General features: G+C 74.8%; 41 protein-coding genes and 2 pseudogenes (1 of these 43 cut by a window edge). 23 read left to right on the forward strand and 20 right to left on the reverse strand.

Going from position 1 to position 49,052, the window contains the following annotated elements; genetic code table 11:
* A protein-coding gene (locus ABZY31_RS17395; protein WP_356410896.1) for a DUF6114 domain-containing protein crosses the window boundary here: on the reverse strand, nt 1–513 show its 5' portion. The gene continues 450 nt to the left of window position 1, outside the view; only the first 513 of its 963 coding nucleotides appear in the window; the start codon lies at nt 511–513; the stop codon falls past the left edge of the window.
* Entirely contained in the window at nt 504–1,163 is a 660-nt protein-coding gene (locus ABZY31_RS17400) for a DUF6230 family protein (RefSeq protein WP_356410899.1), read from the reverse strand. The genes ABZY31_RS17395 and ABZY31_RS17400 overlap by 10 nt, the downstream gene beginning before the upstream one ends.
* A gap of 114 nt (nt 1,164–1,277) precedes the next feature.
* Here ABZY31_RS17400 and ABZY31_RS17405 point away from each other — a divergent pair, with 114 nt between their 5' ends.
* From ABZY31_RS17405 to ABZY31_RS17420, 4 genes and pseudogenes are all read left to right on the forward strand, one after another.
* Nucleotides 1,278–1,967 carry a TetR/AcrR family transcriptional regulator gene (locus tag ABZY31_RS17405; RefSeq protein ID WP_356410902.1) on the forward strand — a complete coding sequence of 230 codons (690 nt, stop codon included), beginning with the start codon at nt 1,278–1,280 and terminating at the stop codon, nt 1,965–1,967.
* A 163-nt stretch (nt 1,968–2,130) separates the two neighbouring features.
* Entirely contained in the window at nt 2,131–3,303 is a 1,173-nt protein-coding gene (locus ABZY31_RS17410; protein WP_356410905.1) for an acyl-CoA dehydrogenase family protein, read from the forward strand.
* 95 nt (nt 3,304–3,398) lie between these two features.
* Nucleotides 3,399–3,857, forward strand: a pseudogene (locus ABZY31_RS17415) (GNAT family N-acetyltransferase); the annotation flags it as partial.
* A gap of 102 nt (nt 3,858–3,959) precedes the next feature.
* A complete protein-coding gene (locus ABZY31_RS17420) occupies nt 3,960–4,361 on the forward strand; it encodes a GNAT family N-acetyltransferase (protein WP_356411005.1) in 402 nt (133 codons plus the stop codon).
* 10 nt (nt 4,362–4,371) lie between these two features.
* Here the strand turns inward: ABZY31_RS17420 and ABZY31_RS17425 are convergent, their stop codons facing one another.
* A complete protein-coding gene (locus ABZY31_RS17425) occupies nt 4,372–4,587 on the reverse strand; it encodes a hypothetical protein (RefSeq protein ID WP_356410908.1) in 216 nt (71 codons plus the stop codon).
* 243 nt (nt 4,588–4,830) lie between these two features.
* Here ABZY31_RS17425 and ABZY31_RS17430 point away from each other — a divergent pair, with 243 nt between their 5' ends.
* On the forward strand, nt 4,831–5,964 hold the full coding sequence (locus ABZY31_RS17430) for a hypothetical protein (protein WP_356410911.1): 1,134 nt from the start codon (nt 4,831–4,833) through the stop codon (nt 5,962–5,964).
* A gap of 47 nt (nt 5,965–6,011) precedes the next feature.
* Nucleotides 6,012–7,112 carry a phosphotransferase family protein gene (locus ABZY31_RS17435; protein ID WP_356410914.1) on the forward strand — a complete coding sequence of 367 codons (1,101 nt, stop codon included), beginning with the start codon at nt 6,012–6,014 and terminating at the stop codon, nt 7,110–7,112.
* A 23-nt stretch (nt 7,113–7,135) separates the two neighbouring features.
* On the opposite strand, the gene ABZY31_RS17440 is transcribed toward ABZY31_RS17435, so the two are convergent.
* Nucleotides 7,136–7,567: a hypothetical protein gene (locus ABZY31_RS17440; protein WP_356410917.1), complete on the reverse strand. Its 432-nt coding sequence runs from the start codon at nt 7,565–7,567 to the stop codon at nt 7,136–7,138.
* A gap of 213 nt (nt 7,568–7,780) precedes the next feature.
* Here ABZY31_RS17440 and ABZY31_RS17445 point away from each other — a divergent pair, with 213 nt between their 5' ends.
* The 4 genes from ABZY31_RS17445 to fxsA all read left to right on the forward strand — a co-directional run bounded on the left by ABZY31_RS17445 (nt 7,781) and on the right by fxsA (nt 11,737).
* A complete protein-coding gene (locus tag ABZY31_RS17445; RefSeq protein ID WP_356411007.1) occupies nt 7,781–8,221 on the forward strand; it encodes an Lrp/AsnC family transcriptional regulator in 441 nt (146 codons plus the stop codon).
* 82 nt (nt 8,222–8,303) lie between these two features.
* Nucleotides 8,304–9,935, forward strand: coding sequence for an amidohydrolase (locus ABZY31_RS17450; protein WP_356410919.1), 1,632 nt, complete (start codon nt 8,304–8,306; stop codon nt 9,933–9,935).
* A 343-nt stretch (nt 9,936–10,278) separates the two neighbouring features.
* Nucleotides 10,279–11,052, forward strand: coding sequence for a polyprenol monophosphomannose synthase (locus ABZY31_RS17455; RefSeq protein WP_356410921.1), 774 nt, complete (start codon nt 10,279–10,281; stop codon nt 11,050–11,052).
* A 103-nt stretch (nt 11,053–11,155) separates the two neighbouring features.
* Nucleotides 11,156–11,737 carry an FxsA family membrane protein gene (gene fxsA / locus ABZY31_RS17460; protein ID WP_356410924.1) on the forward strand — a complete coding sequence of 194 codons (582 nt, stop codon included), beginning with the start codon at nt 11,156–11,158 and terminating at the stop codon, nt 11,735–11,737.
* Nucleotides 11,738–11,851: 114 nt separating this feature from the next.
* Here the strand turns inward: fxsA and ABZY31_RS17465 are convergent, their stop codons facing one another.
* The 3 genes from ABZY31_RS17465 to ABZY31_RS17475 form a co-directional block, all read right to left on the reverse strand.
* Nucleotides 11,852–12,226: an RNA polymerase-binding protein RbpA gene (locus ABZY31_RS17465; protein ID WP_007262928.1), complete on the reverse strand. Its 375-nt coding sequence runs from the start codon at nt 12,224–12,226 to the stop codon at nt 11,852–11,854.
* Nucleotides 12,227–12,527: 301 nt separating this feature from the next.
* On the reverse strand, nt 12,528–13,946 hold the full coding sequence (locus ABZY31_RS17470) for an MFS transporter (protein ID WP_356410927.1): 1,419 nt from the start codon (nt 13,944–13,946) through the stop codon (nt 12,528–12,530).
* A 67-nt stretch (nt 13,947–14,013) separates the two neighbouring features.
* Nucleotides 14,014–14,784, reverse strand: a complete 771-nt coding sequence (locus ABZY31_RS17475) for a glycerophosphodiester phosphodiesterase family protein (protein WP_356410930.1) — start codon at nt 14,782–14,784, stop codon at nt 14,014–14,016.
* 189 nt (nt 14,785–14,973) lie between these two features.
* Here ABZY31_RS17475 and ABZY31_RS17480 point away from each other — a divergent pair, with 189 nt between their 5' ends.
* Entirely contained in the window at nt 14,974–16,476 is a 1,503-nt protein-coding gene (locus tag ABZY31_RS17480; RefSeq protein WP_356410933.1) for a PLP-dependent aminotransferase family protein, read from the forward strand.
* A gap of 146 nt (nt 16,477–16,622) precedes the next feature.
* Here ABZY31_RS17480 and ABZY31_RS17485 read toward each other — a convergent pair whose 3' ends face one another.
* Together ABZY31_RS17485 and ABZY31_RS17490 are read right to left on the reverse strand one after the other, a co-directional pair.
* Nucleotides 16,623–18,230, reverse strand: a complete 1,608-nt coding sequence (locus ABZY31_RS17485; RefSeq protein WP_356410936.1) for a hypothetical protein — start codon at nt 18,228–18,230, stop codon at nt 16,623–16,625.
* Nucleotides 18,231–18,284: 54 nt separating this feature from the next.
* Entirely contained in the window at nt 18,285–18,479 is a 195-nt protein-coding gene (locus ABZY31_RS17490; protein ID WP_030706611.1) for a hypothetical protein, read from the reverse strand.
* Nucleotides 18,480–18,854: 375 nt separating this feature from the next.
* Between ABZY31_RS17490 and ABZY31_RS17495 the strand changes: the two genes are divergently transcribed.
* Nucleotides 18,855–19,280: an ankyrin repeat domain-containing protein gene (locus ABZY31_RS17495; protein WP_356410939.1), complete on the forward strand. Its 426-nt coding sequence runs from the start codon at nt 18,855–18,857 to the stop codon at nt 19,278–19,280.
* A gap of 303 nt (nt 19,281–19,583) precedes the next feature.
* Nucleotides 19,584–20,981: a HEAT repeat domain-containing protein gene (locus ABZY31_RS17500; RefSeq protein WP_356410942.1), complete on the forward strand. Its 1,398-nt coding sequence runs from the start codon at nt 19,584–19,586 to the stop codon at nt 20,979–20,981.
* Between the two features lie 545 nt (nt 20,982–21,526).
* Here ABZY31_RS17500 and ABZY31_RS17505 read toward each other — a convergent pair.
* The 3 genes from ABZY31_RS17505 to ABZY31_RS17515 all read right to left on the reverse strand — a co-directional run bounded on the left by ABZY31_RS17505 (nt 21,527) and on the right by ABZY31_RS17515 (nt 23,975).
* Nucleotides 21,527–22,387, reverse strand: coding sequence for a biotin-dependent carboxyltransferase family protein (locus tag ABZY31_RS17505; protein WP_356411010.1), 861 nt, complete (start codon nt 22,385–22,387; stop codon nt 21,527–21,529).
* 59 nt (nt 22,388–22,446) lie between these two features.
* Nucleotides 22,447–23,058, reverse strand: a complete 612-nt coding sequence (locus tag ABZY31_RS17510; protein ID WP_356410945.1) for an allophanate hydrolase subunit 1 — start codon at nt 23,056–23,058, stop codon at nt 22,447–22,449.
* A 101-nt stretch (nt 23,059–23,159) separates the two neighbouring features.
* A complete protein-coding gene (locus ABZY31_RS17515; protein ID WP_356411013.1) occupies nt 23,160–23,975 on the reverse strand; it encodes a 5-oxoprolinase subunit PxpA in 816 nt (271 codons plus the stop codon).
* Between the two features lie 76 nt (nt 23,976–24,051).
* Here ABZY31_RS17515 and ABZY31_RS17520 point away from each other — a divergent pair, with 76 nt between their 5' ends.
* The 3 genes from ABZY31_RS17520 to ABZY31_RS17530 all read left to right on the forward strand — a co-directional run bounded on the left by ABZY31_RS17520 (nt 24,052) and on the right by ABZY31_RS17530 (nt 31,352).
* The gene (locus tag ABZY31_RS17520) at nt 24,052–25,590 is read left to right on the forward strand and encodes a hypothetical protein (RefSeq protein ID WP_356410947.1); all 1,539 of its coding nucleotides are present in this window, start codon (nt 24,052–24,054) and stop codon (nt 25,588–25,590) included.
* Nucleotides 25,591–25,756: 166 nt separating this feature from the next.
* The gene (locus tag ABZY31_RS17525) at nt 25,757–26,659 is read left to right on the forward strand and encodes a hypothetical protein (RefSeq protein ID WP_356410950.1); all 903 of its coding nucleotides are present in this window, start codon (nt 25,757–25,759) and stop codon (nt 26,657–26,659) included.
* 94 nt (nt 26,660–26,753) lie between these two features.
* A complete protein-coding gene (locus tag ABZY31_RS17530) occupies nt 26,754–31,352 on the forward strand; it encodes a hypothetical protein (protein ID WP_356410953.1) in 4,599 nt (1,532 codons plus the stop codon).
* Nucleotides 31,353–31,390: 38 nt separating this feature from the next.
* Here ABZY31_RS17530 and ABZY31_RS17535 read toward each other — a convergent pair.
* Nucleotides 31,391–31,750 (reverse strand): annotated as a pseudogene (locus ABZY31_RS17535) (hypothetical protein); the annotation flags it as partial.
* Nucleotides 31,751–32,248: 498 nt separating this feature from the next.
* On the opposite strand from ABZY31_RS17535, the gene ABZY31_RS17540 reads away from it, so the two are divergent.
* From ABZY31_RS17540 to ABZY31_RS17555, 4 genes are read left to right on the forward strand one after another with little or no spacing between them, the layout of a single operon-like run.
* Nucleotides 32,249–35,161: a nitrate- and nitrite sensing domain-containing protein gene (locus tag ABZY31_RS17540; RefSeq protein ID WP_356410956.1), complete on the forward strand. Its 2,913-nt coding sequence runs from the start codon at nt 32,249–32,251 to the stop codon at nt 35,159–35,161.
* A complete protein-coding gene (locus tag ABZY31_RS17545; RefSeq protein WP_356410959.1) occupies nt 35,158–35,598 on the forward strand; it encodes a roadblock/LC7 domain-containing protein in 441 nt (146 codons plus the stop codon). The genes ABZY31_RS17540 and ABZY31_RS17545 overlap by 4 nt, the downstream gene beginning before the upstream one ends.
* 10 nt (nt 35,599–35,608) lie before the next feature.
* Nucleotides 35,609–36,064, forward strand: coding sequence for a DUF742 domain-containing protein (locus ABZY31_RS17550; RefSeq protein ID WP_356410962.1), 456 nt, complete (start codon nt 35,609–35,611; stop codon nt 36,062–36,064).
* Complete coding sequence (locus ABZY31_RS17555; protein WP_356410965.1) at nt 36,045–36,665, forward strand: ATP/GTP-binding protein; 621 nt, start codon at nt 36,045–36,047, stop codon at nt 36,663–36,665. The genes ABZY31_RS17550 and ABZY31_RS17555 overlap by 20 nt, the downstream gene beginning before the upstream one ends.
* Before the next feature lie 244 nt (nt 36,666–36,909).
* On the opposite strand, the gene ABZY31_RS17560 is transcribed toward ABZY31_RS17555, so the two are convergent.
* The 4 genes from ABZY31_RS17560 to ABZY31_RS17575 form a co-directional block, all read right to left on the reverse strand.
* Nucleotides 36,910–38,121 carry a lipid-transfer protein gene (locus ABZY31_RS17560; RefSeq protein WP_356410967.1) on the reverse strand — a complete coding sequence of 404 codons (1,212 nt, stop codon included), beginning with the start codon at nt 38,119–38,121 and terminating at the stop codon, nt 36,910–36,912.
* Nucleotides 38,118–38,612, reverse strand: coding sequence for a zinc ribbon domain-containing protein (locus ABZY31_RS17565; RefSeq protein ID WP_356410970.1), 495 nt, complete (start codon nt 38,610–38,612; stop codon nt 38,118–38,120). The genes ABZY31_RS17560 and ABZY31_RS17565 overlap by 4 nt, the downstream gene beginning before the upstream one ends.
* 83 nt (nt 38,613–38,695) lie before the next feature.
* The gene (locus tag ABZY31_RS17570; RefSeq protein ID WP_356410973.1) at nt 38,696–39,034 is read right to left on the reverse strand and encodes a DUF962 domain-containing protein; all 339 of its coding nucleotides are present in this window, start codon (nt 39,032–39,034) and stop codon (nt 38,696–38,698) included.
* Between the two features lie 13 nt (nt 39,035–39,047).
* Complete coding sequence (locus ABZY31_RS17575; RefSeq protein ID WP_356410976.1) at nt 39,048–39,749, reverse strand: M15 family metallopeptidase; 702 nt, start codon at nt 39,747–39,749, stop codon at nt 39,048–39,050.
* Nucleotides 39,750–39,772: 23 nt separating this feature from the next.
* Between ABZY31_RS17575 and ABZY31_RS17580 the strand changes: the two genes are divergently transcribed.
* Nucleotides 39,773–40,282 carry an NUDIX domain-containing protein gene (locus tag ABZY31_RS17580; protein WP_356410979.1) on the forward strand — a complete coding sequence of 170 codons (510 nt, stop codon included), beginning with the start codon at nt 39,773–39,775 and terminating at the stop codon, nt 40,280–40,282.
* A 190-nt stretch (nt 40,283–40,472) separates the two neighbouring features.
* Here ABZY31_RS17580 and ABZY31_RS17585 read toward each other — a convergent pair whose 3' ends face one another.
* Nucleotides 40,473–42,872, reverse strand: a complete 2,400-nt coding sequence (locus tag ABZY31_RS17585; RefSeq protein ID WP_356410982.1) for a TIM-barrel domain-containing protein — start codon at nt 42,870–42,872, stop codon at nt 40,473–40,475.
* A gap of 258 nt (nt 42,873–43,130) precedes the next feature.
* Between ABZY31_RS17585 and ABZY31_RS17590 the strand changes: the two genes are divergently transcribed.
* Both ABZY31_RS17590 and ABZY31_RS17595 read left to right on the forward strand, forming a co-directional pair.
* Nucleotides 43,131–45,113, forward strand: a complete 1,983-nt coding sequence (locus ABZY31_RS17590; RefSeq protein WP_356410985.1) for an acetoacetate--CoA ligase — start codon at nt 43,131–43,133, stop codon at nt 45,111–45,113.
* Nucleotides 45,114–45,171: 58 nt separating this feature from the next.
* Nucleotides 45,172–46,164, forward strand: a complete 993-nt coding sequence (locus ABZY31_RS17595) for a hypothetical protein (RefSeq protein WP_356410988.1) — start codon at nt 45,172–45,174, stop codon at nt 46,162–46,164.
* Between the two features lie 88 nt (nt 46,165–46,252).
* Here the strand turns inward: ABZY31_RS17595 and ptsP are convergent, their stop codons facing one another.
* Together ptsP and ABZY31_RS17605 are read right to left on the reverse strand one after the other, a co-directional pair.
* The gene (gene ptsP / locus ABZY31_RS17600; RefSeq protein WP_356410991.1) at nt 46,253–47,923 is read right to left on the reverse strand and encodes a phosphoenolpyruvate--protein phosphotransferase; all 1,671 of its coding nucleotides are present in this window, start codon (nt 47,921–47,923) and stop codon (nt 46,253–46,255) included.
* Nucleotides 47,924–47,997: 74 nt separating this feature from the next.
* Nucleotides 47,998–48,447: a PTS glucose transporter subunit IIA gene (locus ABZY31_RS17605; RefSeq protein ID WP_356410994.1), complete on the reverse strand. Its 450-nt coding sequence runs from the start codon at nt 48,445–48,447 to the stop codon at nt 47,998–48,000.
* Nucleotides 48,448–49,052: the final 605 nt, after the last annotated feature.

Consider the following 49,052-nt stretch of genomic DNA (forward strand, 5'->3'; position numbering starts at 1 on the left):
CGCGGGCGTCCCGGTCGCCAGCGCGGCCAGCAGGACGACCGGCAGTGCGGCGGCCAGGGTGCGCGCGCCGCCGTTCGGGCCCGGCCGCCGGTAGGGGCTCTCCTCCTGGTGCTCGGGACCGTCCAGCGGGGTCCAGCCGAAGGCCAGTGCGCTGCCCGTGATGCCGAGCAGCATGCCGAGCAGGAACCCGCCCAGGTTGGTCGCGACGAAGGACAGCACCGACAGCAGCAGCGCGTGCACGCTGACGTACAGACGGGCCTGCGGCAGGAACCAGAGGAACAGGCCCGCGGCGATCAGCGCGCCCCCGATCCCGATGGCCGCGATCCCGCCGAGGCCCAGGCTGACCAGGATCGTCAGCGGGGAGAGCGGGACCAGCAGCAGCTCGGTCCCGCCCAGCACCAGCAGCAGTCCGCCCCAGAACGGCCGGGTCCGGCGCCAGACCCGCAGCCGGGCCCGGCGCGCGGACCAGGAGGGCTGCCCGGGGGAGGCTCCGGAAGGGAGCCCTAGAAGCACTGCTTGCCGTCCAGGGCCACGTCCAGCTTGAGCCCCTTGAGCCGGAAGTCGCCGCCGGTCGCCGACCAGGCGTGCGAGCGGACCCCCTTGACCTCGATGTCCCCGGCCTGGAGGCCGAACTTCCCGGCTCCGCCCCTGACCCCGTCCACCCGGTCCAGGGTCGAGGCGTCGCGGCCGATCTCGGCGGTGCCGAACCGGGCGTCGCCGGTCAGGTCCTCGCCGTCGATCACCAGGTGGGTGGCGGTGACGTTCCCGGCGGGTCCGCCCGCGGTCAGTTTGAAGACGACCTTGCCGACCGGGGTGTCGACCACGGCGGACTGGCAGATGTCGGCGAGCGTCGCCTCCCCGATGCCGAGCAGGGCGACCGGGTGTCCCGCGCCGTCGACGGAGCGGTCCGTCTGGACGTAGGAGGCCAGGCCCTTGCTGCTGAGGTTGGAGGAGGAGACCTGGAAGGCGGTGCCGGAGACGGCGAAGGAGGCGGCGAGCGCGCCCTGGGCCATCACCGTCGCCAGCACGCCGACCGCGACGAACGCGGGCAGCCCGGCGGCGGCCGTCTTCTTCCAGTGGACGCGGCCCTCGGCCGGGTGTCGCTCCGCGGTGCTCGTGGAGGCGGTGCTCGTGGAGGTGGTGCTCTTGGCGGCTTTGCTCATGGCGGTGGGGCCTCCCGTACGTCGTCCGGTGCGCAGGGGAAGTGCGAAGGAGCGGGGCCGAGCAGGTCTGCGATACTGCGGGCATCCTGTGGCAGTTCGAGGCTAGGGCCGAATTTGAATAATAGTCAACAGCGCGGCAAGACCGAGCGATCGCAGGTCCGGCGGGCCGAACTCATAGCGACCGGGCGGAAGTTGTTCGCCGACACCTCGTACGACGCGCTGTCGATGGACGACATCGCCAAGCAGGCCGGGGTCGCCAAGGGGCTGATCTACTACTACTTCACGAGCAAGCGCGGCTACTACCTCGCCATCGTCGAGGACTCCGTGAACGGACTCGTCGCGCGGGCCGGCGGCGACACCGAGCTGCCCGCCGCCGAGCGGGTCCGCCGCACCATCGACGGCTACCTCCACTACGCCGAGCAGCACCGCGCCGCCTACCGCACCATCGTCACCGGCGGCGTCGGCTCCGACGCCGAGGTCCTCGCCCTGCGCGACGCGGTCCGCGCGGAGCTGGTCGCCACCATCGCCGAGGGCGCGTACGGCCACCGGGACCTGCCCCCGCTGGCCCGGCTCGCCCTCGTCGGCTGGCTCTCCGGGGTCGAGGGCACCACCCTCGACTGGATCGGCACCGAAGGCGAACCGGACCGCCCCGGGCGCGCGGAGCTCGGCGCCCTGCTGGTGCGGCAGCTGCGCGCGACCCTGACCGTGATCGAGGAGTTCGTCCCGCAGTGCCCGGCTCCGCCGCCGGAGGCGGAAACCGCCGGGACCGGGTCCGACCTGCGCAAGGATCCCTCGCGCCCGTGACGGGACGCCCCTGATCGGGCATACTCGACCCGCCGCAGCCACTGGTCAGGCCCTTCTGTGATCCGGGAGGGCACCATCGGCTGTAAGAGCACCGAGACCCGGCGGCGCGCACCACCCTTTTCGCGCGCCGCCGCCGTGCCCGACCAGGGAGGAGAGCGCCGCCATGATCGACCGCGCCCCGCAGCCGGTGGACCGTCAGCTGCCCACCGAGGAGTCCCGCGACCTGCTCGCGCTCGTGCGCGAGATCGCGCAGCGGGAGATCCGCCCCCGGGCCGCCGAGGAGGAGGACTCCGGCCGCTTCCCCCGCGAGGTGTTCACCCTCCTCTCCGAGGCCGGGCTGCTCGGCCTCCCGTACGCGGGTGAGTTCGGCGGCGGCGAGCAGCCGTACGAGGTCTACCTCCAGGTACTGGAAGAGCTGGCCGCGGCCCGGCTGACCGTCGGCCTCGGCGTCAGCGTGCACTCGCTGGCCTGCCACGGCCTGGCTGGGTACGGCACCAAGGAGCAGCAGGGCGAACACCTGCCCGCGATGCTCGGCGGCGGACTGCTCGGCGCCTACTGCCTCTCCGAGCCGGCCGCCGGCTCCGACGCCGCCTCCCTGACGACGAAGGCCGTCCGCGAGGGCGACCACTGGATACTGACCGGCACCAAGGCGTGGATCACCCACGGCGGGGTCGCCGACTTCTACACGGTCCTCGCGCGCACCGGCGCCCCGGGCCCCAAGGGGATCACCGCCTTCCTCGTACCCGGCGACGCGCCGGGCCTGACCGCGGCCGTCCCCGAGAAGAAGATGGGCATGAAGGGCTCGCCCACCGCCCAGCTGCACTTCGACGGCGTACGGGTGCCCGACACCCGCCGCATCGGCGAGGAGGGCCAGGGCTTCACCATCGCGCTGGCCGCCCTGGACGCGGGCCGCCTCGGCATCGCCGCCTGCGCGATCGGGGTGGCCCAGGCGGCGCTGGACGAGGCCCTCGCGTACGCCCTGGACCGCAAGCAGTTCGGGCACCCCATCGCCGACTTCCAGGGGCTGCGCTTCATGCTGGCCGACATGGCCACCAAGATCGAGGCGGGCCGCGCCCTGTACTTGGCGGCGGCGCGGCTGCGGGACGCGGGCAAGCCGTTCTCCCGGCAGGCGGCCATGGCGAAGCTCTTCTGCACCGACGCGGCCATGGCGGTGACCACCGACGCGGTCCAGGTCCTCGGCGGCTACGGCTACACCGCCGACTTCCCCGTCGAGCGCCTGATGCGCGAGGCCAAGGTGCTGCAGATCGTCGAGGGCACCAACCAGATCCAGCGGATGGTCATCGCCCGCCACCTCGCGGGACCCGAGACGCGCTGAGCCGGGGCCCGTTCCAGGAAGGTCCCGGCCGGACCGCGCCCGCTGGACGGAAAATGCGGGTGCGGCCGGTGGTGGCGCTCTGATAGCCATCGGCCATGGACGACCTTGTGACACATGACCCCGCGACCGGTGACCTGGTGACGGAGCGACTCGTGCTCCACCCGATCACGCCCGCCGAGGCGGAGCGGACGCTCGCCGGGGAGCGGGACGCCGGGGCGGTGTGGGCGCCGGGATACCCGGGGGAGGGCGACCGGGGCGTGCTGCGCCGGTTCCTGCGGACCTGCGCGGACACCGGCGACCCCCGGCCCTTCGGGCCCTACGAGATACGGCTGCGGGACGACGGGTCCGCGGTGGGCGGGGTGGGGTTCCACGGAGCGCCCGACGCGGCCGCCGAGGTGACCGTGGGCTACGGCCTCGTGCCCTCGGCCCGGGGCCGCGGGTACGCCGCCGAGGCGCTGCGCGCGGTGCTGGCCCTGGCCCGCTCCTGGGGCGCCGCGGCCGTGGTGGGCGACGCGGACCTCGGCAACACCGCCTCGCGCCGCGTGATGATCGCCGCAGGCATGCGGCTGACCGGCGAGGACGCGCGGCTGGCGTACTACCGCACCGACTGGGACGCGGACCCCGTCCCCGGGGACCGCCCGCCGCGGGACTGGGAGATCTCCACGGATTCCGCGCGCCTGGACCCCGAGCGGATCCACCGCTGGCTCTCGCAGGACGCGTACTGGGCGCTCGGCCGCTCGCGCGAGAAGCAGGACCTGGCGATCGCGAACTCCCTCAACTTCGGCGCCTACGACCGTGTCGGCGGCCGCCAGCTGGCGTACGCGCGGGTGGTGACCGACCGGGCCACCTTCGCGTGGCTCTGCGACGTCTACGTCGACCCGGCGGCCCGCGGCAGGGGCCTGGGCACCGCGCTGGCCGAAGCCGTCCGCGACCACCTCGCCCCGTACGGGGTGCGCCGCATCATGCTGGCCACCGCCGACGCCCACGGGGTCTACGCCAAGGTCGGCTTCGAGCCGCTGGCGGAACCTGGGAAGTGGATGGCCCTCGGCGCGCAGTAGGTGTGCCCGCTCAGCCGCCGTACAGCGGTCCGCCCGGCCAGACCGGGGAGGTGGCGAGCCGGGACCACTCCGGGTCGCGGCGGCCCGGCAGGGTGCGGCCGTCGTCCGCCCAACGGGCCAGCAGCGCCCGGTAGATGGGTGGGTCCGCCGGGCGATGAACCGATTCTTCGGGACCGGCGGGTGCCGGTCGCCGCCGCCGTCCCGTGGAAGCCTCAAGCGTGGTCATGCACGGCCAACGCGGCACGCGCGGGCGGGGTAACCGGCCCCGCCGTGCGGGTATCCGTTCGAGCCGTCCCCTGGTTCGGGCCCGAGCCGTCCCCTGGCCCGGGCGCCGAGCCGCCCCCGGTCCGGGCGGTCCGGTGACCGGGCGCGCGGCCTTCTGTCAGCGAATGACACGACCCTGGCCCCCGGCGAGGTTTCTGACGTACCGTCATATCCGCCGAGCCGACCCGTGCCCAGGAGGTTTGCCATGCCCGCGGACCGACCCATCGCCCTTGACGAATACCCCATCCACCAGGCCCCGTTGTCCATGAAGTACGTCGCCACCGGCGACCGCAACGCCTACGACCGGTGCATCTTCCACGTCTTCGACCACGCGGGCCGCGCCGTGCTCATCCTCGGCCTCGGCGTCTACCCCAACGCCGGGGTCATCGACGCCTACGCCACCCTGCGCCTCGGCGACGAACTCCTCGCCGTGCGCGCCTCCGACGCCCTCACCGACGACCGGATGAACCTGTCCGTCGGCCCGCTGCGCATCACCGTGGACGTCCCGCTGCGCACGCTCGGCCTGCACTGCGACGCCGATCCCGACGACCCGGACGGCCTCTCGTACGACATCACCTGGACCGCGGCCTTCCCCGCGGTCTGGGAGCCGCACCACGTCCAGCGGCGCGGCGACCGCCTCATGCTGGAGGGCCGCCGCTTCGTGCAGGCGGGCGGGGTGAGCGGCACCATCCGGGCCAAGGGCGAGGAACTGCGCCTCGCCGAAGGCGAATGGACCGGCACCCGGGACCGCAGCTGGGGCGTGCGCCCGATCCCCGGCGAGGACGGCGGCCGCGCGGCCGAGGAGCACCGCCCCGAGGGCTTCCACTGGCTCTGGGTCCCCGTCCGCTTCGAGGACCGCTTCCTCATGGTCATCGTCCAGGAGGACGCCGACGGCCACCGCACCCTGAACGAAGCGGTCCAGGTCTTCCCCGACGCCGCGGGGCGGGGCGACGTACAACTGGGCTGGCCGCAGGCCGACATCCGCTACCGGCCCGGGAGCAGGCACCCTGAGAGCGCCGTCGTCCACCTCACCGATCCGGCCCGCAAACCCCTCGAACTGGGCGTCGAGATCCTGAACTCCTCCCCGCTCGCCGTCGGCGCCGGCTACCCGCCCGCCGCCGACTGGCAGCACGGCACCTGGCAGGGCCGCGGCTGGACCGACCGCCGGGTCTACGACCTCTCCGACCCCGCCGCCCACCCCATGGCCGCCTACGGGGTCACCGACCACTCCGCCCGCTTCACCCTGGAGGGGCGGACCGGCTTCGGCATCTTCGAGCACGGCAGCTTCGGCCGCCACGACCCGAGCGGGTTCACGGACCACGGATCCGTCGCCCCGTAGGAACGCCACGCCCCCAGACGCCCCGGAACCCACAGAGAGAGGTGGCCATGGCCACGGCACCACGTCCCCGCACCTCCACCCGGGAACCCGAGGAACTGGGCCGCCGCCTCGCGGCCTGGCTCGGCGACCGGCTCCCCGGGGCGCGGGTCGTCGACGTCCGCGTCCCCGGCTCCAACGGCATGTCCAGCGAGACCCTGCTCTTCGACATCGACCACCCCGACACCCCGCTGCGGGCCTGCGCGCTGCGCCTGGCCGCCGACCCGGCGGCCTACACCGTCTTCCCCGCCTACGACATGCCCCGCCAGCACCGGGTGATGAGCCTGGTCGCCGAACACACCGACCTGCCCGTCCCGCGCGTGCAGTGGCTGGAATCGGACCCCGGGCCGCTGGGCGCGCCCTTCTTCGTGATGGCCCGGGCCGAGGGCCGGGTGCCGCCCGACGTGATGCCCTACACCTACGAGGGCAACTGGCTGCACGCGGCGAGCGACGCCGAGCGCGCCGCGCTCCAGGAGGAGAGCATCTCCCTGATCGCCCGGCTGCACGACCAATTCCCCGCCAAGGAGGCCGAGTTCCTGCTCCCGGAGGGATCCGGGAGCCCGCTGCGGCGGCACGTCGACGCCCAGCGCGCCTACTACGAGTGGGTGGTCTCGGGACTGGCCCGCTCACCGCTGCTGGAACGGGCCTTCGAGCGGCTGGAGGAGCTGTGGCCCGCCGACGAGGGCCCCGCCGTCCTCAACTGGGGCGACGCCCGCATCGGCAACGTCATCTACGACGGTTTCCGGCCGGCCGCGGTGCTGGACTGGGAGATGGCGGCGTACGCCCCGCGCGAGGTGGACCTCGGGTGGACGGTCTACCTCCACCGGTTCTTCCAGGACCTCACCGTCGGCTTCGGCCAGAGCGGCCTGCCGGACTTCCTGCGCCGGGACGATCTGGAGCGCCGCTACGCGGAACTGACCGGGCACACCCCGCGCGCCATGGACTTCCACACCCTCTACGCGGCCCTGCGGCACGGGATCGTGATGCTGCGGATCGCGTACCGCCAGGCGCACTTCGGCGAGGTCGAGGTTCCGGCCGACCCGGACGGGCTGATCCTGCACCATGCCAGCATCGCCGCCATGGTGCGGGGGACCTACTGGGACCGGGTCTGACCGGAACCCGGCGGACGGGCCGGTCAGGCCGCCTGGACGTGCTGGACCGGACGCGAGCCCGGACCGCCGACGTGCGAGAAGGGCTGCGTCCGCCAGTCCAGCCCCTGGGGGAGCGTCAGGAGCACGATCGGGTCGAGCTCCCGGTCCGCCGCGAGGGCCACGGCGGCCGCCTGCGCCTCGGCGGCGGGCCGTCCCGTACCGGCGCACACGGTGAGGCCGAACGGATTCCACGGGCTCAGGCAGAGCCCGTGCTCGGGCAGGAACTCCTCGTCCGCGACCAGCGCGATCGACTGCCCGCAGTCGGGGCAGACGGCGTGGTGGACGTCGAAGGCCTCCGCGCCCCCCTCGAAGTCGGGGTCGTCGCCGTAGCCGTCGGGGTCGAAGTCGCCGTACCCGCCGTCGGCGCGTTCGTGCGACGCCGGTGCGGTGCGGCCCGCGCGCTTGGTGTTCTGCATGGATGTACTCCCCCTTGGGTGGGCCGGGCGAGACGTTCGGCCACGGCCACAGCAAGCACTTCCCGTCGCGCGGCACGAGTAACCACAACCGCCCCGCGTACGCCTGCATACCCCTGTGGCCTTGGTCACATGCCTGCCGCAGGTGCCACTTGTCCGTGGACACCACTGGGCCTGGAGCACCCCGGGGCAATAGGTTGGGCGGCTATGAGCGCAATGGAGGAGCTGGACCGTCAGATCGTGGATCTGCTCGTGCGGGACGGGCGGATGAGCTACACCGACCTGGGCAAGGCCACGGGACTGTCCACGTCCGCGGTCCACCAGCGAGTACGCCGTCTGGAGCAGCGCGGGGTCATCCGCGGCTACGCGGCCGTGGTCGACCCCGAGGCCGTCGGGCTGCCCCTGACCGCCTTCATCTCGGCGAAGCCGTTCGACCCGAGCGCACCCGACGACATCGCGGACCGGCTCGCCGGGGTCCCCGAGATCGAGGCCTGCCACAGCGTGGCCGGCGACGAGAACTACATCCTCAAGGTCCGGGTGGCCAGCCCGCTGGAGCTGGAGGACCTGCTGGGCCGCGTCCGCGCCCTGGCGCACGTCTCGACCCGCACCACGGTCGTCCTGTCCACCCCCTACGAAGCCAGGCCGCCCCGCGTGTGAACCACCCCGCCGGGACCCCTCCCGGCGGGCCCGCCCGCACCCTGCGTCCGGCGGCGCCCCGCGGACCCGCGAGACTGGTCCCATGACCGACCGCGCCGCCGCCGCTTCCGCCTCCACGCCGCCCGCCGAACTGCCCACCGTCCTGCTCCGCCGGGGCGAGGTGCACAGTCCCGCCGACCCCTTCGCCACCGCGATGGTCGTCGAACGCGGGCACGTCGCCTGGGTGGGTTCCGAAGGCGCCGCCGACGCCTTCGCGCAGGGTGTCGACGAGGTCGTCGACCTGGACGGCGCGCTCGTCACCCCCGCCTTCACCGACGCCCACGTGCACACCACCGCCACCGGCCTCGCGCTCACCGGCCTCGACCTCACCGGCGCGCGCTCGCTGCCGGACGCGCTGGCGCTCGTACGGGCGTACGCCCTGCGGCGGCCCGCCGACCGGGTGCTCCTCGGGCACGGCTGGGACGCGGCCCGCTGGCCCGAACGGCGCGCCCCGCGCCGGGCCGAGCTGGACGAGGCGACCGGCGGCCGCCCGCTCTACCTCAGCCGGGTCGACGTGCACTCGGCCGTGGTCACCACCGCCCTGCTGGAGCTGGTGCCCGCCGTGCGGCACACCGGGGACGAGCCGCTGACCCGCGAGGACCACCACGCCGTGCGCGCCGCCGCGCTCGCCGCCGTCACGCCGGACCAGCGCGCTGAGGCCCAGCGGGCCGCGCTCGACCGCGCCGCCTCCCTCGGCATCGGATCCGTCCACGAATGCGGCGGCCCCGACATCTCCTCGGCCGAGGACTTCCACGACCTGCTGAACCTCGCGCGCGAACGGCCCGGCCCCCGGGTCTTCGGCTACTGGGCCGACCGCGACCTCGACCTGGCCCGCGACCTCGGCGCGGTCGGCGCCGCCGGCGACCTCTTCGTCGACGGCGCCCTCGGTTCGCACACCGCCTGCCTGCACACCCCGTACGCCGACGCCGCCCACACCGGCACCGGCTACCTCGACGCCGCCGAGGTGGCCGCCCACGTGGCCGCCTGCACCGAGGCCGGGCTCCAGGCCGGCTTCCACGCCATCGGGGACGCCGCGCTCACGGCCGTCGTCGACGGCGTCCGCGCGGCGGCCGGGAAGGTCGGCCTCGCCCGCGTGCGCGCCGCCCGCCACCGGGTCGAGCACGCCGAGATGATGACCCCGGCCACCATCGCCGCCTTCGCCGAACTCGGACTCACCGCCTCCGTGCAGCCCGCCTTCGACGCCGCCTGGGGCGGCGAGGAGGGGATGTACGCCGACCGGCTGGGCGCCGAGCGCGCCCGCACGCTGAACCCCTTCGCCGCGATGCTCAAGGCGGGCGTCCCGCTCGCCTTCGGCTCCGACGCCCCGGTCACCCCGCTCGACCCGTGGGGCACCGTCCGGGCGGCCGCCTTCCACCGGACCCCGGAGCACCGCATCTCCGTACGGGCCGCCTTCACCGCCCACACCCGGGGCGGCTGGCGGGCGCTGGGCCGCGACGACGCGGGGGTGCTCGTACCGGGCGCCCCGGCCGACTACACCCTGTGGCGGACGGACGAGCTGGTGGTGCAGGCCCCCGACGACCGGGTCGCGCGCTGGTCCACCGATCCCCGCTCCGGCACGCCCGGGCTGCCCCGGCTGGACCCCGGCGCCGAACTGCCGGTGTGCCTGGCCACCGTCGTCGGCGGCCGGGAGGTATTCGTACGGCCACAGGGGTGATCCGTCCGGCCTCGGTTCGGCAGTGGCGCCCGGACCCGGATAGGTTCGGCCCGGTCCACCACAGGACGACCGTGCCGGACGGATCCGTCTGCTCAGCGCGCCCGCGCCTCGGGGGCGAGGGAAGGTTTCGCCGGACGGGGGTCCCCCCTGCTCCGAAGGAGCTTGGGGGCGGGTGGCCTGATCGGGGCCCCGGGGTCCAGTAGACAACGGTCACGGCGGCCCGCATCCAGCGGGAGCCCGGCCGGCCCGAAGGATCCCGGGCCCCGATTCTCCGCCGCACCCCCGCCGCTGCTCTAAAATCGGTGCGGCGCCCGGGACGGGGACGTAGCGAAATGGGGACTCTGTGAGTGACGGCGGTGAGCGGCGCCACGGGCCGCTCGGCACGGTGCTGGTGATCATTCCGACCTACGACGAGGCGGAGAACATCGGCCCGATCGTCGCCCGCGTCCGCGCGGCGGTTCCCGCGGCGCACGTCCTGGTGGCGGACGACAACAGCCCCGACGGCACCGGAAAGCTCGCCGATCGGCTCGCCGCCGCCGACGACCAGGTGCACGTCCTGCACCGCAAGGGCAAGGAAGGCCTCGGCGCCGCCTACCTGGCGGGCTTCGCCTGGGGCCTGGAGCGCGGCTACGGCGTCCTCGTCGAGATGGACGCCGACGGCTCCCACCAGCCCGAGGAACTGCCCCGGCTGCTCACCGCCCTCACCGGCGCCGACCTGGTCCTCGGCTCGCGCTGGGTGCCCGGCGGCCGGGTGGTCAACTGGCCGCGGCACCGCCTGCTGCTCTCCCGCGGCGGCTCGACGTACTCCCGGCTGCTGCTGGACGTGCCAATCCGCGACGTCACCGGCGGCTACCGGGCGTTCCGTCGGGAGACGCTGGAGGGGCTGGGCCTGGAGCGGGTCGCCTCGGCCGGGTACTGCTTCCAGGTGGACCTGGCCCGGCGGGCGGTCGGTGCGGGCTTCCGGGTGGTGGAGGTGCCCATCACCTTCGTGGAGCGCGAGTTCGGCGACAGCAAGATGAGCCGGGACATCGTGGTGGAGGCGCTGTGGCGGGTGACCCAGTGGGGCGTCGCGGCCCGCGCCGCGAAGCTGGGGTCGAAGGCGTTCCGTCGGTCCTGATCCACGCGTCCTGACCCGGCGGTCCGGCCCGGACCTCCCCTAGGTGATGTCCGGTACCTCCGGTTGAGGCCGCTTTTACGGGACCCCAGGCACACTGGTGGGTATGACGACCGGCGCTCCCACCTCGACTGCTCCCCGGCGGCGCTCGCCCGCCCGTACCTTCGTTCCCCTGGCGGTGGCCGCCTGGCTCATCCTGGAGATCTGGCTGCTCGGCCTGCTCGCGGGCGCGGGCGGCGGCCTCGCCGTGGCCCTGGCGCTCGCGGGCGGCCTGGTGCTCGGCTCGGTGGTCGTGAAGCGGGCCGGACGGCGCGCCTTCGAGACCCTCGCGCAGACCTTCCAGCAGGCCCAGGCCGGGGTGCGGCCGGCCCCGCGGCAACCCGGTTCGGGCAACGGCCTGGTCATGCTCGGCGGACTGCTGCTGATCCTGCCGGGCCTGCTCTCCGACGTGGCCGGGCTGCTCCTGCTGCTGGCGCCCGTCCGCGCCTGGATCGGCCGCCGCGCGACCGGGTCCCTGGAGCGCCGGATGGCCGCGGCTCCGGCAGGGTCCTTCGGCGATGCCTTCCAGCAGGCCCGGATCCACCAGGGCGACGGCATGGTGGTCCAGGGCGAGGTCATCCGCGAGGACGCGGTGCGACGCCCCGGCCCCGGCCCGGACGCCGGGTACCGCCCGCCGCTGGCCCCCTGAGCGACGTACACCGTCCGGCCCCCGCGCGCCCCGCGGCCGGGCCGGACGGCGAAAGACGAGGGCCCCCGCCACACGGAATGTGGCGGGGGCCCTCGTCTTGTGCGTGTCCGGGTGTCAGGCGGACTTGCGGCTGTCCCGCGGATGCACGGCAATGTTCATGGCGCCGGAACGCAGGACCGCCAGCCTCTCGGCCAGCACTTCCTCCAGCTCCTCGCGGGTGCGTCGCTCCATGAGCATGTCCCAGTGCGTTCGCGCAGGCTTGCCCTTCTTCTCCTCGGGCCCGTCGCCGTCCACCAGAAGTGCCATGGCGCCGCACGCCTTGCACTCCCACTCCGGCGGAATTTCGGCCTCAACCGAGAACGGCATCTCAAAGCGATGTCCGTTCTGGCATGCGTACTCCACCGCCTGGCGCGGGGCCAGATCGATGCCGCGGTCCGTCTCGTAGCTGGTAACCACGAGGCGCGTACCGCGGAGAGCTCGCTCACTCATGAATCGTGCCTCCCGGGCTTGTCGCCCACAGGACAGGTGTCGCTGTCGTCGTCATCAGGTCAACGTCCGGTCGGCGGTATTGATTCCCGCTCCGGGTGGTGCGTCGCCCGTCGTACCGCCCCTTGTTGTACCCACCAGTGCCCGTTTTGTCACATCTGGCAGCAGATGTCACCCAGCGTCTCTTTTTATCGAGTACGCAGTAACGGTCCGCCTGGCAGGCCAAAGGCGTACACTACCGGCCCTTCGCTTCAACGTCTAAATTTGTTCGGAACTCGTTCGCCAGCTCGGCTGCCCGGCCCACTCAGATCCTCTCGGGAACAGGATTCCCCGCCGCCTCCACCGCGCGCCGCACCGGCACCCGGGCGAGCAGCACGAATCCCAGTGCGAAGAAGACCACCAGCGAGATGATCGCATCGCGATAACTGCCCGTGAGCTGGTACGTCAGGCCGAAGACGAGGGGTCCCACCCAGCTCAGGCCGCGGTCGCTCATCTCGTACGCGGAGAAGTACTCGGCCTCCTTGCCCGCCGGTACGAGGTGCGAGAACAGCGAGCGCGAGAGCGCCTGGCTGCCGCCCAGCACCAGCCCGATCATGGACGCGAGTGCGAAGAACCACACCGGCGTCCGGGCCGGCAGGAAGTACCCGGCGGCCAGGGTGAGCCCCCACGCGGCCAGCGAACCGAGGATCGTCCGCTTGGCGCCATGCGTTCGGGCCAGACGGCCCATCCCCAGCGCGCCGACCACCGCGAGCACCTGGACCAGCAGCACCGCCACGATCAGCGTGGACTGCTCCAGCTCCAGCTCCTCCGAACCGTAGATCGAGGCCTGCGAGATCACCGTCTGCACGCCGTCGTTGTAGACGAGGTACGCGAGCAGGAACGAGAGCGTCAGCGGATACCGCCGCATGTCCTTGAGCGTCGCGATCAGCTGCCGCCAGCCGCTGACCGGCGCACCCGCGCCGGGCTCGCGCACCACCGTCCGGTCCCGCAGCCGGCGCAGCGGGATGATCGCGAAGGCGCCCCACCACAGACCGGCCGACGCCAGGCAGACGCGCACCGCCATGCTCTCGGAGAGGCCGAAGGAGTCGTGGCCCTGGAACAGGACCAGGTTCAGGACGAGGACGAAGGCGCCCGAGGTGTAGCCGAAGGCCCAGCCCCGCGAGGACACCGTGTCCCGCTCGTCCGGGGCGGCGATCTGCGGCAGGTAGGCGTTGTAGAGCACCATCGAGACCGCCAGCGAGGCGTTCGCGACGACCAGCAGCAGCCCGCCCAGCAGATAGCGGTCACCGCCCAGGAAGAACATCCCGGCGGTCGCCGCCGCACCCGTGTACGCCGCCGCCGCGAGCAGCGGCTTCTTGCGGCCGCCGCGGTCCGCGACCGCGCCCACCAGCGGCATGATCAGGACGGCCACGATCACCGAGGCCGACACGGCGTACGCGAAGAACGACCCGGCTCGCACGGGGATCCCCAGCGGGTGCACGTAGCCTTCGGCGTCCGCGGCGGCCTTCGCCACCGCCGTCAGGTACGGCCCGAGGAACACGGTGAGCACGCTGGTCGAGTACACCGAGCAGGCGAAGTCGTAGAAGTACCAGCCGTGCTGCTCCCGCTTGCGCGCGGCGGCCGTCGCCGCGGCCTTCCCGGCGCCGGCCCCGTCGCCTCTACCGCTGCCGCCGTCGCCGTCCCCCGCGCCGGGTTCCGTTTCCGCTGTGGTCCGCGCACTCATCAGTGCCCCCTCGCTGGTCCCCGTACCGCACGGCCCGCCGCGTGCCCCGCAGCGGCGTGCGGGCCTGTCAGGCCCAGGCCCCGCGGCGCTCCAGCACCGTGCGCAAGATGTCGATCCGGTCGGTCATGATGCCATCGACACCCAGGTCCAGAAGAGACTCCATGCGTTCCGGTTCGTTCACGGTCCACACGTGCACCTGGAGCCCCCGCGCGTGCGCGGTCTCCACGAAGCGCCGGTCGACCACGCGGATGCCCGACTGGACCTCCGGAACCTGCGCCGCCACCGCGCCCACGCGCAGCGCCGCAGGGATGGCGTACGAGCGCAGCCGCAGCCCCACCACGCCGCGCACCCCGTACGAGGTGGCCAGCCGGGGCCCCGCCAGCCGCTGCGCCCGGGCCACGCGTCCCTCCGAGAACGAACCGACGCACACCCGGTGCCACGCCCCCGTGCGGGAGATCAGGTCGACCAGGGGCAGGAGCGCGGCCTCGGCCTTGACGTCGATGTTCCAGCGGGCCCGCGGGAACTCCTCCAGCAGCTCCTCGAACAGCGGCAGCGGCTCGCTCCCGGCCACCCGGGCCGCGCGCACCGCGCTCCACGGCAGCGCGCCGATCCGGCCGCGGGCGTCGGTCACCCGGTCCAGGGTCGCGTCGTGGAAGGCGACGAGCCGCCCGTCGGCGGTGGCGTGGACATCGGTCTCGAAGTACCGGTACCCCGCCGCGGCCGCGCGGCGGAAGGCGGCCGCGGTGTTCTCCAGCCCGTCCGCGGCCCCGCCGCGGTGCGCGAAGGGAAGCGGAGCCGGGTGGTCCAGGTAGGGGTGCCGAAGGCGTACGTGGGTCACGGCCGCAGTATGCCCCGGCCGGGGCGCGTCCGCCTCGGGCGGGCCGGGGTGGTGGGCCCGGCGGGTCCCGCGGCCGCCGTGCTGGCCGCCGTGGCCCCCGCCATGGCACCCTGAGCCCGCAGGACCAAGCCAATCCCGGCCGCGGCAGCGCCGCTCCGGGGCCAATCCTTCGGAAGTGGACCGGACAGCATGGCCCAGTGGACCTCCGCGGTGGGCGCCGCACAGCTCGCCCGGCTGATCACCTCCCAGCAGCCGCAGCCCGCGGCGGCGGGCACGCGCAAGCCCCCCGCCTACCGCTCCCTGGCCGACGGGATCCGGCTGCTCGTCCTGGAGGGCCGCGTGCCGGTCGCGGCCCGGCTGCCCGCCGAGCGCGAGCTGGCCGTCTCCCTCTCGCTGAGCCGCACCACGGTCGCCGCCGCCTACGAGGCCCTGCGGGGCGAGGGGTTCCTGGAGTCCCGGCGAGGCGCCGGCAGCTGGACCTCCGTACCGGCCGGGAACCCGCTGCCCGCCCGCGGCCTGGAACCGCTGCCGCCCGAGGCGCTCGGTTCGATGATCGACCTCGGTTGCGCGGCCCTCCCGGCGCCCGAACCCTGGCTGACCAAGGCCGTCCAGGGGGCCCTGGAGGAGCTGCCGCCGTACGCGCACACCCACGGGGACTACCCGGCGGGGCTGCCCGCGCTGCGCCGGATGCTCGCCGACCGCTACACCGAACGCGGCATCCCGACCATGCCCGAGCAGATCATGGTCACCACCGGGGCGATGGGCGCGATCGACGCCATCTGCAGCCTCTTCGCGGGCCGCGGCGAGCGGATCGCGGTGGAATCGCCCTCCTACGCCAACATCCTCCAGCTCATGCGCGCCGCCGGGGTCCGCCTGGTGCCCGTCGCGATGGCGGGCGGGCCCGGCGGCTGGGACATGGCGACCTGGCGCCAGGTGCTCCGTGACGCCGCGCCCCGCCTGGCGTACGTCGTCGCCGACTTCCACAACCCCACCGGCGCGCTGGCCTCCGAGGAGCAGCGCCGCCAGATGGTCGAGGCGGCCCGTTCGGCCGGGACGGTCCTGGTCGTGGACGAGACCATGGCCGAGCTGCGGCTGGACGCGGACCTGGAGATGCCGCGCCCGGTCTGCTCCTTCGACCCCGCCGGCAGCACCGTCGTCACGGTGGGCTCCGCGAGCAAGGCGTTCTGGGCGGGCATGCGGATCGGCTGGGTCCGGGCCGCCCCGGACGTGATCCGCAGCCTGGTCGCCGCCCGTGCGTACGCCGACCTCGGCACCCCCGTGCTGGAGCAGCTCGCGGTGAACTGGCTGATGCGCACGGGGGGCTGGGAGGAGGCGGTGGAGATCCGCCGCACCCAGGCCCGGGAGAACCGGGACGCGCTGGTCGCGGCCGTGCGCCGGGAGCTGCCGGACTGGGAGTTCGTGGTGCCGGGCGGCGGGCTGACGCTGTGGGCCCGCGCGGGCGGGCTGTCCGGGTCCCGGCTGGCCGAGGTGGGGGAGCGGGTCGGCGTCCGGGTGCCCTCGGGCCCGCGGTTCGGGGTCGACGGGGCCTTCGAGGGGTACGTACGGCTGCCGTTCACGGTCGGCGGCCCGCTGGCCGACGAGGCCGCGTCCCGGCTCGCGGCCGCCGCCCGCCTGGTCGGCACGGGCGCGGGGGGCGGCGGGGCGGAACCCCCGCGCACGTTCGTCGCGTAGCACCGGGGCGGCCGCGGCGGGGCGGGCGGGCCCTTCCTGCGGCCGCCCGCCCCTTCACGGTGGCCGGGTCCGCGCGGGGGCCGGGACTTCCCACGGCCGCGCCGGGCCGCGCGCGGCGGCCGGCCCGGCAGGGTGCCCGGGCTTCCTCACGGCGCGTCCGCCGCGACCTCCGGGATCTCCGAGGCGTCGATCGAGGAGCCCTGGGCCGGTGCCCGGTCCGGGCGCGGCGGCTTCGACAGGGTGGCGTGCGCCCGCTCGGGCAGCAGCTCGCGCACGGCCCGGCAGTGCGCCGGGTGCGCCGCGTCGTCGTAGGGGTCCGGGGTCGCCGGCACCTGGAGCCGGTGGACCGGCCCCGAGCCGAGGCGGGCGTAACCGCGCCCGGGCGGGACCTGTGCGGGAGGGGTGGTGTGCGGGGGGACCCCCAGCACCTCGGCGATCTGCTGGATCCCGGCGGGCCCGAGCGCCACCCGGGCCCGGGTGTGCTGCCACACGGCGTCGCCGAGCAGCTCCAGGTGGTCGAACTGCTCGGCCACCACCACCGTGACGTGCACGGCCCGCCCGTGCCGCAGCGGGACCTGGAGCAGCGCCAGCGGATCGGCGCGCCCCTCGGCCGCCGCGAGGTGGCCGAGCACGCTGGGCCGGTCGAGCAGGATCCACAGCGGACGCCGGACGTCCTCGGGCGCGGGCTGTCCCGCCTCGCGGGCCCGGTGCCCGGCGATCAGCCGCCGCTCGGTCTCCCGGGCGGCCCACTCCAGGATCCCGAGCGCCCCGGCGGGCCCGCTCTCCACGGCGAGCACGCCCGCGCGCCCGCAGAGGCAGGCGTACTCGCCGCTGCCGCCGCCCTCCACGACCAGGACGTCGCCGTCGTGCCGCAGCGCCTGCAGGGCGATGGAGCGCAGCAGGGTGGAGGTGCCGCTGCCGGGCTGGCCGACGGCGAGCAGGTGGGGTTCGGTGGAGCGGGGACCGGTCCGCCAGATCACCGGCGGCGCGTCCCGCGTCTCCTCGCCGTCGGCCACCGGCAGGGTGCGCTGCACGGAGGCCGCGTCCGTGAAGCCGAGGACCGTCTCGCCGGGCATGGTCACGAAGGGCTGGGCGGCGATGCCGGTGGCCAGCGCCGCCAGCACGCTCAGGTCGAGCTGGTTGCCCTCCTCGTCCCAGTCGAACAGGTACTCCCGGCCGCGCCCGGACTTGGCGTGCAAGAGGGACTCGATCCGGGCGCGCGAGGCGGCCTCGCCGTCGGTGAAGTAGGCCGGGTAGCGGATCCGCAGCCGGGTGAGGCGGCCCGCGTCGTCGAAGGAGTAGTCGCTGAAGGCCTTGTCCCACTCGCCGCCGTGGGCGAAGAGCGGAGCGGGGTCCTCCGGGATGGAGAAGTACGGGACGAGGGCCTCGTAGAGGGCGGCGAGGCGCTCGGTCTCCGCCTCGCCGGGTCCGGTCCGCACGGGGGTGCGGTCCCGCCCGTGCCAGGCCGCCGCCGCCATGAGGGTGATCAGGGCGAGCAGCGGCCCGTACGGCACGAGCGCGACCACGAGCAGGCAGGCCGCCCCCAGGAACAGCGCGGGACCACGCTTGTCCTTGGGGGTGGAGGCCCACCGGCGCCGTCCCGCCGCGGCCAGGACACCGATGCCCCGGCCGATGGTCAGCAGCGGATGGAGGACGTCCGTGGCGTTGTCGGCGGCCGTGCGAGCGAGGTCGCGGCCCCGGCTCAGCGAGGCGTTGCCGCTGATGAGGATGCGGGGAAGTGGGCGCCGGGCCACGGGCGTCTCCTGGATCTGTCGTGCTGCTGCCGTACGGGCGGGGTGTGGGGGCGGTCAGAGCTTGATGCCGCCGAGGAGGCTCGCGAGGCTGGCCGTACTGGCCGTGATGCTCGGAGCGATGGCCGATCCGGCGAGGAAGAAGCCGAACAGCGAGCAGACGAACGCGTGCGACAGCTTCATCCCGTCCTTCTTGAAGAAGAGGAAGCAGATGATGCCGAGCAGGACGACACCTGAGATGGACAGGACCATGAGTTGCTCTCCAGACTCTCCTGGTGGGGGCAGGGGTGGTGGGGCAGGGGACAGTCACCATCAGTTGTGCCAGGCTCACAGCAAGTATCAATGCGATAAAAGGTGCAGATGGGTGATTCCTGTAATTTTTCACCGATCCGGCCCAGTCGCCGCCGTCCCGGTCCCGCCCCGGCGGCGCGGGACTTCCCGCTCCGGCCCCGCTCCGGTACCGCTCCCGCCCCGGGGGTGATCTTTGCCTCGGTCCTGCCCCGTCATGTCCGGGCGCGGGCAGTACTCTGTCGATTCACCCGTACGGACGTAGTGCCGTGCGTTCCCCTGCCCGCCCGGCCTGGGGAAACTTCACGCCAGGCAGCGAACGAGAGGCGGTACGACCCGATGAGCGAGCACGCCGAGAACGGCCACCCGGACGTCCCCGAGGTTCCCGACGAGGACGTCATCGAGCTGGCCACCAAGATCTTCGACCTCGCCCGCCAGGGCGACACCGAGACGCTCACCGCGTACCTCGACGCGGGCGTCCCGGCGAACCTCACGAACGACCGGGGCGACACCCTGGTCATGCTCGCCGCCTACCACGGCCACGCGGAGGCCGTCACGGCCCTGCTGGCCCGCGGCGCCGAGGGCGACCGCGCCAACGACCGCGGCCAGACCCCGCTCGCCGGCGCCGTCTTCAAGGGCGAGGAGCCGGTCATCCGCGCCCTGCTCGCCGGGGGAGCCGACCCGAACGCGGGCACGCCGTCGGCCGTCGACACCGCGCGCATGTTCGGGAAGGCCGACTTGCTCGAACTCTTCGGAGCCAAGTAGTCCGTTTCTGCGGGGGCGTGGATCCCGGGTTGGTCACGGCGGCCTTAAATGTGGTCGCGGTGCACAAACCGCCTGGGTCATCATGGCGACGGATTCGATTCGCGCACCGGCGGACGGGCAGGAACGGGCAGGACAAGACAGGTCCCCGCCCGGTCCGGCCGCCGGACCGGGCGCACCGAGAGAGTGAGAAGGCAATGGTCTACATCGAGCGGAACAAGACGGCGAACGTCCTCACATGCTGTTACGCGGCCCTGTGAATCCCGATTCCCGGTCGCGTCCCCAGCTTGATTTGAGGCCCTTGCCATGTTCGAACCAGTCATAGCGCCGAGCGGGACCCTGCTCGGTCTCCTCCAGCGCGGCCGCGGTGACGGCACGCTGCACGCGCTCGCCGCACCCCGGGCGGAGGCCCTCGCGGCCCTCAACCAGTGCGTACTGCGCGATCCGCGCCAGGACTGGCAGGTCGAGAACCGCTCCCTGTACTACGCCCGCCTGTACCTGGACCTCAGCGGTCCCCTCGGCGAGATCGAGGCGCACCTCTTCGGCGCCGAAGACCTCCTCGACGACAGCGACAGCCGCACCGGCCTCGCCCTGTCCGTCCTCGGCCACCTGGCCTCGTACGGCCGCGACGACGCGCTGATGCTGCTGCGCCGCTACGCCGCGAGCGGATCGAACTGGGCCTGGGCCCTGGACGAACTCGCGCTGCGCGACGACGACGCGGGGCTGCGCGCCCTGGCCCGGCCGGTCCTGGCCCGCTTCCCCGACACCGCCGAGGGCGGGGCGCGGCTGGCCGCCGCGGTCCGCGACGCGTACGAACCGCGCCCGTGGCGCCTGTGGGAGGAGGGGGCCGAGTTCGGCGAGCGGCTGCGCGCCGCCCGCCAGCAGGGCTCCTTCGACCGCTGGCAGCGCCAGCTCACCCCGTCCGGGCCCCGCCCCGGCTGGGGCGTCCAGGCCGTCTTCGACTGGGCCGAGGACGGGCTGCGCCGCGGTACGCCGCTGCACGTGCCCGCGGCCCGCTGCCTGGCCGCCGTGGCGACCCCCGAGGACCGGCCGGCAATCCTGGCCGCCGCCGCGGGCGCGTCCGGCGAGGCCGCCCGGGCCACCGCGCTGCACCACCTGGTCCTGGCCGAGCCGGACAACCCGGCCGTCCTCGACCTGATCGAAGCCGCGGGGGACGAACCCGCCGTGGCCGCCTACGAGCGCATGTGCGGTCCCGCCGCCGTCGACCGGGCCCGCGGCTGGGTCCACCGCCCCGACGCCCTGGGCGCGGCCGCGGCGGCCCTCCTCGCGGCCCGTGGCGGAGCCGAGGACGCGGGGCTGGTGCTCGGGGCGCTGCGTACGACGGTCCGCGCGGCCGGGCCCGACACCGTCCGGCTCTTCCCCCTTGTCGACGGCGCGGGACGGCTCGCGATCGGCTGCGCCGCGCCCGTACTGCGGCACATCTACCGCGAGACGGCCTCTTCCCACCTGCGGGGGCGCGCCGCACGCGCCCTGGCCAGCACCGACCCCTCCTTCGCGGCGGGCTTCGCGGTCGAGTGCCTCTGGGACTGCGAGGAGACCACCCGCGAGGTGGCCGCCCACCACGCCGAAACGGCCGACGCCCGCGTCGCCCCCCGCCTGCGCCGCCTGGCGGCGGACCCGGCGGAAGAGGAAGACGTCCAGTCCGCCGTCCGCAACCGCATCACCCCGGAGTCCGCGGTGTAACCGCCCCTGCTTGCGCGCGAGGCCCGAGCCCGGCGCGGTGGGCAGGGCCCGGGGCCTCGGCCCGTCCCACCGCGGACGGCACATCGAGCCCGCCCGGCGTTCGAGGGCCCGCCGGAGGCGCGTGCGGCGGGGCGCGAGGGTCCCGGCCGCGCTGGGTCGCTGTGTGTGCTGCGTGACCCCACCGCCGGGAATTCTCGGCCTGCCCGGTGTTTGAGGGCCCGCCCGAGGCACATAGGCCGACGGAGGCCGTCAGGCTCGTGACGCGCAGCCCCGGGCCGGGCGTGGCGGCACGTTCAGCCGCCCGGCGTTTGAGGGCCCGCCGGAGGCACGGCGGCCGTCAGGGTTGGAGCGAGCACCCTTGAGCCGGCACCTCCAGCCCGCCCGGCGTTTGAGGGCACGGCGGCGCGGAGCCGCCGGCGCAGGAGATGACCGGGCCCCGCGCCGGGGTACGAGTGCACCCACGGCCAGGCGATGCAGGCGGCGGCACGGCCGGGGGCCCGCCCGGCCGGGGCGGCGCCGGGCGCCGGGGCCACCGCGCCGCCCCCTCACCCCCGTGGAACGAACCGCACCGGCACCCCCGGCCGAGCCTGCGCAGCCCCGTACAGCGCCGCCCCCGGCACCACCCCCAGCACCGGATAGCCCCCCGTGACCGGATGGTCGGCCAGGAACACCACCGGCAGCCCGTCCGGCGGCACCTGCACCGCCCCCCGCACCATGCCCTCGCTCGGCAGCTCACCGCCCCGCGCCCGCACCAGCGGCGGACCGCCCTCGGTGCGCAGCCCGATCCTGTTGCCCGCCGAGGAGACCCGGTAGCGCGTCCGCCCCAGCGCGGCCACCGACGCACCGGTGAACCAGTCGTGCCGTGGCCCCAGGAGCACCGGCAGCACCAGCTCCACCGGCGGCGCGGGCAGCCGCGAGCCGTCCGCCCCGCGGACCGGCCCCCCGGGCGCCCCCACCGGCAGCACCGTGCCCCGGCCCAGGACCGCCGGCCCGAGCCCCGACAGCAGGTCGGTGGAGCGGCTGCCCAGGACCGCGGGGACCGCGAAGCCGCCCCGCACGGCGACGTAGCTCCGCACCCCGCACACCGCGGCCCCGACCTCCAGCACCGCCCCGGCCGCGAGCCGCACCGGCGCGCCCCAGGCCGCCGGGCGCCCGGCCGCCCGTACCGCACAGGGCGCTCCCGTGACCGCCACCGTCACCGGGGCGAGCGCGCGCAGCGCGACCCCGTCGAGCGTGGTCTCCAGGGTCGCGGCGCCGGCCGGGTTGCCCAGGAGGCGGTTGGCGAGGGCGTGCGCGGGGGTGTCGAGTGCGCCGGAGTGCGGAACACCGAGGTGCGCGTACCCGGGGCGCCCCAGGTCCTGGAGGGTGGTCAGCGCCCCGGCCCGCACCACTTCGAGGCCGGGCACGGGGGACGCACCGTCGCCCTCCGCGCCGTCGCCCTCCGCGGGGCCGCCGTCCGGCCGGGTCACGCGCCCACCTCCACGAACCGGACCCGCACGCCCGGCGCGAACAGCGCGGCCGGCTCGCGCGCCGGGTCCCACAGCACCGCGTCGGTGGACCCGATCAGCTGCCAGCCGCCGGGGGAGGAGCGCGGGTACACGCCCGCGTACTCGCCCGCCAGTGCGAGCGAGCCCGCCGGGACGGCCGTACGGGGGCTGGCGCGGCGGGGCGGATGGAAGCGTTCCGGAAGCCCGGTCAGGTAGCCGAAACCGGGCGCGAAACCGCAGAAGGCCACCCGGAACTCCGTCCCGCCCACGATCTCGGCCACCCGCGCGGCCGGTACGTCCCACAGCGCGGCCACCTCGGCCAGGTCCGGCCCGTCGTAGCGCACCGGCACCCGCACCAGCGGTCCCTCGGCGCCCGCGAGCGGCGGCACCCGCAGGCCGCGGATCCGGGCGGCGAGCGCGCCGGGCTCCCGCACCCCGTCGAGCAGCACGGTCCGCGCGGCGGGCACGATCTCCCGTACGCCGCCCAGCTCGCCCGCGGCGCGGCGGCGCAGCAGCTCCGCGTGCAGCGCGGCCACCTCCGCCGCCGAATCCACCTCGCACAGCAACGCCGCGTCCCCCGCACGCAGCACCCGAACCCCCTCCCCGGAGACCCCGGGCTGCCCATGGGACCCGGACCCGCTTGCGGACTCGGACTCGGACCCGCCCCCGCCCCCCGCACCCCCGCCGCCGCTCACGCGAAGGCCTCCACCCGGATCCCGGCCCCGCTCAGGGCCTCCCGCACCCGCAGCGCCAGGTCCGCCGCGCCGGGGGTGTCGCCGTGCAGGCACAGCGACCGGGCCGCCACCGGCACCCGGGAGCCGTCGACGGCCGTCACCGCGCCCCCGGAGGCCAGCGCGAGGGCCTGGGCCACCACCGCTCCGGGGGTCCCCAGCACCGCGTTCGGGCGGTCGCGCGGCACCAGCGTCCCGCCGGGCGCGTACGCCCGGTCCGCGAAGGCCTCCGGCACGGCGGACAGCCCCGCCTCCGCGGCGGCCGCCAGCAGCAGCGACCCGGGCAGGCCGAGCACCGGCAGGTCCGCCCCGGGCCCCGCCGAGAGCCGGACGCCCGCGACCACCGCGGCCGCCTGCGCCGCGTCGTGCACGGTCCGGTTGTAGAGGGCGCCGTGCGGTTTAACGTACGACACCCGCGACCCCGCGGCCCGCGCGAACACCTCCAGCGCCCCGATCTGGTAGGCCACCTCGGCCGCCAGCTCCCGCGGCGGCACCTCCATGGCCCGCCGCCCGAAGCCCGCCAGATCGCGGTAGGACACCTGTGCCCCGATCCGCACCCCGCGCTCGGCGGCCAGCTCGCAGACCCGCCGCATGATGGACGGGTCCCCGGCGTGGAAACCGCAGGCGACGTTGGCGCTCGTCACCACCGTCAGCAGCGCCTCGTCGTCGGTGAGGGTCCAGCGGCCGAACCCCTCGCCCAGATCGGCGTTGAGGTCGATGACGGGTCCGGACGCGTCCGGCGCGGGCCCGGAGGAGGTGTGCGCGGATGTGATCATGGATGCCATGCGGCGAGCGTAGAACAGCGGCGCCCGCGGGTCCGGCGGACGATCCGGCCGAACCATGCCGTTTGGGATGTTGTCCGTGTCAGCGCCTAGTCTTTCCGTCGTGACTTTCCCAGCCCCGGCGAAGACCCATCCGTCCCCGGCGTCGGGCCCGGCCGCCGACGAGGGCCTGGCCAGACGCCTGCGCGCGCTCGCCTGCACCGCGCCGCTGCACGACCTCGACGTGCGCAAGGCCAACCTCGCCGGCGAGTACGGCGGCTACGCCATGGCCGAGATCGCGCTCTCCGCGATCGACCTGGTCACGCTCAACATGGACTTCGACACGGGCGCGGACCACGAGCAGATAGTGGCCAGGCTGCTGCCCCGCGTCGCCGCCCAGGCACCCGCCCGCCCCGCCGCCGAGCACGAGCGGGTGGCCCGCTGGGTCCTGGAGAACCTGATCAACGTCGGCAGCGTCGACCGTGGCTTCCGCGCGATCTACGGCACCTTCGGCCCGGACGGCGTCTACGTCCGCCGCGACTACGACTTCAAGCTCATCGAGGAAGTCCCCGGCTACGGCGGAGCGGTCTACCTGCGCACCACCGACGAGGCCGTCAACGTCCTCGTCGGCGCCCTCGACACCGACGTCACCAGCGCCCAGATCGCCGCCGAGGTGAAGCTGGAGGTGCTGATCAGCCGGGGACGGCTCGCCGACGCCCAACTCGCGGCGGAGCAGGCCCGCTACCGCACCGTGCAGTACGCCGAGACGCTGCGCCGGACCCTCGACGCGACCCGGCGCAACGTGCGCGCCGTGGACTGGCTCCAGGCCGTCCCGGACATGATCGCGGAGGCGCTGGAGCACGTCGCCGACCGCTACCGGCACGAGAACGCGATCCTCACCAACATCCGCAAGGCCCGCGACGAGGCCGAGGAGCCGGAGAACAAGCGGCGCGCCGCCGAACTGGTCGACATCGTCAAGGACTGCATCCGCCGCCACACCCAGCTCCAGTCCCGGCTGCTCGACGCCGGACCGCTCTTCCGCGCGGAACAGGACCGTCAGGCCTTCGCCGCGCCCGCGCCCCGCACCGGCATCGACCTGTACGGGCAGCTCGTCGCCCCCGTGCTGCCGCTGCCCGTGTCCGAGGCGTGCCGGGTCACCGACGCGTTCTTCGCCGCCGGGACCGGGCTGCGCACCCCCGTCTCGGTACGGGTCGCCGACCTCGTCGAGATCCTGCTGACCCCGCCGGTCGAGCGCGAGCACCTCGGCGTGGAGATGCCCGAGCCGGACCTGATCGCCACCCCCGACGACAGCCGGTTCAGCGAGGAGCAGCTCGCCGTCGCCATGCGGCTGCTGGACCTCCCGCACGACGCCCCGCGCCGACTGTCCGGCCTGCTGGCCGAGGCCCGGCGCCGCGATCCGGACCTGCCGTACCTGGTCGCGCTGCTCGCCGTGCACGCGGCGAGCCCGGCGGTCGGCACGGCGTACCGGCAGGGCGAGGAGCGGCTCCTCTTCGCGGTGGACGACGGCACGGAACTGGACGACCCGGAATTCGGCGGCGCCGACCTCATCGTCGGTACGGCCCTGCTCGACGCGGCCGCCATGACCGCGGCCCGCGCGGAAGCCGCATGACCCGGCCTCCGCACCGGGTCCCCCCGCCCCCGGCCGGCGCGGCCGCCCCGCCGTCGCCCCCACCGGGCGCGGGCGCCCGTACCGCACCCGGCGCCGGGTGCCCCGGCACCGCCACCCCGACAGCCCGCGCCGAGCGCATCCGCACCGCCCCCGAGGAGACGTACCCGTGAGCGACCACCACGCCGAGCACCCCGCGTGGAGCGAGCCCGACGCGGCGGGGGCCCCGGCCCACGCCCTGGCCGGCGCACCCGTCACCCCGGCCGACGCCGCCGACGCGGCACGGCTCGTCGCCTTCGGGCTCCAGCCCAAGCTGCTGCCCGCCCGCGACGCCGAATACGCAGAACTCCTGCGCCGCTACCGCGAGGACCCCGCCTTCGGGCGGCTCGCCGACGCCGTCGCCACCGGCCTCGGCCTGGTCGTCCTGGAGGTCTCCACCCGCGCCGGGATGGCCGTCGCCGCGGGCGAGGACTCCGTCTTCGCCGTCCGCATGGGCGACTACGCCCGCCGCACCACCGCCGACTCCGCCGACCGGTTCCTGCACGGCCTCGCCCACCTCGCCGTCGCCGCCCTCGCCTTCCCCCGGCCCGAGGACCTCGCCGACGACGGCTACATCGGCCGGGTCACGGTCAACGGCGTGGACGCCTTCGTCCGCCAGACCTGCCGCCGCCTGGAGGAGCGCGCCGAGGAGCAGGGCGAGAACACCGACCCCGCCACCGACGCCCCCGGCCTGGAGGCCGCCTGGCGGGTCTACGCCCGGCGCAGCGCCACCGGGGCCACCAAGGACGCCCGCCGCCTCGCCGGTTCCACCACCGGCATCGTCGGCAAGGCCGCCGCCTTCCTCACCGAGTCCGGCTTCCTCCAGCGCACCGGCGACGACGCCGGAGGCACCTACCGGACCACCCCCCGCTACCAGCTCCAGGTCCGCGACATGGCCGGCAGCGCCGCGATGGCCGAACTCCTCGACCTGGGCGTGGTCGCCGTCAGCGACGGCTCCGCCACCCTGCTGCCGCCCCCCGAGGGCGACGACCTGGAACTGGCCGCCGACGCGGGCCTGCCCTTCCACACCTGAGCCCCGCCGGGCCCGCCCGCCCCCCGCCGGGGCGCCCGCCGCGCCGACCCCGCCACCACCCGCCCTCCGCACCCAGCCCCCACGAGAGTCCGCCATGTACGAGCTGTCCCGGATCCGCCTCTACTCCATCGGACCCGCCGGTGCGCGCTACGCCGACACCGTGCTGGACCTGCGCGGAGTCGGCGAGCCGGTGCCCCACCCGGCGCCCACCCAGGCGGAGTTCTTCCAGGACGAGCCGGCGGGCCCGCCGCGGCGCCCCGCGCCCGCCGGAGTGCTGTTCCTGGAGAACGGCGGCGGCAAGTCCGTCCTGCTCAAGCTGATCTTCTCGGTGATGCTGCCCGGACACCGCAACACCCTCGGCGGGGCCAGCTCCGGCGTCCTGCGCAAGTTCCTGCTCGCCGACGACTGCGGACACGTCGCCCTGGAGTGGCAGCACACCCGCACCGGCGAGTGCGTCGTCGTCGGCAAGGTCAGCGAATGGCGCGGCCGGCAGGTCTCCAACGACCCGCGCAAGTTCGCCGAGGCCTGGTACTCCTTCCGCCCCGGCCCCGGACTGAGCCTGGACAACCTCCCGGTCGCCGAATCGACCGCCGTGCGCCCCGTCGTCGAGGGCGTTTCCGGCGCGCAGGGCCGCCGCCGCACCATGAAGGGCTTCCGCGACGCGCTCACCGAGGCGGGCAAGGCCTACCCGCACCTGGAGGTCTCCTGGGAGGAGATCCACGATCGCTGGAACGAACACCTCACCGACCTCGGTCTCGACCCCGAACTCTTCCGCTACCAGCGCGAGATGAACGCGGACGAGGGCGAGGCGGCCGGGCTCTTCGCGGTCAAGAAGGACTCCGACTTCACCGACCTGCTGCTGCGCGCCGTCACCGACACCCGCGACACCGACGGCCTCGCCGACCTGGTCCACGGCTTCGGCAACAAGCTCGGCCGGCGCGCCGAGCTGATGGCCGAACGGGACTTCACCGCCGGCTCGGTCGACCTCCTCGGCCGGATCGTGGACGCCACCGCGGCCCGCGCCCGCGCCCGCGACGTCCACGTCGGCGCGGAACGCCGTACGCGCACCCTCGCCCGGCGGCTGTCCGCCCGCGCCACCGAGGAGCGCGGCCGCGCCGCAGACCTCGCCCAGCGGGTCACCGACGCCGCCCACCAGGTCACCGCCGCCGAATCCGCCCGCGACCGCAGCGCCGCCATCGCCGCCGAACTCGCCTACCGGCACGCCTCGCTGGCCCTCGCCGTCGCCGACAAGGCGGCCACCGCCCAGCGCCGCGAACTCCTCGAGGCCCGCACCCTGCACGCCGCCTGGCAGGCCGCCGAGTCCGTCCTGCGCCACCGCGCCGCCGCCGACCGTTCCGCGCGCGTCGCCGCCGCCATCCTCGAAGCCGAGCGGGACGCGGCGCCGGCGCTGGCCGCCCGCGCCACCGCCGCCGCCGCGCTCGTACGGGCCCTGCACACCGCCGCCGAAGCGGGCGAGGAGGTCGCCAACGAGGGCGAGGAGCGCTCCGCCGCGCTCCAGGAGCTCGGCGAGAGCGCCCACCGCGACGCGACCGCCGCCGCCACCGCCGCCCAGCGCGCCCGCAGCGAGGCCGAACACCTGCGCGCCCGGCTCGCCGAGGTCGAGCAGGAGACCGCCGAAGCCGTCCGCGCGGGCTGGCTCGACGACTCCGCGCCCGACGCCGACCCGGCCCGCGCCGCGCTGGCCGCGAGCGACGCCGAGAAGAGCGCCGTGGCCGCCTGGGACGAGGCCCGCGAAGCCGCCCGCGCCACCACCGACGCCGCCCGCGAGGCGGCCGCCGCCCAGTCCCGCGCCGAACTCACCGCCGCCCGCGCGGCCGACGCCGCCGACGCGGCCGAGGCCGCCCACGCCGCCGAGCACCGCGCCGCCGCCTCGCTGGCCGCCGCCCCCCGCCTCGCCGACCTGCTGGGCCTCCCGGCCGCGCCCGGTGCGGACACCACCGACCCGGCCCCCGGCCTCACCCCCGAAGACCTCGACCGGGGTGCGGACGAGCTGCGCGACCTCCTCGACACGAACGTCGCCACCGCCGAGCGCCAGCTCTTCGACCTGCGCACCGCCGCCGCCGACGACGCCCGCATCCTCGGCGCCCTCGGTGACGGCGGCCTGCTGCCGCCCGGCCCGGACGTCCTGGCCACCGTCGAGTACCTCGGCGAACACGGCATCCCGGCCCTCCCCGGCTGGCGCTACCTCGCCCAGGCCGTCGACCCGGCCGACCACGCCGCCGTCCTCGCCGCCCGCCCCGAACTCGTCGACGGCGTGGTCATCACCGACCCCGACACCCACAGCCGGGCCCGCGAGGTGCTCACCGCCGCCGCGCTGCTGCCCCGCTCCGCCGTCGCCGTCGGCACCGCCGCCGCGCTGCTGGCGCCCGTACCGCCCGCCGGACCCGACGCCGACACCGGCGTGTTCCTCGTACCGCCGAACCCGGCCATGCACGACGAACACGCCGCCGACGAGGAACGCCGGGCGCTGCGCGCCCGCGCCACCGCCCGCGACACCGAGATCCGCGACCTCGCGGCCCGCCTCGGCGCGGACCGCGCCCTCGCCGCCCGGCTCGCCTCCTGGCGCACCGGCTGCCCTCCCGGACGCCTCGCCGAACTGGCCGCGCAGGCCGCGGCCGCCCGTACGTTCGCCGAGGAAGCCGAAGCCGAACTGGCCGAGGCCCGCACCGCCCGCGCCGAAGCCGACGAGAGCGCCACCGACGCCGCCCGGATCCGCGAGGAGCGCCAGGACGCCGCCCAGCGCGCCCGCCGCGCCGCCGACGCCCTCGCCGGGCTCGCCCACCGGCTGCGCGAGCGGGCCGGCTGGCAGCTCCGGCTGCGCGAACTCGCCGACGAGGCCGCCGAGTCCGAGGCCCGCGCCGAGGCCTGCCTCGACCGCGCCCGGTCCGCCGACGAGGACCGCCGCGCCGCGCAGCGCGCCGCCGACGACGCCCGCCGCACCGCCCGCGCGCTGCGCGCCGAACGCGCCGAGATCGCCGGCGCCTCCGAACACCCGACCGTCGACGAGGACGCGGCCCGCAGGCCGCTGCCCGACCTGCGCGAGGCCTACCGGGCCGCCTCCCAGCTGTACGAGAAGGTCGGCGTCGGCGCCGACCTGCGCGCCGAACAGGCCCGCGCCGAAAGCGACGAGAGCGCCGCCCTCGCCGACGTCGACCGGCTCAGCAACAAGGTCCGCACCCGCGCCGCCCAGCTCCTCGAAGGCACCGACGGCTCCGACGGCCCCTCCCGCCAGGCGGCCGCCGCCCGCGCGGAATCCCTCGTCCAGATGCTGGAGACCCGCGCCTCCACGGCCAGCGAGCAGCTCGGCCGGCTGCGCGGCGAAGCCGAACGGCACGCGCCCGCCGAGGGGACCGCGCACGCCGAACTCCCCGAGGAACTCGTCCCGGTCGACGCCGAAGGCGCCCAGGCCCTGCTGCGCACCGCCACCGCCCGGCTCGCCGCCCACAGCTCCGACGTCGAGCGCGCCCGGGCCGCCCACGCCGACCTGCTGCGCTCCCAGCGCGCGGCCGAGGACGGCGCGGGCGGCTTCGAGGAGACCGCCGCCCTGCTGCGGGACCTGATGCGCGACCAGAGCCCGCACGAGGAGGCCGACGAGCAGGGCTCCGGCGCGTTCCCGGGAAGCCTGGAGGAGGCCCGCCAGAGCGCCACCGAGGCCCGCCGCTCCCTGCGGGGCTTCGCGGGCGACCTCTCGGCCGCCGAAGCCGCGGTCCGCGAGGCGAGCGACATCCTGGTCCGGCACGCCAACTCCACCCGCTACGAGGCCGTACGCACCCCCGCCCGCCAGCAAATCCGCGAACTCCCGGCCGCCTCGCTGCCCGAGCACGCGGCCTCCTGGGCCACCGCCTTCGCCCCGCGGCTGCGCGTCCTGACCGACGAACTGGAGCAGCTGGAGCGCAACCGCGACAGCATCGTGGACCGGCTGCGCGGACTGGTTGAATCCGCCCTGGCCACGCTCCGCTCGGCCCAGCGGCTCTCCCAGCTCCCCGAGGGACTGGGGGAGTGGTCGGGGCAGGAGTTCCTGCGCATCCGCTTCGAGGAACCCGACCAGGCCACCCTCGCGGAGCGGCTCGGCGAGGTCATCGACGAGGCCACCCGCGCGGCCGTCAAGAAGAACAGCGCGGCCTCCTTCGGCGAGGGCCGCCGCGACGGCATGTCCCTGCTGCTGCGCGGGGTCCAGGCCGCGCTGGAGCCCAAGGGCATCGCGGTGGAGATCCTCAAGCCCGACGCCGTGCTGCGCGCCGAACGCGTACCGGTCGGCCAGATGGGCGATGTGTTCTCCGGCGGCCAGCTGCTCACCGCCGCCATCGCCCTCTACTGCACGATGGCCGCCCTGCGCAGCAACGACCGCGGCCGGGACAGGCAGCGCCACGCGGGCACGCTGTTCCTCGACAACCCCATCGGGCGCGCGAACGCCACGTACCTGCTGGAACTCCAGCGCGCCGTGTCGGACGCCCTCGGGGTCCAGCTGCTGTACACGACGGGCCTGTTCGACACCACGGCCCTCGCGGAGTTCCCACTGGTCATCCGGCTGCGCAACGACGCCGACCTGCGGGCCGGGCTGAAGTACATCAGCGTCGAGGAGCACCTGCGCCCGGGCCTGCCGCAGCAGCGGCCCGAAGGCGAGCCGATCCACGGCGAGATCACGGCGACCCGGATGTACCGCCGCAGCTGAGGGCGGGGGCCGTGGGCGTCCGCCCACGGCCCGGCCCGTCAGCGCATCCCGCCCGTGGCGACCGGTATGTGCCCGGACCGGGCGGCGCGCCGGGCCCGCCGCCGGTCCCGGCGCAGCTCGCGCGCCGTGCTGCTCGGCACCGAGACCACGCCGTACCGCTGGTTCCACGTCTGCCGGGTGATCAGGACGTCCAGCACCCCCCAGGTGGCCACCACCGTCCCGGCTATCGCGCCGAGCGCCATCGGGAGGGCCAGCCACGACCCGGCCACGGCCAGCAGGAAGGCCACCGTGGCCTGCGTCAGCGTCACGGCCACGATCAGCACCGCCCGCACGGCGGCCGTGCGCACCGGATCGGGCATCCTGCGCCGCCGTGCCGGTTCCTCCACCCACAGGGGACGGCCCCGGGGGGCCGTCCCGATCCGCCGCCCGTTCCCTCGCCCGTTTCCGTCGTCGTACACACCGCTGCCCATGCTTCGCTACTCCCCACCAGACGGCTCGCCATGCCGCCTCGAACTGATAGACGCTCGAAGAGGGGCGGAGATTCCCGGATCTGCGCCATTTCACCCGCGGCCCGGTCCCCGTGGTCCGTCCCCGGCCACCCCGCATCCGCCCCCGCACACATAATTCCAGCCATCCCTGTGGTGACGGGAACTGACGCCCCACCAGGTCGCATGTGCCGCATATGGGGCCGCACATGCCGGGAAGTACCGGGCAACGCGTGATCTTCGACCGGTGGTCCGGCCGAAAATGTCCGGACACGCCTTCGAGGGCCGCCCCCGGCAGTAGTAGGCTCACGCCGTTTAATTGACGGAACACCGACCCCCGGCAGCGGGGTTGAGCTGGGGGAGGCTGGGGAGGCCATGCGCTTTCGCGGGAAATCCATCCGCCGGAAGATCGTGGCGTTGCTCCTCGTGCCGCTCGTCTCCCTCACCGCCCTCTGGGGTTTCGCCACGGTCATCACCGGCCGGCAGGCCGTCGAACTCCTCGACGTGGCCTACGTGATCGACAAGGTCGGCTACCCCATCGAGGACGTCGTCCGCGTCGTCCAGAAGGAGCGCCGCCAGAGCCTCGTGGTCCTCGGCGACCCGCGCTCGGCCGTCGCCACCGCCGAACTCACCCAGCGTCGCGCCGCCACCGACGCGATCGTCGACGACCTCACCCGCAATGCCACCGACCCGGACGTCGTCGAGGAACTCACCCCGAACGCCGCCCAGCGGCTGCGCTCCATCCTCGACGCCTTCCACGGCATCGGCGCCCTGCGCCGCTCCGTCGACCAGACCACCCTCGACCCGTCCCAGGCGCTGGAGCTCTACAGCCGCCTGGTCGACCCCTGCTACGACTTCCTCGTCAACCTCCACGCCCTGGAGAACGTCGAGATGGACAAGGAGGGCCGGGCCCTGGTCGGCATCACCCGGGCCCGCGAGGCGCTCTCCCGCGAGGACGCCGTCGTCGCCTCCGCGCTGGCCGCGCACAACATCAGTGCCAAGGACACCCGCACGATGAGCGACCTCATGGCCAACCGGAGGCTGCTCTACGACATCAACCTCGCGATCCTCCCGGCCGGCGACCGCGAGCTGTTCGAGCAGTACTGGAGCGGTCCCGCCAGCAAACCCCTGCGCGACGCCGAAGAGCGGATCGTGGTGGCCGGTCCGATCAAGAACCCGCGCATGGCGGGGGAGAAGTGGGACGAGGCCGTGGGACGGGTCCTCGACGACCTCGCCACCATGGGAACCGCCGCCGGCGACCGCTACCAGAAGCGCGTCGAGCCCCTGGCCATGGACGTCCTGGTCCAGGCGGCCGTCGCCGGCGTCCTCGGGTTCCTGGCCCTGCTCGTCTCCCTCGTCCTGTCCGTGCGCATCGGCCGCGACCTGATCCGCGACCTCTCGCGGCTGCGCAAGGAGGCCCACGAGGTCTCCGGCGTCCGGCTGCCCGGCGTCATGCGCCGCCTCGCCGCGGGCGAACACGTCGACGTGGACACCGAGGCGCCCCGCCTGGAGTACGAGAAGGACGAGGTCGGCCAGGTCGGCATGGCCCTCAACTCGCTCCAGCGCGCCGCCGTCGAGGCGGCCGTCAAACAGGCCGAACTGCGCCGCGGGGTATCCGAGGTGTTCGTCAACCTCGCCCGCCGCAACCAGGTCCTGCTGCACCGCCAGCTCACCCTGCTCGACACCATGGAGCGACGCACCGAGGACTCCGAGGAACTGGCCGACCTCTTCCGCCTCGACCACATGACCACCCGCATGCGCCGCCACGCCGAGGGCCTGGTGATCCTCTCCGGCGCCGCGCCCTCGCGCCAGTGGCGCAAGCCGGTCCAGCTGATGGACGTCGTACGGGCGGCCGTCGCCGAGGTCGAGGACTACGAGCGGATCGAGGTGCGCCGGCTGCCGCGGCTCGGCATCACCGGCCCCGCCGTCGCCGACGTCACCCACCTCATCGCCGAACTCCTGGAGAACGCCACGGTTTTCTCGCCCCCGCACACCGCGGTCCAGGTGCACGGCGAGCGCGTGGCCAACGGTTTCACCCTGGAGATCCACGACCGCGGCCTCGGCATGCATCCGGACGCGCTGCTCGACGCGAACCTCCGGCTCGCCGAGACGACCGAGTTCGAGCTGTCCGACACCGACCGCCTCGGCCTGTTCGTCGTCAGCCGCCTCGCCCGCCGCCACAGCGTCAAGGTCGCGCTCCAGCCCAGCCCGTACGGCGGCACCACCGCGGTCGTCTTCCTCCCCCTGGAGGTGCTCACGGAGGCCCCCGAGACCAACGGCACCGGTGTGCGCCTGGAGGGTGCGGACCGGACCGCGGTGGGCCGCGGCCCGGTCCGCGCCCAGGGGATCGGCGCCGGCGCCGTGGCCGGGATCGGCCCCGCGAACGGCGCCGTGCACAGCGCCGGCACCGCCCGCGGCCCCGGGCGCGGGACCGGGAGCGGAAACGGTACGCCGTCCCGGCGCCCGGTGTCCGCCGCCCTGCTGGACGGCCCGGTCGAGCTGGAGGCCCCCCTCGGCCTCCTCGGCCTCGACCCGCCCGCCCCCCTGGACGGGCTGATCGGCGCCGCCGGGCGCCCGGTCGCTCCCGGTACGGGCGACGGCGGCCCGCACGCCAACGGCGCCCACCCGGGCGCCGACGGCGCGGTGCCCGAGACGGCCGCCCCCGGCGCCGCCATCCCCGCCATGGCCACCCTGGACGACGAGACCCCGCCGAACGGCACCCCGCGCAGCACCCTCCTGGGCCTGCGCGCCGCCGACCGCGACCGCCCCGCCGACCCCGCCCGCGACCGCTCCCCGGCCCGTGGGTCCGGCCGGGAGCAGCAGACCCCGACCGGCCCGGTCCGGCTGGAGAGCGCCCGCCCGGAGACCGCCGGCCGCCCCGCCTCCGGCGCCGTACCGCTCCCGCGCCGCCACCGCGCCCCGACCCTGGTCGCCGAGCACGGCCGCCGGGTGGACACCCCCCGCGCCGCCGCGCAGGACCCCGCCGGGCCCGTGCCCGCGGCGGAGCCCGCGCCCGCCGCCGTGCACGAGAGCGCTCCCGGGGCGGAGCACGGCGGGCCCGCTCCGAGCGGCCCCGGCGGGCTGCCCCGCCGGGTCCGCCAGGCCAGCCTCGCGCCCCAGCTGAAGAACGCCCCGGCCGCCGCGCCCGCCGACGCCACCGCCGGCCCGGTCGCCGACCGCGACGCCGAGACCGTACGCAGCCGGATGTCCGCACTCCAGCGCGGCTGGACCGCAGCCCGCGACCAGCACGACCAGTCCGGGACCGGTGCCGACAGCGCAGCCGGGACCGGTCCCGAGCACGAGAACGAGGGGGACGGTCGATGACCGCACCGCAGACCGCAGGCAACGACTCCCGGGGCCGGGGCCCCGGGCAGCTGAACTGGCTGCTGGACGAACTGGTCGACCGCGTGGCCAGCATCCGCAAGGCGGTCGTCCTTTCCGGCGACGGCCTGCCCACCGGCACCTCCAAGGACCTGACCCGCGAGGACAGCGAGCACCTGGCCGCCGTCGCCTCCGGCTTCCACAGCCTCGCCAAGGGCGTCGGACGGCACTTCGAGTCCGGCCAGGTCCGCCAGACCATGGTGGAACTGGACGAGGCCTTCCTGTTCGTGATGGCGGCGGGGGACGGCAGCTGCCTCGCGGTGCTCTCCGACGCCGACTCCGACGTGGGGCAGGTCGCCTACGAGATGACCCTGATGGTCAAGCGCGTGGGCGTCCACCTGGCGACCGCACCGCGCACCGGGCTGCCAGCCGGAGGGTGAGCCGGACGGCATGAGGGACCCAGGCCACGAACCCGACCACCACGCCCCCGCGTCCGGCGACGCTTCCGCCCACCCCGGCCACCCGGCCCACCAGGCGGCCTGGTTCGACGCCGACGCCGGCCCCGTAGTCCGTCCGTACGCGATGACCCGCGGCCGCACCAGCCACGCGGGCCAGCACCGTCTCGACCTGATCGCCCTCGTCGTCGCCGAAGCGGCGGCCGACGATCCGGTCTGGGACATGACCCTGTCCCCCGAACACGCCCACATCCTCGGGCTCTGCAAGGAACGGCCCCAGTCGGTGGCCGAACTCGCGGCCGACGTCGACCTCGCGGTCGGCGTCGTCCGCGTCCTGATCGGCGACCTCGTCGACGACCACCTGGTCCACGTGACCCGCCCGGTCCCGCCCGCGGAACTGCCGGACGAGTCCATTCTGCGTGAGGTGATAGATGGCCTTCGGGCGCTCTAGCCGCACCGGTGCCATGCACGCGGTGTCGCCGGTCGAACCGCTGACCCTGAAGATCCTGGTCGCGGGCGGCTTCGGGGTGGGCAAGACCACCCTGGTCAGCGCGGTGAGCGAGATCCGCCCGCTGCGCACCGAGGAACGGCTCTCCGAGCCGGGCCGCACCGTGGACGACCTCGGGGGAGTGGAGGGCAAGAGCACCACGACCGTCGCGATGGACTTCGGCCGGATCACCCTCCGGGACGACCTGGTCCTCTACCTGTTCGGCACGCCAGGCCAGGACCGCTTCTGGTTCCTGTGGGACGAACTGGCCACGGGCGCCCTGGGGGCGGTGGTCCTCGCCGACACCCGCCGCCTCGCGGACTGCTTCGCCGCCGTCGACTACTTCGAGCGGCGCGAACTGCCGTTCGTGGTGGCGGTCAACTGCTTCGACGGGGCCGACCGCCATCCGGTGGTGACCGTACGGGAGGCACTGGACCTCGACCCCGAGGTGCCCGTGCTGATCTGCGACGCGCGCGACCGGGAGTCGGTCAAGGACGTCCTGGTGGGGGTGGTGGAGCACGCCATGTCGCTGGCCCGCGCCCGCCGCAGCCCGACCCGGGCCTGAACCGGGTCCGGGCGGGGATACCGGCGGCGGCCGGCGGCCCGCCGCGGCCGCCCGGGCCCCCGCGTGGAGGCGGCCCGTACCCCCGCCGACTGGGGTACGGACCGCGGCTCACACGGGGGGTTGCGCGGGGGCGGGCCCGCTCGGGGCGCGCGACCGTGCAGGCAGTGTGAACCCGCCGCCGGGGGCCGTCAAGCGTTCGCGCAACAGCCCCTGTTCACGGCCGGGCGGGCTCCGGGCGCCCCGCTCACCGGACGGCCACGACCGCCGAACCGTGCCCGAACAAACCCTGGTTGGCGGTGATCCCCGCCCGCGCCCCGGGGACTTGCCGGCCCCCCGCGGCGCCGCGCAGCTGCCAGGTCAGCTCGCAGACCTGGGCGATCGCCTGGGCCGGCACCGCCTCCCCGAAGGACGCCAGTCCGCCGCTCGGATTGACCGGCACCCGGCCGCCCAGCGCGGTCGCCCCCTCCCGGACGAGCTTCGCGCCCTCGCCCTCGCCGCACAGGCCGATGTCCTCGTACCACTCCAGTTCGAGCGCGGTGGACAGGTCGTAGACCTCGGCGAGCGAGAGGTCGTCCGGCCCGAGGCCCGCCTCCTCGTACGCCGCCCGCGCGATCGAGGACCGGAACGACCCGGTGCCCGGCCCCGCGGAAGCGTCCGCCGAGGTGCCCACCGCGGAGTCGGTGGCGATGTCCGGCAGGTCGAGCACCGTCCGCGGATACGTCGGCGTCACCGTCGACACCGCCCGGATCCGCACCGGATCGCCCACCCCGCGCGCCCGCGCGAAGTCCATGCTGGTCAGCACCAGGGCCGCGCCCCCGTCCGAGGTCGCGCAGATGTCCAGCAGCCGCAGCGGATCGGCGACCACCGCCGAGGCGGCGACCTCCTCCACGCTGACGGCCTTGCGGTAGCGGGCGTTCGGATTGAGCACCCCGGCCGCCGCGTTCTTCACCTTGACCAGCGCGAAATCCTCACCCGTGTCCCCGTACAGGGCCATGCGCCGCCGTGCGTACAGCGCGAAGTACGCCGGATTCGTCGCCCCCAGCACCCGGAACCGCAGCCAGTCCGGATCGTCCGGCCGGTCCCCGCCCGCCGGGGCGAAGAACCCCTTGGGCGCCGCGTCCGCCCCCACCACGAGCACCACGTCGGCCAGCCCGGCCAGGATCTGCGCCCGGGCCGCGCCGATCGCCTGGGCGCCGGACGCGCAGGCCGCGTACACGCTGGTGACCCGCGCGCCCTGCCAGCCGAGCGCGCGTGCGAAGGTCGCCCCGGCCACGTACCCCGGGTACCCCGACCGCACGGTGTCGGCGCCGACGATCGAACCGACGTCGGTCCAGTCGAGCCCCGCGTCGGCGAGCGCGGCCCGCGCCGCGGTCCGCCCGTACTCGACGAAGCTGCGCCCCCACTTGCCCCACGGATGCATCCCGGCCCCGAGGACCGCCACGTCACCGCCGCTCATGCCCGCACCCCGCCGTCCGCCACGGGCCGGAAGTGCCAGGTCGTCCACGTCGTCCCGGTCCGCGCGTCCTCGTTCAGCACCCCCGGCACCACCTCGACCACCATCCCGACGGCCAGGTCGGCCACGCCCACCCCGGGCACGGTCTGCCCGAGGACCACCATCCGCTCGGCCTCCAGCTCCACCGCGACCAGCGTGTACGGGGTCCAGGGCCGGTCGGGGTCCGACACGTAGGGGGCGGGCGGCCGGTAGCGCCCGTCGGTGTAGGACCAGATCCGGCCGTACCGCGAGAGCGGCACCTCGGCCAGCTCGCCGCCCCCCGCACAGCGGGGATTGCGGCAGAAGGCGTCCTCCCGCGGGAAGTACACGGCGGCGCAGGCGGAGCACCGGGTCCCGAGCAGCCGGAAGTCCGCCTCCGCGCCCGCTCCGGTCCCGGCGTCCGTACCGGTATCGGTGAACCACCCGCTCACGACGGGCGTGCGTGTCCGTTCCAAGACCCCTCCTGACAGCGACCCCTGAATCTGACGGAACGTCAGGAGTGTGTCACGAGAGGCCCGCCGCGGTCACGGGTCGGCGGTCACCTGTTGTCGGCCAGCCACTTCGCGGCCGTCTCCGCCAGCTCCGCGTCGCGCCCGGCCAGCATCATCCGGATCATCTGCACGTCCCCGCGCAGCGACCACGCCGGATGCCCGAAGGTCGCCGGATTGTTCTTCTCGATCAGGAAGTGCGCGGGCCAGGCCGCCCCGTACCCGAGCAGGGGCAGCGCGGCCAGGTACCGCGGGCGGCCCCGCCCCAGCCCGTAGGCGGCCAGGGCGAGACCGGTGAGCGTGCCGGCCAGGTGCACCCACCGGGTCGCGGCCCGGGAGTGCATGGCGACGTAGTAGGGCCAGAATTCCTCGTACGAACCGAAGGTCATGGGGCGACGGTACTCAGGGCCGCAGGGACCCGACAGCGACGGGGAAGTCGAAGTGGGTGTCCGGAAAGGCCTCGGGGCGGTAGGTGAAGTGCCACCACTCCTCGGGCAGGTTCACGAACCCCCGCTCCCCGAGGACCCGCCGCAGGAACCGCCGGTTCTCCCGCGCGGCGCCGGTGACCGCCGCGCTGTCCGTGTGCGACAGCGGATCGAAGAAGTCGAAGGGCGTCCCGAAGTCCACCGGACGCCCCCGCGGTAGCCGCACCAGCCCCACGTCGACCGTACTGCCGCGGCTGTGCCCCGAACGCGCCGCGATGTAGCCCTCCGGGACCAGCCGGTCCTTCGGCACCCGCGGGTAGTACGCCGCCTTGGTCCGCTGGTCGCCCGCGTCCCCGGCCCACCGCACGAAGCGGTCCACCGCCCGTTGCGGCCGGTAGCAGTCGTACACCGTCAGCGCGAAGCCGCGGACCGCCACCGCGCGCTGCGCCCGGGCCAGCGCCTCGGCCGCGGGCCGGGCGAGCAGGCACACCGGCTCCTCGTAGCCGTCGACCGGGCTCCCGGTGAAGTTGTCCGCTCCCGCGTACCGCATCTCCTGGCGGATCGTCGGAGCCACCGCCCCGAGGAGGACGAATCCGCCCGGAACCGTGCCGGGCGGCGGCGTCCCGGGCACTGCGGCCGCGAGGGAGGCGACCGCGAGGACAACAGCCAGCGTTCTCATGCCCCTTCGTCTACCATCGCGGGATGCCCGCGCCGCTGATGAACTCGCACTGTTCCGCCTGCGGATCTCCGTTCGCCACCACCGACTGGCCCCGCCGGTGCGCCGCCTGCGGCAGCACGGCCTACCGCAACCCCACGCCGGTGGCGGTGGCCCTGCTCCCCGTCGAGGACGACCGGGGCACCGGCCTCGTGGTCATCACGCGCACGATCGAACCGGCGCTGGGCGGCGTCGCCCTCCCCGGCGGCTTCATCGACCACGGCGAGGACTGGCGCGAAGCGGTGGTCCGCGAACTGCGCGAGGAGACCGGCATCCACGCACCGGCGGCGGACGTCACCCTCGCCGACGCCCTCAGCTCCCCGGCGGGCCACCTGCTGATCTTCGGCCTCCTCCCCACCCGCCCCGCCGCCACCCTCCCCCCGCCCACCCCCACCGACGAAACAACGGGCTGGCACATCCTCCACACCCCCACCCCCCTGGCCTTCCCCCTCCACACCCAAGCCACCACCGCCTGGTTCGCGGGCCGCTACACCTGATGCCAGCCCGGGCAAAGTCAGCCCCAGCCCCGGCGATTCCAGCCTCGCGCCGGACCAAGGCCATATCGGCGCGAGCTGATCCAGCGCAGCCCCGGCAAATCCAGCCCCGCCGGCGTTTGAGGCGCGGGGTCCGGGGCGGAGCCCCGATCCGGAAGCCGCACCCGCCCCCTCACCCCGGCCACCCCCCAACCTAGAGGCCCCGCACCGTCACCCCCGTGACACAGCCACCGCCGTCCCGCTCCAGCACGACGCCATCCCCGGCCCACCGCGAGGTGTACCGCTCGACCACCCCCGCCCCGAAGCCCGCCCCCGCGTCCCGCACCACCACCCCGCCCCCCGTCCGCCCCCGCTCCGGCGCCCACACCTCCAGCTCCACCCCCTCGCCGGAGGCGGACCGTACCGGAATCACCGCCCCCGCCCGCGCCAGCACCGGGATCCGCCCGAGCGGCGCCTCCAGCAGGACCCGCCCCGGCCCCTCGTACGCCACCCCCGTCACCGTGTCGTACCAGCGCCCCCGCGGCACCCGCACCGCCCGCCGGTCCGCCCCGCACTCCAGCACGGGCGCCACCAGCAGCGCGTCCCCCAGCAGGAACGCGTCCTCGCAGTCCCGCAGCCCCCGCTCCTCCGGCGCCCCCCACCACAGCGGCCGCACGTACGGCGCCCCGGTCCGCCCCGCCAGATGCGCCAGGGTCACGAAGTACGGCCGCAGCCGCTCCCGTTCGGCCAGCACCGCCTTCGCGTGCTCCTCCACATCGGCCCCGAACTCCCACGGCTCCCGCCGCCCCGCCCAGATCGCCGCGTGCGTGCGGAACAGCGGCAGGTAGGCGCCCAGTTGCAGCCACCGCAGGTACAGCTCCGGCGAGGGCGAACCGCCGAATCCCCCCACGTCCGGCCCGGAATACGGCACCCCGCACAGTCCGAGCCCCAGGACCAGTGCCAGCGAGGCCCGCAGCCCCGGCCAGCTCGTCTCCACGTCACCGGACCACGTGCCGCCGTACCGCTGCATCCCCGCCCAGCCCGACCGGGAGAAGAGGAACGGCCGTTCCGTCGGACGCAGCCGTACCAGCCCCTCGTACCCGGCCCGCGCCATCCCGAGCGCGTACACGTTGTGCGCCGCCCGGTGGTCCCCGCCCGCCCCGTCCATCGCGTGCCGCGCGGACCTCGGCAGCGTCATGTCCCCGAACGGGGTGAAGGACACCGGCTCGTTCATGTCGTGCCAGACACCCGCGAAGCCGTTGGCGAGCCGCTCCTCGTACAGGTCGCCCCACCACCGGCGCACCGCCGGATCGGTGAAGTCCGGATACGCGCAGCCACCCGGCCACACCTCGCCCCGCACCTCCCGCCCGCGCGCGTCCCGTACGAACGCGCCCGCGCCCCCGACCGCACCCCCGGCCGCGTGCAGGGCCTCGCCCGGCGCCGCCTTCACCGCCGGGTCCACGATCGACACCAGCCGCGTCCCGCCCCCGGGCAGCTCCGCCAACTCCCTTGCCAGTCCCGGCAGATCGGGGAACCGCTCCGGATCCACCGTGAACACCCGGTGCCCGTCGTAGTGGTCGATGTCCAGGTGTACGGCCGCCAGCGCGATCCCCCGCGACACATACCCCTCCACCACCCGCCGCACCTCCGCCGCGCTCCCGAACCCCCACCGCGCGTGCTGGTGGCCCAGCGCCCACTCCGGCGGCACCGCGGCCGCGCCCGTCAGCCCCGACCAGCCCTGCAGCACCCGGGCCGGCGTCCCGACCAGCACCCAGCACCGCAACGGGCCGCCGTCCATGCGCAGTTCGCTCACCCCCGGCCGGTCCGCGCCCGATCCGGCGCCCTCCTCGCCCTCGCGCAGCGACACCCGCCCGTCCCAGGTGTCGTCGTAGAAGGCCAGGTGCGTCCCCGCGTCGGCGACGACGAACTGCACCGGCATCGTGATGTACAGCGGGTCGTCGCCCGGCCCGAACACGCCCCGCGGATCGGTGTTCCACAGCCGGTAGACCCCGTCCCGCAGCCGGGGCCCGCAGGCCCGCCCGCCCAGCCCGAAGAAGCGCGCGTCGGCCGGCACCTCGGACCGCAGCAGCCACCGGGCGCCCGCCCGGTCCCCGTCCTTCGCCCCGGCCCCGACCCCGTCCCCTGACGGCGCCACCGGCTCCCACCACCGCGGCGGCCGCTCCCGCCGCAGCACCGCCCCGCCGGGCGTGCGCACCTCCACCTGCCCGTGCCGGGACACGGCCACCGTCACCCGCTCCGACACCACCCGCCAGCCGCCCCCGGTGTCCGGCTCCAGCACCGCGCGCGGATCCGGCTCCGGCCCCGAGCCCACCACCGCGTACGACGGCGTCGGCCGGGCCCCGTCCCACCCCAAGAACACCGCGCCGCCCACCGTCACCCGCACCACCAGCTCGGAGCGCGCGAACCGCAGCACCCCGCCGCCCGGGCCGGGCTCCGCACCCGTCAGCAGCCCCGGCACGCGCGCCCGCTCCGCGCCCCGGCGCGGGAGCCCCAGCGCGTCCGCCCGCCGGTGGCGCAACGCCGAGCGCCACGCCCGCCGCCCGCCCGCCGTACCGATGTCCATGACCGCACGCACCAGATCACGACCGTTCATGGCGCGCACTTTGCCACCGGCCCCGGCCCCGGCGGGCCCCGTTCACCAGCCGTTCACCCGGGAACGGATCACACCCGGCCACCGCCGACCGCTCTGGTGCGGATGTCGATCACATGGCATCGTCCCTGTGAGCCGCCGCGCACCCACCCCCGCGCGATGGCACCGTACGCACACGGGCGCACCCACCCGCGCCACCCACGCACGAGCACGGGCGCACGCACACGAAGCGCGAGCCGCAGACCGACCGGGAGCCGACCCATGACCTCAGCCACTCCGCCGGAACCCCTGTGGACCCCGGGCCCCGACCGGATCGCGGCGGCCCGGATCACGGCCTTCCAGGCCTGGGCCGCCGAACACCACGGCGCCCCCGCCACCGGCGGGTACCCGGCCCTGCACAGTTGGTCCGTGGACGCGCTGGACACCTTCTGGCAGGCCGTCGCCGAGTGGTTCGACGTCCGCTTCACCACTCCCTACACCTCGGTCCTCGCCGACCGCACCATGCCCGGCGCACGCTGGTTCACCGGCGCCACGCTGAACTACGCCGAGCACGCCCTGCGCGCCGGCGAGGACCCGGCGCGCGCCGGCGAAGCCGCCCTGCTCCACGTCGACGAGACCCACGAGCCGGTCCCCGTCACCTGGGCCGAGCTGCGCCGCCAGGTCGGCGCGCTCGCCGCGCAGCTGCGCGCCCTCGGCGTGCGCCCCGGCGACCGCGTCAGCGGCTACCTCCCGAACATCCCCGAAGCCGTCGTGGCCCTGCTCGCCACGGCTGCCGTCGGCGGCGTCTGGACCTCCTGCGCCCCCGACTTCGGCGCCCGCAGCGTCCTCGACCGCTTCCAGCAGGTCGAACCCGTCGTCCTGTTCACCGTCGACGGCTACCGCTACGGCGGCAAGGAGCACGACCGCCGCGACACCGTCGCCGAACTGCGGGCCGACCTCCCCTCGCTGCGGGCCGTCGTCCACATCCCGCTGATCGGCACCCCCGCGCCCGAGGGCACCCTCGACTGGTCCGCCCTGACCGCGGGCGAGAGCGAACCGGTCTTCGAGCCGGTCCCCTTCGACCACCCGCTGTGGGTCCTGTACTCCTCCGGTACCACGGGCCTGCCCAAGGCGATCGTCCAGTCGCAGGGCGGCATCCTGCTCGAACACCTCAAGCAGCTCGGCCTGCACTGCGACCTGGGCCCGCAGGACCGGTTCTTCTGGTACACCTCCACCGGCTGGATGATGTGGAACTTCCTCGTCTCCGGCCTGCTCACCGGCACCACCGTGGTCCTGTACGACGGCAGCCCCGGCTACCCGGACACCGGCGCCCAGTGGCGGATCGCCGAACGCACGAAGGCCACCCTCTACGGCACCTCGGCCGCCTACGTGATGGCCTGCCGCAAGGCCGAGGTCCACCCCGCGCGCGACTTCGACCTCTCCGCGGTGAAGTGCGTCGCCACCACGGGCTCCCCGCTGCCGCCCGACGGCTTCCGCTGGCTGCACGACGAAGTCGCCGAGGACCTGTGGATCGCCTCGGTCAGCGGCGGCACCGACGTGTGCAGCTGTTTCGCCGGCGCCGTCCCCACCCTGCCCGTCCACATCGGCGAACTCCAGGCCGCCTGCCTGGGCACCGACCTCCAGGCCTGGGACCCGGCGGGCAAGCCCGTGACCGGGGAGGTGGGCGAGCTGATCGTCACCAACCCCATGCCGTCCATGCCGATCCGGTTCTGGAACGACCCCGACGGCAGCCGCTACCGCGACAGCTACTTCGACATGTTCCCGGGCGTCTGGCGGCACGGTGACTGGATCACGATCACCGACCACGGCTCGGTCGTCATCCACGGCCGCTCCGACTCCACGCTCAACCGCCAGGGCGTGCGGATGGGCTCCGCCGACATCTACGAGGCCGTGGAGCGCCTGCCGGAGATCAAGGAATCCCTCGTCATCGGGCTGGAGGAACCGGACGGCGGCTACTGGATGCCGCTCTTCGTCCACCTCGCCCCCGGCGCCCGCCTCGACGACGACCTGCGGGCCCGGATCAAGACGACGATCCGCGAGGAACTCTCCCCCCGCCACGTCCCCGACGAGATCATCGAGGTCCCCGGCGTCCCGCACACCCTCACGGGCAAGCGCATCGAGGTGCCGGTCAAGCGCCTGCTCCAGGGCGCGCCGCTGGCCAAGGCCGTGAACCCCGGCTCGGTCGACAACCTCGACCTCCTCGACTTCTACGAGGAGCTGGCCCGCACCCGACGCCAGGGGTGACTGTCAGTGGCCGTGGTTACGCTGAGTGAGCATCGACCGGTGCGACTCAGGGGGAGCCATGGCAGACAGCAGGAACACGGACACGACCAGCACCCGAGGCCGCCCGCGCGGCGCCGCGGGCGGAGGCGCAAACGGCAGGAGGGGCGGCGGCGGACGCGGCGGCGGGGGCGGCGGGGGCGCCTCCCGGGCCCGCCGCGGCCTGCGCCGCGAAATCCCCGGCACGCTCGGCGTCATCGCCGACCCCGGGGACTTCGCGGCCATGCGCGGCTACCGGAGCTTCGCCTTCACCGACCACGAGGACTACCTCGCCCAGGCCGACGCGCTCCTGAGGTCCCTCGCCCTGCGCGGCATCCACACCACCGTCGTGCTCTTCGACCCCGAGGAGTACGCCGACCACTGCGCCGAGCGGGGCACCGACCCCGACACCTCCGCCGCCCGCACCCGCTTCACCGCGGACCTCGCCGGCACCGCCGCCTCCCTGCCCTACGGGGAGGAGCCACTGAGCGCCCTCCTCCCGCGCCTCGTGGACGAGGCCGTCCGCCAGGCCACCTGGGAGTACGCCACCGTCCTGCTCTCCGGGATCGGCAGCTGCGCCGACTGCGGGGAGGACATCGGCCAGGCCTCCTTCGACCGGGCGGCCCTGATCCTGCGGCGGCTGCTGGAGCGGGCCGGACCCGGCCACCACCACCTGGTGTGCAGCGTCCCCACCCAGGACGAACAGCTCGTCGCCGTACTGCACGCCGACACCACCGGCGACCCCGCCGCCCCGCCCGGGGCGGGAGGACGCGAGCGCTTCGACTTCGTGACCGTCCTCGCCACCGGCCTCGCCCTCGGCGGCCCCGGCGGCCTGGTCCTGCGCACCACCACCGGGGACCTCCGCGACCGGGTCCACGGTTGGCGCCTGGACCGCGGCCGCCTGGTCACCCTCTCCGCAGCTGCCGTGTTCAACGCGTACTGCACCGATGCCGACACCGGAGAGCCCGTCCCGCCGGAACCGGGCGTCGAGTACTGCCCCGGGTACGAGGTGGACGAGGCGGGACCTCCCCACTGAACCGGAGGAGGCACCGGAGCGGACGAGGGGCCCCCGCCACCGGCGAAGGCCCCTCGTCCCGACCACACCACCCCTCGCGGGGCACCGGCTACTCGCCGGAGAGCACCGCCTGGGCGGCCACGCGGGCCTCCTCGGCGCTGTCCGCCGCGCGCGCGGCGGCGGCGGCGCGCTCGCACTGCGCGAGCGTGTACTTGGCGAGCGTCGCCCGCACGTAGGGGATCGACGCGGCGCCCATCGAGAGGGAGGTGACACCCAGACCCGTCAGGACACAGGCCAGCAGCGGGTCCGAAGCGGCCTCACCGCAGACGCCGCAGCTCTTGCCCTCCGCCCTGGCGGCCTCGGCCGACATGGCGATCAGGTCGAGCAGCGCGGGCTGCCACGGGTCCTGGAGGCGGGAGACCGCACCGACCTGGCGGTCGGCCGCGAAGGCGTACTGCGCCAGGTCGTTCGTGCCCAGCGACAGGAACTCGACTTCCTGGAGGATCGAGCGCGCCCGCAGCGCGGCGGAGGGGATCTCCACCATCGCGCCGAACTTCGCCCGCAGCCCGGCCTCGCGGCAGGCGTCCGCGAACGCCTTGGCGTCGGCGCGGTCGGCCACCATCGGGGCCATGACCTCCAGGTAGACCGGCAGGCCCTCGGCCGCCTTGGCCAGCGCGGTGAGCTGCGTGCGCAGCACCTCCGGGTGGTCCAGCAGCGCCCGCAGGCCGCGCACGCCCAGAGCCGGGTTCGGCTCGTCTGCCGGGGTCAGGAAGTCGAGCGGCTTGTCGGCGCCCGCGTCCAGGACGCGCACGACGACCCGGCCCTCGGGGAAGGCCTCCAGCACGGCGCGGTAGGCCGCGACTTGCTTCTCCTCGGTCGGCGCCTTCTTGCTGTCGTCCAGGAACAGGAACTCGGTGCGGAACAGGCCCACACCCTCCGCCCCCGCCTCGACGGCCGCCGGCACGTCCGCCGGACCGCCGACGTTCGCCAGCAGCGGCACCTTGTGACCGTCCGACGTGGCGCCCGGACCGGACGACGCGGACAGCGCGGCCCGGCGCTCGGCGGCCGCGGCCTCCAGCTCCGCGCGCTTCTGCGGAGTCGGGTCCACGAACAGGTCACCGGTGCTGCCGTCGACGGCGATCACGGTGCCCTCGGGGATCTCACCGGCACCCGGCAGCGCGACGATGGCCGGCACGCCCAGCGCCCGCGCGAGGATCGCGCTGTGGCTGGTCGGGCCGCCTTCCTCGGTCACGAAACCGAGGACGAGCGTCGGGTCGAGCAGCGCGGTGTCCGCGGGAGCCAGGTCCCGCGCGATCAGCACGTACGGCTCGTCGCTGTCCGGCACGCCCGGCATGGGCACGCCCAGCAGACGGGCCACGATGCGGTTCCGCACGTCGTCCAGGTCGGCCACCCGGCCGGCCATGTACTCCCCGGCGCCCGCGAGCAGCTCGCGGTAGGAGGCGAACGCGTCGTACACACCGCGCTCGGCGGTGCTCCCGACAGCGATCCGGCGGTCGACGTCGGCCATCAGCTCAGGGTCCTGAGCGATCATGGCCTGGGCTTCGAGCACGTGCTGGGCCTCGCCACCGGCCAGCTGGCCGCGCGCGATCAGGTCGGCCGCCACGGCGTCCACGGCCTGACGGGCGCGCCCCTGTTCGCGCTCCGCCTCCTCCGCGGCGATCTGCTTGGCCGGCGGTTCGAGAACCGCCGTCCCCATGTGCCGAACCTCGCCGATCGCCACACCGTGGCTCACGCCGACGCCTCGCAGCGTTGTCTCCATTTCACCCGTCTCCGATTGAGCGGCGGGCCCACCCGCCGCGTTGGATGTCCGATTCGCCCGTGCGGGCGGATACGTCACTGCCAGCCGAAGAGCACGTCTCCGGTTTTCACGTCTCCGGCCTCGACGACATCGGTGAGGGAGTCGGGCGTCGCTTCCAGGGCCACCACGGGGCAGACGGGCGACTTGCCGGCCTGCTCGACCGCGGCGGGGTTCCAGCGGATGACGGTCTGGCCGCGGGTCACCGTGTCGCCCTTGTTCACGAGCAGCTCGAAGCCCTCGCCGTTGAGCTGGACGGTGTCGATCCCGAGGTGCGTGAGCACGCCGTGCCCATCGGCGTCGACGACGACGTAGGCGTGCGGGTGCAGAGAGACGACCACACCGTCGACGGGGGACACCGCCTCCGAGGGCTCGCGCACGGGATCAATGGCGGTGCCCGGTCCCACCATGGCGCCGGAGAACACCGGATCGGGCACTGCCGCGAGTCCGATGGCGCGCCCGGCAAGTGGGGACGTCACGCTGGTCATGGGGGCCTCCCAGGGGGTGGGGCTGCTTCGTGTCGCCGTCAGAACATGTCCGGACGGCATACTTTGAGAAGGGTAAGTCATGACACATCCCGGTTCGTCACGAAGTACACCTCCTGACGGAGGCCCTGCGTGCTCGCCGCGACGGCCTAGTGGACTAGACCATACGCCTGAATCGATTTGCGCGGGCATCGGCGGAGCTGTACTGTCGTGACTCCCGCCAGGACGCGTCGTGTGAACACCTCACGAACCGCTGATGGACGGGACACCTCCTCTGGATCGCTGATCTTCAACCCGTGTTCTTTGCGTTTGCCTGTAGGCGGACGGAGAGAGTGGTCGGGAAGCGGGAAAAGCGCTGATAGAGTCGGACTCGCCGAAAAGGAAAACGCGAAAGCGAAAACCTGGAAAGCGAAAAGCAGGATCCCGTTTCGACCGGGAATCGGACACGAGAGAGTCTGATAGAGTCGGAAACGAAAAACGAAGCCCGGAGGAAAACCCGCGAGGGTGAGTACAAAGGAAGCGTCCGTTCCTTGAGAACTCAACAGCGTGCCAAAAATCAACGCCAGAAGTTGATACCCCGTCCATTTCGGTGGATGAGGTTCCTTTGA

This window comes from Streptomyces sp. NPDC006529 (assembly GCF_040611795.1).
GTDB lineage: Bacteria > Actinomycetota > Actinomycetes > Streptomycetales > Streptomycetaceae > Streptomyces.

Coding starts and splice junctions, on each gene's coding strand:
- ABZY31_RS17400 (WP_356410899.1), bottom strand. CDS start 1,163: ATGAGCAAAGCCGCCAAGAGCACCACCTCCACGAGCACCGCCTCCACG.
- ABZY31_RS17410 (WP_356410905.1), top strand. CDS start 2,131: ATGATCGACCGCGCCCCGCAGCCGGTGGACCGTCAGCTGCCCACCGAG.
- ABZY31_RS17425 (WP_356410908.1), bottom strand. CDS start 4,587: ATGACCACGCTTGAGGCTTCCACGGGACGGCGGCGGCGACCGGCACCC.
- ABZY31_RS17430 (WP_356410911.1), top strand. CDS start 4,831: ATGCCCGCGGACCGACCCATCGCCCTTGACGAATACCCCATCCACCAG.
- ABZY31_RS17435 (WP_356410914.1), top strand. CDS start 6,012: ATGGCCACGGCACCACGTCCCCGCACCTCCACCCGGGAACCCGAGGAA.
- ABZY31_RS17440 (WP_356410917.1), bottom strand. CDS start 7,567: ATGCAGAACACCAAGCGCGCGGGCCGCACCGCACCGGCGTCGCACGAA.
- ABZY31_RS17445 (WP_356411007.1), top strand. CDS start 7,781: ATGGAGGAGCTGGACCGTCAGATCGTGGATCTGCTCGTGCGGGACGGG.
- ABZY31_RS17450 (WP_356410919.1), top strand. CDS start 8,304: ATGACCGACCGCGCCGCCGCCGCTTCCGCCTCCACGCCGCCCGCCGAA.
- fxsA (WP_356410924.1), top strand. CDS start 11,156: ATGACGACCGGCGCTCCCACCTCGACTGCTCCCCGGCGGCGCTCGCCC.
- ABZY31_RS17465 (WP_007262928.1), bottom strand. CDS start 12,226: ATGAGTGAGCGAGCTCTCCGCGGTACGCGCCTCGTGGTTACCAGCTAC.
- ABZY31_RS17470 (WP_356410927.1), bottom strand. CDS start 13,946: ATGAGTGCGCGGACCACAGCGGAAACGGAACCCGGCGCGGGGGACGGC.
- ABZY31_RS17480 (WP_356410933.1), top strand. CDS start 14,974: ATGGCCCAGTGGACCTCCGCGGTGGGCGCCGCACAGCTCGCCCGGCTG.
- ABZY31_RS17490 (WP_030706611.1), bottom strand. CDS start 18,479: ATGGTCCTGTCCATCTCAGGTGTCGTCCTGCTCGGCATCATCTGCTTC.
- ABZY31_RS17495 (WP_356410939.1), top strand. CDS start 18,855: ATGAGCGAGCACGCCGAGAACGGCCACCCGGACGTCCCCGAGGTTCCC.
- ABZY31_RS17500 (WP_356410942.1), top strand. CDS start 19,584: ATGTTCGAACCAGTCATAGCGCCGAGCGGGACCCTGCTCGGTCTCCTC.
- ABZY31_RS17515 (WP_356411013.1), bottom strand. CDS start 23,975: ATGATCACATCCGCGCACACCTCCTCCGGGCCCGCGCCGGACGCGTCC.
- ABZY31_RS17520 (WP_356410947.1), top strand. CDS start 24,052: ATGTTGTCCGTGTCAGCGCCTAGTCTTTCCGTCGTGACTTTCCCAGCC.
- ABZY31_RS17530 (WP_356410953.1), top strand. CDS start 26,754: ATGTACGAGCTGTCCCGGATCCGCCTCTACTCCATCGGACCCGCCGGT.
- ABZY31_RS17545 (WP_356410959.1), top strand. CDS start 35,158: ATGACCGCACCGCAGACCGCAGGCAACGACTCCCGGGGCCGGGGCCCC.
- ABZY31_RS17550 (WP_356410962.1), top strand. CDS start 35,609: ATGAGGGACCCAGGCCACGAACCCGACCACCACGCCCCCGCGTCCGGC.
- ABZY31_RS17555 (WP_356410965.1), top strand. CDS start 36,045: ATGGCCTTCGGGCGCTCTAGCCGCACCGGTGCCATGCACGCGGTGTCG.
- ABZY31_RS17560 (WP_356410967.1), bottom strand. CDS start 38,121: ATGAGCGGCGGTGACGTGGCGGTCCTCGGGGCCGGGATGCATCCGTGG.
- ABZY31_RS17570 (WP_356410973.1), bottom strand. CDS start 39,034: ATGACCTTCGGTTCGTACGAGGAATTCTGGCCCTACTACGTCGCCATG.
- ABZY31_RS17575 (WP_356410976.1), bottom strand. CDS start 39,749: ATGAGAACGCTGGCTGTTGTCCTCGCGGTCGCCTCCCTCGCGGCCGCA.
- ABZY31_RS17580 (WP_356410979.1), top strand. CDS start 39,773: ATGCCCGCGCCGCTGATGAACTCGCACTGTTCCGCCTGCGGATCTCCG.
- ABZY31_RS17585 (WP_356410982.1), bottom strand. CDS start 42,872: ATGAACGGTCGTGATCTGGTGCGTGCGGTCATGGACATCGGTACGGCG.
- ABZY31_RS17590 (WP_356410985.1), top strand. CDS start 43,131: ATGACCTCAGCCACTCCGCCGGAACCCCTGTGGACCCCGGGCCCCGAC.
- ABZY31_RS17595 (WP_356410988.1), top strand. CDS start 45,172: ATGGCAGACAGCAGGAACACGGACACGACCAGCACCCGAGGCCGCCCG.
- ptsP (WP_356410991.1), bottom strand. CDS start 47,923: ATGGAGACAACGCTGCGAGGCGTCGGCGTGAGCCACGGTGTGGCGATC.
- ABZY31_RS17605 (WP_356410994.1), bottom strand. CDS start 48,447: ATGACCAGCGTGACGTCCCCACTTGCCGGGCGCGCCATCGGACTCGCG.